We start from the raw sequence: 57,671 nt of genomic DNA on the forward strand, positions 1-57,671 counted from the left end.
GCACTCATTCAACAGATATTGGATATATTGTGTACTTCCCATTTTCAATTCAAAAATAGGTTGCAGCTATTATTTTTCATTCGAGATTGATTGTGTCCACACCCGCTTAGTGCAACATGAGGCAGTGGATACTCCCCAGGAGTACCCTTGTGGGGGTATACAGTTGTAGCAAAAATGTGTTAGCCCCAATTCTTCTCAAACTGTTTGGCATAGCGGGGCCAGTACTCCTCGAAGTGATCGATGGCTTCCCAAATGTCCCAATCAACGGGCTTCTTGTCTTTCGGATCGCGAAAAAGCCGGTCCATGTGAGTATATCCATGGGATGTATCAACACGAGCGATATCGATACTTCTCTCAGTTGCGGCGTTTTTGTAGTATACGTTCACGGAAAAGTCGTCAGGGTCGAAATAGTCTGGTGTCCCCCGAACCGCCATTAGATACGTTCGTCCCCGCCACGTCCCAAGGTTGTCCTCAAAATTCTGGGGTCCGGCCATTATTGAAATTCTCCTACATAAGCACATATCCCGTAGCTATTTAACTGTTGACCTCCTAAGTCATCATAGACCAAGGGGACAACCCTTCACTGGAGTTGGTCGAGATAACCATGAAAGTCAGAAAACAACCGTATGATGCCAGGGAAGGCGTATCGTCAGAACACCGCAGCCGGACGGGAACGGATTAGGATGAATCAGAAAACTAAGTTCATTCGGCGAGTAGCGGAAGCTGGCTTCGACGATGTGTTGCTACTCTCCCGCTCGACCGCCGAAGAAGTGCTCACAGAAAAAAGAATGGAGCTACTCAACGAGATAGCTACTGACGATCTCGAATCAATGCGAGATCTTGGTCGCCGTGTTGATCGAGACATCAGTATCGTCAAGCGCGACCTTGACATCCTATATGAGGCTGGAGTTGTCGAGTATGAGCAAAACGGTCGTGCAAAGCGGCCAGTGCTTGCTCACAAGAACGTGTTCGTCAAACCTGTCGTGTTCGAAGGTGAGCCAATGGAAGACGCAACCAACCACACTGGCGAGATAGCTGCTGACTAAGACGAATTTGGATTTTTACTGTTGAACAGATTCGATGAACCGAACATCTCCATTGACCTCTATAATAGGAAGTGGAATCGGTCGGGTCGCCTCCCTCGGCGAAGCGGATTTCGTTCTCGGCGGCAGAACGTAGGTTTCTCGGGGAATGTTCCGATATCTGAGAGTGCTTCCAGTTTATTTGCTATCGTGTTCACACGGGGTGGCACCCTGTCACGCTATCTGGATTCCAGAAGTAGAATGGGTGGGAACGGGTTTCTCACCACGCTACCCCCGGATCGTGATGGCCAGAATGGTGCTGCGCAGCTGGTTTCGCTGCCCACTTGTAGCGAAAATCGGATTTCTGCTGCCGAGAGAGTTTCATCCTATATCAGGCTTTTACCTGTCGAATCGTTCGATCTCGGTGGATAGGCCGCAATAGAGGACGACATTTTTAAAAATATTTATATGAATCTTTTCAACAGGAAAGGGCACCAACAGCTTTCGGTGCATTTGGGTAGATGAACGACATTCCGATCATCGAAATTGCTCCCTCGACGAAAGCAAGCAAGTGGCACCTTCGAGAACCACTATTGGTAGTTTTCGATTCGAACGGGGGTTGGAATCGTTTTCATTCCTTCGAACGGTCCCCACGACCGAGACAGCATCCACTAAATCGGGCCGTGCGAATCTAACGATCTCCCTATTTCTGACCGATGATCTGGTGGTCGTCCAGTTCGAATCCCTTGCTCCGCTACTATAGACATACCGTAGATCGGTGTCTTTTCGGACGCATTCGCACGTTTCAGTCACCTCTCGTTCAATCGGATGACAAGATGGACCTATATCATAAATCAAATGTTGCTATACGCATCCTGAACGCATGAGTGGAGGTTCGTACTTCGTGGGACGGTCATATGGCTGCCGACGTGAACCTGCCGAATTCACGTTCACCAGCAGGTTTACTCTCCCAGCAAACCAATGCTACGGGGATCATGAACGCCAGTGATCCGGATTCGGGGGGAGCGCCACCAGTTAACGAGGGAGCCGATGTGATCGAGAACCCGATCACTGGAGAGCGGGTGGTATTCTTGCGCCGGGGTGAAGAAACCGATGGCGAACTCGTCGAGCTGGAGATCGTTGCCGAACCGTTCGCGGCCGGTCCACCTGAACACGTACACGAACGCCAGCGAGAATCCTTCGAGGTTGTTGCGGGGAGTGTAACTGGAACGCTCGACGGTGAACCGTTCACCGTTTCCGCTGGCGAATCCTTCGTCATCCCTGCCGGAACGCCACACCGCTGGTGGAACGACGGCGACCAAGAACTACGAGCGCGTGTCGAGGTTCGTCCCGCCCTGGAGTTCGCGGAGTTTCTGGAGACTGTCTACGGACTCGCGGCGGATGGCAAGACGAACGCCAAAGGGATACCGAATCCCCTTCAGATGGCCGTGATCGCAGACCACTACTGGGAGACGAATCATCTTGCAAGTCCTTCGGCTTTGATACAGAAACCGACGTTCAAGCTGCTTGCTCCGTTCGGTCGCCTTCTCGGCTATCGTCCCCACTACCCCGAATACAGTCAGTCGTGACCAACGTGCACATCACCGCCAACCGGGACAAAAGGAAGGCTGGAACTATCTCGGTACCCGAACGCGATCGTTCGTTCTCCGAATACGATGATTCGGTCAGTCCATCGGTCGTTTTGCACAGCTTCGGTTACATCGTATAGTCGTCTCCGGCAGATCGAGCCGCTTCCTTTCTCGCTCCTGAGACTCACAATCTCCGTTAGAAAGCCGAAACGAAGGGAGTAGGCGGAAATTACCTATAAACAAGTGGGACATTTCACCGGACTGGTGTGATTCGGATGGGTATCCTCTCTACACTCCGGACGACGCTGTTCGATCGGAAAGACGAACGGACTCTTTACGTCTGTGGTGGCTGTGGGCGATCGTTCGAATTCCAGCGGCAGGTGTGTCCGGAGTGTGGGGGCTACGATTTCACGCGGACGAGCTGGAAGCACTAGCTGTCACCCTTCGTGGACGAACGGGGGCGTCTCCGACCGATAGCGGTGCTCGATCCACATGCATCTTCAAACCGTTGGATACCCTATGTTTCGACAGTCGTGGTCAAAGAACTGGAGCGCGACCTCGGGCTGTACGCGACCATCACCATCAGCATCGGCGCGATGATCGGCAGTGGCATCTTCGTCCTCCCCGGACTGGCGTCGAAGATAGCTGGCCCGTCGGTCGTACTCGCGTACTTTCTCGCGGGAGTTCTCGTTCTGCCCGCTGCGCTTTCGAAAGCCGAGATGGCGACTGCGATGCCTGAAGCCGGTGGAACGTACCTGTATATCGACCGTGCGATGGGGCCGTTACCGGGAGCCATCGCCGGAATCGGCGCGTGGTTCTCTCTCGTGTTCAAGAGCGCCTTCGCTCTTGTCGGACTCGGTGCGTATCTCCTGTTGGCCGTCTCCGTTCCTGCTGGCACGGTCACGGTCGTCGCACTCGCACTTGCACTCGTGCTCGTCCTCGTCAACGTCGTCGGCGTGAAACAGAGCGGACGGTTACAGGCCGCGATCGTCAGCATCGTGTTGCTCTCGCTCGTTCTGTTCATCGCGGACGGACTCACGTACGTCGACCGACCCAACTACCACCCCTTCTTCTCCCACGGCGGTGGCGGCCTGTTGGAAGCGACCGGATTCGTGTTCGTGAGCTATGCCGGGGTGACGAAGATAGCGAGTGTCGCCGAAGAAGTCGAAGAACCGGGGCGAAACATTCCTGCCGGAATCCTCACCTCCGTCGTCGTCATGATGCTCGTCTACACGTTCGTCGTCTTCGTCATCGTCGGTGTCGCACCGACCATCGAACTGACCGAATCGCTGACGCCGATGGCACTCACTGCGAACGAATTTCTCGGTCGGACTGGCCAATTTGTGATCAGTGCCGTTGCCGTGCTGGCACTCACGAGCATGGCGAACGCGGGAATCCTCTCGTCGTCGCGGTTTCCACTCGCCATGAGCCGCGATTCGCTCGCCCCACCGATTCTGGGCAATATCCACGACCGATTTCGAACCCCGGTCTTCTCCATCGGCTTTACGGGGCTCCTCCTCGGTATGCTCATCCTATTCGTCCCGGTCGTGTCGTTGGCGAAGCTCGCGAGCGCGTTCCAGATCCTCGTGTTTGTGTTCGTGAACGCCGCACTCGTCGCGTTCCGCGAGAGCGAGCTTTCGTGGTACGAACCGGAGTTCGTCGCTCCTGCGTATCCGTGGGTGCAACTGTTCGGCATCCTCGGTGGACTGGTTCTTATCACGCAGATGGGATTGGTACCCATCGTCGGTGCCGTCGGTATCATCGTCAGCGGCCTGCTCTGGTATCGGCTGTACGGTCGGGAGCGAACGGAACGAGAAGGGGCAGCACTCGACGCCATCCGTCGCAGTTCGGTCGAGCGCGCACTCGAACGGACACGGGTCGTCTGTTCGGAGCACGGCTCGACGCGACTTCTCGTCCCGGTCGGATGACGCCCACCTCCCGAACAGCGCCAAGAACTTCTCGAAACGATCCGTCTCGGCACCGATATCGTTCGCCCCGCTGGTGGGCACGTTCAGGTCGTCCACTTCGAAGAGATACCCGCGCAGCTCGGTCTCTCTGCTGCAGCAGACCAATCTCCTGTGGACGTGGAACTGGAACCCGATTCGGGCGATGCTCTCGACGTCGACGTTCCAGTAGAGTTCGGTGAGATCGTCACACACGACACGAAACGTGCGGTCGCAAATTACGTCGATCACAACGGCATCGACATCGTGCTTGGCGAGTGGCATCCGAGTCGCTGGCACGCAGAACTCCTCGGCGCTGACGTGGACTGGTATATGCGACACACCGACAGTGACCTCGTCTTCGTCCGAAACCGTGGCTACGACACCGTCGAGGAGATCACCGTCATCGCAGATCAGGGGCCGTTCGATCCACTCGAAGTCGTTGTCGCGGACGGAATCGCAACTGCGTCCGACGCAACGATACGGTTCGTCGCAACGGTCGAAGAGTCCGCATCCGACGAACGACTCGATACGACGACGCAGTATCTCGAATCGCTCGGAGAGTTCTGTCGCGGGAGATGTGAAACGACCGTGGTCACGACCGACGACCGCGTCGCCGGGCTGGTCGAGGTCGCGAGGTCGTCGGATCTGGTCATCATCGGCACGTCCGCACACCATCTCGTCTACGACGTGCTCTTCGGGGCCGTCCCCGACGAACTGGTGGAGCGACTGGACTGTACCGTCTTGCTCACCCACACCCAGAAACCACGACGGCACACGTTCTTACGCGCACTCATCGACCGACTCGTCTACTGACGCTTTCTCGATTCCACTGCTAATTCCGAACCAGTCGGCCACAAAACAGTGTTGGATCCACGTCGTTACTCTGGAGAGTATGGCTGATATTCCTCGGCGGCAGCTACTTGGGTGGACTGCTGGACTCGCCTTCGCGGTCGGTAGCTGGGGGTTTCTGGCTGACGGGTGCGATACTCGAGCCGAGACGCAAGTCGATCAACTCGCCGCCGACCACGTCGTCTCGACGACGACCGAACTCGAAGCGGCCTTCGACGCGCTTTCGAGCGGTGAGACGCTCGTCCTCACAGGCGAGAACGCTCCGTATCGGACGAACCGCTGGCTCGATATCGACGTTGACGACGTGACCATCGTCGGCTCCGGCGCTTCGACCCTCGTCAAACCTGCCGACGGCACTAACGTCGGTGGTATCCGGATCGGGGCAAACCGCCACTGCGAGAACGTGACCGTTCGTGGGGTCGGGTACCACGGCAATCCGAGCGGTCAGCGTTCGTTCGCAAAACGACTTCACGGTATCATCGTCCAGGACGCCGAGAACGTCATCCTGTCCGGAAACTATCTGACGCGAACACACCCGTACCACGACCACAACGAGGGTGGAAGCGGTATCAGCGCGGAGCGCGAGTGCCGAAATGTTCGCATCCTCGGAAACCGGATCGACGATATCGGTGACCGGGGAATCCAGGTCGCTGGACAGGGAGTCGTCGTCGCCGGCAACGTCGTCACAGACGGCTTTGACCGGTCTATCTCCTGTGACGTCTGGCGCTCCGGGAACCATCAACAGGGTCGAAACATCAGCGTCGTCGGGAACGTGATGGGTGACAACAGCGAGGGGAGCCTGACCGGTGTCGGCGGAAACGACGCACAGACCGACCGAGGATACGTTCTCATCGCCGACAACGTCGGATTCGGTTCCCACAAATCGTTCTGCCACATCGGATTCGAGGGTGCGGTTCACGACGTTCGGATCGAGGGTAACGTGAGCGTCGCCGGACGGTCGGATTTTGCGGGTATCTCGCTCGATATCGAACGTGCGTCGAACGTCACCGTCGTCGACAACGACCTCTCCGACTACGGCGGGTCGGGAATCAAAGTCGAAGACGGAATCTCGGAGTTCACCGTTTCGAGAAATAGCATCTCCGACGTCGATAGCGACGGGATTCGAATCGTCGGAGCGAGTGACGGGACCGTCGCTCACAACACCGTCGCGGGAACAGGTCGAGCAGGAATCCTGTTGGACGACGCCAGATTCGTCGATGTCGAGAGCAACCGCGTCCGGAACGTCGAACGCGCAGGAATCGTTGCTCATGGCTCCGACCGTGGCGGTCACGAGATCTCCGACAATCGTGTCCGCTCGTTCGGTCGCGCTGGTGGCCACGATGCGGGTATCCTGATCCGAACCGAGGGGAACGTCGTCCGAGGCAATCGCATCCATCAGAGCGACGGCCCGGCGATCGTCGAAGGCGATGGCGGTGGGGACACCCTCTACGGCGAGAACTGGGCGAATGGGCGCAAGCCGTGGTTAATCGATAGCGCGACGTCGATCGTCCGCGACCACGTACCAGCCTTCGACGTGCACCGGGGACTCGTGGCCGACGAGTTGGGAGTCGTCACGCTCCAGTTCGACAAACCCTACACGAGACGACCGAGGCTGACCTTCGGTCGTGTGGGTGGGGGTGTTCAGGATATCTCGTACGTTCCAACGCAGGACGGTGGGTTCGATGGTGTGATGCTTACTGTCGGGTCGCCGAGATCGAGCATCGACGTCTTCGTCGAATCGATTCGATGACGGTCGACGTTCATCGACGATCATCTGTGAACGTCATGTCGATGTGACGCTTATCGACGATGGGAGACGGTTCGAATGGTGCGTTTCAGGCGTTCGTAGCGAGACTGCCGGTGGTGGTCGTCCGTGTCGTCGCGGGACGGTTCACCGGTCTCCGGTCGGTCGCCTGAATCCTCGTAATCGAGTTTCACGACGAGTGCGGTTACAACGACCCCAGAGGTGACCCCCGCTGAGGTCGCAAGTACCGCGAACTCCCGACCGAGTCTACCCACGTCGAACGTTCCGAGATGCAAGAGAAGCCATACCATACCCGAGACGAACAAGACCAGGCCAGCACCGCTCAGCCAGCCATCCATGGATAGGTCTCCCTCCAACTCGGCTGTGAACCAGACGAGGACACCTCCTGCGAGAAAGTGGATACCGAAGACTGCGACGAGGAATGCAGCAGTAGAGACCACGGAAAGCGGATCCCAGGGAGATACCGCTGGTGTACTCCCAACCGCTGCGTTCAGGAACCCATCGACGAATCCGAGAAACGCTCGCAGGAGCGCGGCGACGAGCGAATCGACGATCGCGAGTCCCTCGTTTACGACACCTGCTTCGAGGTCGAACAGCGACCTTGCGAGTCCCGACAACGCTCCGATTCCGGTGAGTTCGGCGAAGACGAAGAGGAAGATCAGCGGTGTAACGGCGACCGTGAGGACGCGTCTGAGGATAGAGTAGACGATTCCGGTTCGCTGTATCAGACCCTTTCCGACGAACCAGACGAGCGCCAGCAGAGGGACGATGGCGAGTGGTGATCTCTGAAGGAGGTGGGCGGTCGTTTCGAACATGTGGAAGACGATGACTCCGGGTACGCTCACCCTAGAAGGGCGACCTTGAGAACGTTTTGGCTCCCTCGTCATGATTTCGATGGGGTCATTCGCCGAATCGATTCGGGAAACTGTAATGGCAGGGGAGGAGTATGGAGTCGCATGCCAACGTGCGAACCGATTGGGAGAATTTCGACGCCGTTCGATACGCGGGACGACGCACCGAGACAGGGCTTTCTGGAGGGGGCGACGGGAACGATTTCGCTCGATTCGTCGTACGAGAAGGGATTGGACGGTTTCGCTGCCGGTGACGACGTGCTCGTCGTCTGGTTCGCCGACCGAGCAGACCGCTCGGTGGTGACGATAGACCGCGACGGTGGGCGCGGCGTGTTCACGACCCGGTCTCCTGCACGTCCGAACCCCATCTGTCTCTCCGACTGCGAGATACTCGACGTAGAGGGATGCGACGTTCGTGTTCGCGGGGTCGATATGATAGACGGCACGCCGGTTCTCGATCTCAAACCACCTATCGAACGAGACTGACGTTCTGGTCGGTGCTGACAGCTCGTCTCCACTCGAACCGACCGCGACCGAAACTGTCTGAAAGTAGTGGTGTTGGGTTACCAGCCCGGGGATGACAGCTACTGGCTTCCGCCAGCGCCATCTGTCGATCCAGCTTTTATGTGTTAAGTGTTACCATCGGACAGAACGGTTTCTCGAAACGAGATGTTCAAAAAGGACTGCTATTCGGGGATATAGAATCGCAAATCATCCGCGACGGTTCTGTCCCAGAGGAGTAGTTCGATATGCGTTCTATGACTTGGATAGGCCTCTTCTGGAACCGAGTCGAACCAATCGAACGGGACTGCCGACAGGTCGTCGAACGAATCGTGATCGACGCGTCTCTAGATCGACTCCCGAAGCCGGGTGAAAAACTGCTCTTCGTCGTCGGCAAGTGCCATGGCCTGCGTCCCGGCCTCTTCGAGCAGTCGTTCCTGTTTTCGACCCTCACATTCGCTCGCTTTCTTGAGCGTCTCGCTCAATCGAGTCCACTCGTCGGCGATGTCGTGGAGATGAGTCGGGAAGTCGGCTTCGAGTCCGAGTTCCGAGGCGACCTGTTCGAGGAAATCGGCGTACAACCGGCGGAACGCCCCGCCGCCAGTTCCGCGTCGTTCGATGTTCTGATAGGCGAATCGCGCACACCAACTCGTATCGTCCAGCTGCGTCCACGTGGGAAGATCGTCTGCGAATCGCCTGATAGCGTCGATTCCTTGTGTCTTCCAGCGACCGCTTTCGGGTTCTAACAACTGCTCCGTAGCTCGCTCGATCGCGTGCGTGCTCGCCGTCTCGATGTCGCGCTCGATGTCGGGGTCACGAACGACGAGCCACTGATTGTCGAGTGGGCCGAACCCGTAATCGGAATCCCACGCCTCCCGTAGGGCCGTTTTCGGCAGTCGTTGTACCGACTCGAACTCGGTGTCGGAGAGGAAGACGTCGTCTCCCTCGAATCCGACACAGAGGAGCGTGTGGGGGCCGAAATGCGTGTTCGTGTCGAAGTAGTCGAGGTAGAAGATATCCGCGAACAACATGACCGGCTCACCGTCTTCGATGTGTGCTTGCACGTCGTCCCACGCCGTCTCCCAGTCCTGCTCACTCGTCTCCCGATACTCGACTCCGAGCGTTTCGAAGAACCCGGTTTCTAACTGCCCGTTCCGACCCATGATGAGCCGGCTCGCTGGCCCGTGGTCGTAGTAGCCGAAGCCTAATCCGGCCCCGATCCCGAAACAGAACGGCTCGTCGAAGCCCCAACCGTAGTACGCTGCCAGATTTCGAAGCGAGGCCGAACCGCAGTGGGCCCCAGTCGCGTGCGAATATTCGGACAGTTGCATACACGAGTGAGTGGTGTCACCCGCAATAGTAATATCGTCCTCGGGGCGCCAGCCGCCGGTCCGTCGCTGTCGAATCGTTTCGTGGGTACCTTCATCATATCTCCTTCGTCGGGTCGCTACCGTCTCTCGGATGCGATTCCCGCGCTCCGAGAATGTGCTACCATTGATAAATCCCTGCCGTCCGAACTACCGTTTAAGAACTCACGATGACGAACGATACGACCTCCACTGTACCACGATTGTCACGCAGAACGTTCCTCACCACGACCGCACTCTGTGCCGGCGGAGTTGCCACGGCGACGACCACCGCAACAGCAGAAAGCGACTCTGGTCTCGACGACTGGTTTTCGGACGTAGACAACTACGACGGTGTCGTCGATAAGACCGGGAAGTCGGAAGTCCGCGTCGAAGTCGGCTCCGAGGCGAACGGTGGTGCCTTCGGCTTCGGCCCCGCTGCTGTCAGGGTCAGTCCCGGAACGAAAGTCGTCTGGGAGTGGACGGGCAAGGGCGGCGCACACAACGTCGTCGCCGAGGGAGGCGCCGGATTCGAGAGCGAGATGGTCAGTGACGCGGGTTACACCTTCGAGCACACCTTCGAAGACGCTGGCTCCTACAAGTACTACTGTCTGCCGCACAAGGCGATGGGGATGAAAGGGGCCGTGGTCGTCGGGGGCGCGACAACGAACAAGAAGGCTGTCGAACCCGAGTTCGGAGACTGGTTCGCGGACGTGGACAACTTCGACGGCGTAACCGACCGAACCGGCAAAGACGAGGTGACGGTGGAAGTCGGCACCGACGCGAACGGTGGCGCGTTCGGTTTCGGCCCCGCCGCAATCCAGGTGAATCCGGGAACGAAGGTCGTCTGGAAGTGGACGGGCAAAGGTGGCGCACACAACGTCGTCACCGACGATGGCACGTTCGAGAGCGAGATGGTCAGTGATGCAGGGTACTCCTTCGAACACACGTTCGGGGAGACGGGCACGCACAAGTACTACTGTCTGCCGCACAAGTCGATGGGGATGAAGGGTGCGGTCGTCGTCACCGAATCCACCGACAGTGCGCTGAAAGCGCAGACCGTGGAGACGGTCGAAGGGCCTTCTTGGTTCGGTAAGGTGTTCGCTGGCTCCGTCGTCGTGATGATGCTGGCACCCATCGTGTCGAGCTTCGTCAAACGCGGTTCTGACGACGGAACCGAGTGATCGTCGTCACTCGCTCGGCGAGCGTTCCCCGTCCGTGTGTACTTTGACGAACGCTCGCCGGAGGATGCTGAGGAGCAGGTACGTCTCGTATTTTTGCGTGTTACAGTGCTCGCAGGGTGCCATCTCGGCTCCGATTCGCTCGATATCGTCGTCGTACTCGTCGTGGAGCGTGTCGAGGAGGTTGCTCATCTGTGGTCGAACCCGGTTCGCCATCTCGTCGATCTCCGCCGTGGCACCCTCGGGGATGGCGTACGAGAGCACGATCGTGTTCGCCCGGTAGTACTTCGTCGTCCCGCCCCGGTGCTCTTCGAGACGGGCGACCTCGACCAACCCGGCGTCACGCAACTCGTTGATGTGATGGCGCACGGTGTTCTCCGTCCGTTCGTAGCCGCGATCCGCGAGTTCGTCGTGTAACTCCGCGACACCTAACTCTCGCTCCGCGAGCATGTCGAGGATCATCGCCCGAACCGGTTCGTCCACCGCACTGGATACGTCCGTATCGCGGATCGCGATATCCTTCAATTCGACGTCGGTTGCGAACTCGCTCATCTCTGTCTCGAAGTAGGGAACGTGGCCGTATAGATGCTAGGTATCGGCTCACCGACCATCTAGACGAGTCGTTTCACCGGTGCGAGCGACCCTGAAGCCGCTCAAACATATCATTTGAGAAATGCTTTTTGATGGCCCGCTCGTAGCATCACTCGAAGAGAGCATGACCGAAACTGTCCAATATCGTGTGCTGGACTTCGACTGTCCGACGTGTGCGAGCAACGTCGAGCGAGCGCTGAAGAAGGTAGATGGCGTCGAATCCGTCGAGGTTCACTACACGACAGGCCGAGTCGAGATACAGTACGACGAAGGTGCCACTGACGCCAGTGGTTTCGAGCAGACGATACAGCAACAGGGCTACACTCCGCAGCCAGCCTGAGAGTGGTTCACATGAACTGGAAGCAGTACTACAGAACCCATCGAAAAGCCATCGTCACGGGGACGAGTGGCCTGTTGTACGTCGGCGGTTGGAGCCTCGGCTACGTCACGACGTACGATACGGCGAGCGCGGCCATCCTCGTCCTGGCGGCGGTGGTCGGTGGGTACGACATCGCTAAGAAGGCGTACTACACCCTTCGGAGCGGCTCCGTCGGCATCAACACGCTGGTTACGCTGGCCGCCATCGGCGCGATCATCATCGGGGAGTACTGGGAGGCGGCGGCGGTCGTCTTCCTGTTCTCGCTCGGAAGTTACCTCGAAAGCCGGACGATGCGACGGACGCGGAACGCGCTCCAGGAACTGCTGGAGATGGTTCCGTCGACGGCGCTCGTCAAGCGCGACGGCGAGCAGGTCGAAGTTCCCGCTCACGAGGTCGAGGACGGCGAGATCGTCATCATCCGTCCGGGCGAGAAGATCCCGGTCGATGGCGAGGTCGCCGATGGTGAGAGCGCCGTCAATCAGGCTCCGGTGACCGGCGAAAGCGCACCAGCGTACAAAGCACCCGGTGACGAGGTGTACGCTGGAACCATCAACCAGGATGGGGCGCTCTCGGTCACCGCCACGGGAACCGGGTCGGATACGACCCTCCAGCGGATCATCCGCCGCGTCGAAGAAGCACAGGAGGCAAAAGCGCCGACGGAGACGCTCATCGAACGGTTTGCGAAGTACTATACGCCCGCCATCATCGCCCTCTCGGTCGGGGCCTACGCCGTGACCCGAAACGAGATGATGGCGTTGACGTTGCTGGTCATCGGCTGTCCCGGTGCGCTCGTCATCGGGCCTCCCGTGAGCATCGTCAGTGCCATCGGCAATGCGGCGCGAAACGGCGTCCTCATGAAAGGTGGTGAGCACCTCGAAACCGCCGGGAAGATAGACCTCGTCGCGTTCGACAAGACGGGGACGCTCACCAGGGGTGAGACGACCGTCGCCGACATCGAGGGCTTCGGAATCGACGACGACGAGGTACTTCGACTCGCAGCGACGGCGGAGAAGAAGAGCGAACACCATCTCGGTAGCGCCATCCTCTCGGCTGCCGAAGAGTCGGACGGCGACGACGCCACCCTCGCAGATGGTGGGACACTGGCACAGCAACGACAGGTTCCCGACCCGGATTCTTTCGAGGTCGTTGCTGGAAAGGGTGTCGTGGCCCATCACAATGGACGGGAGATACTCGTCGGGAACCGGGCACTACTCGAAGAACGTCGCATCTCCATCTCGGACGAGATCGCCGAGTACGTCCGTGACCGCGAAGAATCGGGCGAAACGGCAGTTCACGTCGTCCGTGACGAAACCGTGGTCGGCGTCATCGCGCTCCGCGACGAACTCCGCGAGGCGGCACCGGGCGTCGTGACGACCCTGCGTGAAGCCGGTGTCGAAACGGTGATGCTCACGGGGGATAACGAGCGCCCTGCACGAACGGTCGCCGAGGAGGTCGGTATCGACGAGTACGAGGCCGAACTCCTTCCCGAGGACAAACAGGGAATCATCGAAGAATACCGCGACGAGGGATTCGTCGTGGCGATGGTCGGCGACGGCATCAACGACGCACCCAGTCTCGCAACCGCCGACGTCGGAATCGCCATGGGTGCCGCCGGAACGGACACCGCCATCGAAACCGCAGATATGGCGCTGATGGCCGACGACTTAGAACGCATCCCGTACGCCGTGAAGCTCAGCAAAGCGACCCGGCGCAACATCTACGAGAACGTCGGCATCGCCGTCATCACGGTGCTCCTGTTGCTCGCGGGCGTCCTGACGAGCGCCGTTCACCTCGCGGGCGGCATGCTCGTCCACGAGGGGAGCGTTCTGCTGGTCATCGTGAACGGGATGCGACTCCTACGATACTGACCAAAACGACGATCAACCAACTTCGAACGATAACAACAGCGACATAGATCATGAGCAAACCGACAAACGAAACGACAGGGACGAAAGAATCGACGAACGAATCGACAGGGACGAACTGGCAGATCGATTACGAGGCCGTTGAACCCATTCGAATCCGGGACCCCGTCGCTGAAGCACTGACGGTGCTGGAACCGGGCGACCCATTCGTGGTCAGCTATGAGGACGTGGTCAAAGCTGCGGGCCACTCCTGTCCGACTGCTGCGGGAGCCTACCGAATCGCCCAACTGGGGCTAGACGCGCTCTACCCGGACGACCTTCCCGTTCGAGGAGACGTCGAGGTGACCGCAGGTGGACCGGTCGACGACCCGAGTTACGGCGTGATGTCACGGCTCATCTCGTACGTCACGGGCGCTGCCAGAGAAGACGGATTCGGCGGTCTCGCTGGCGGCTACGGCGGTCGGAAGAACTTCCTCTCGTTCGGCGACCTCGACGGCGACGGCGTCACGTTCGCCTTTCGCAGAACCGATACGGGCGACTCGGTCGAGGTAACGTACCACACCAGCGAGATTCCCGACGCGGGGTCCGCCGTTCAGTCCCTTCCGAAGTTGATCGACGGAACCGCGACGGACGAGGAGCGAGCAGCCTTCGCGGAGGCGTGGAACGGACGCGTTGGGGCCGTGCTCACGGATGATTCCATGTTCTCCTTCGAACGAACCTCGTAGCAGGAAATAGTAGCAGAAAGAGGACCTCGTAGCGGGAAACGGTCGCAGAAAGAACTTCTTCTCTCGCCGGTCACCGTGGTGAATTCACGCACGCGTGCCAGTACAATTTCAGTACAATTCAGTCATTAGATACTTTTCAGTATTTCTCAGTATGTCTTAGTATAGGTCAGTACGGTAGGTTTCTCTTGGTACGTCCGTCGATGCTATCGATTTCGGGAGGAGGATACTCGACCGCAGGTGACTGGGGCGGTCGAACCATCACCCAGACACACCCTATCGTCTCCTGACTGGACGTGGGGTGTCCTTCTCCCATCTTGTGTCGGGTCGTTCTGGTGGCTTGGGAACTGGAGTACCCGACACTCGTGGAAAGGAGTGGCTTCACATAATCCGTTGTGACCAATTCATCGAAACAGAAATCCGTGACCGTTGATACCAACCGGCGAAACGGGCGGTCGACCCCGTCCGTTTCGCTGACGACCGTATTTGATTTCGTCGAACGCGGTCGTTCGAAACCCTTTCCGGCATACGAAAACTCATCACGGGGTGGTGTGTGCTGGCTAGTAACATGAATCCCTTCGACGAACGAACGACGAAACAAGGTGATCGGTGAGACGATGTTGCCACGACCGGCCACTGCGTACGACGCCATCGAACGAGAACTCGCCGACAGTGACGCCAGCGCGTTCGTCCACGTCGGCGACCGGTTCGACGACCACCTCCGGTATCTCACCGGCTTTTCCGGCCCGGATCGGGAGTATGCGTTCGTGTACGTTGCCGGGCGGGCGATACTCTGTGCGCCACGGTTGTTCGCCGAGCAAGCACGACGCGAGTTCGTCGGCGACGAGATTCGAACGCCGAGCCAACAGGCGGGCGCGACCGCGACCGCGCGAGCCATCGAAACGGTTCGTGAGTTCACCACCGCGAACCGAATTGTCGTCCCCGACCATGTCTCGAACCACGCCGTCGCCACGCTTTCGAATCACTTCGAGATCGTCTCGACCGATTCGGACTTCGGGCGAGCGCGGAAATCGTCGGACGAGCGGGCGTGCATCGCGTCGGTACAGGCCGCTGCACAGCAGGGGATGGCCCGCGCAGAAGCCGTTCTCGCCGACAGCAAGGCTCGGAAGGGCGTACTCCACTGGGAGGGCGAACCGCTCACCACCGAACGTCTGCGCCGAGAGGTCGATGCGGTTCTCGCCGGTCACGGTGTTCGGAACGCCGGAAACACCGTCATCGGTGCAGGCGAGTCCTGTGCCGACCTCCATTTCACCGGCAACGAGGAGATTCGACCGGACGAGACCGTTTTGCTCGACATCTCACCACGTGGCCCGCACGGCTACTACGGTGACCTGACTCGCACGTTCGTCGTCGGGTCGGTCCCCGAATGGGAGCGAGCGGCCTACGACGCCGTCCGCGATGCACAGGATGCGGCGTTCTCGAAGCTCGACTCCGGTGCCGGCATCCGGGCCGAAGCCGTTCACGAGCGCGTCGCTCGGACCCTTCGAGACCACGGATTCGAGGTCGGTGACGTTTCCACCGGAATGTATCACGGAACGGGCCATGGTGTCGGACTCTCGCTCCACGAATCACCGTCACTGTCGAGCGACGAACCGTTGCAGGCGGGTCACGTCGTCACGGTCGAACCAGGCGTCTACGACCCAGAACGGGGTGGCGTCCGCATCGAAGACCTCGTCGTCGTCACGGAGTCCGGCTACGAGAATCTGACCGACTATCCGCGTCGGATTCGGCCGACCACGGGATAGCGTCCGTCGTCGAAATCGAATTCGCTACGCTGTCGCCCGCACGTACGAGTGACATCGAGAGAGAAAGAGTGATATCCTGACCCGCTACTTCTCCGGCCATGCGATTTCTCCAAGAAGACGCAGACGACCGGGCCGCTGTCCACGACGTTCACGCCGCTGCGTTCCCGACGGTCGATGAAGCGATACTGGTCGACTCGCTCCGTGAGAGCGATGCGTTCGTCTCGGAACTCTCGCTCGTCGCAAAGGACGGTGATCGACTCGTCGGGCACGTCCTCTTCACGCAGGTAGAGATTCCGGGAACCGAGCGCCCGACGAACCATCTGGTACTTGCACCGGTCGCCGTCGCGCCGGAGGAACAGAGACGGGGTATCGGCAGCGAACTCATCGAAACGGGGTTGGAGACGGCGGCGAACCTCGGCTACGATAGCGTCATACTCCACGGCAGCACTGCGTTCTATCCACGGTTCGGTTTCACGCAAGCGAGCGAATTCGGTCTCGACAACCCGTTCGACCTTCCTGACGAAGATTTCATGGCGCTCGAACTCCACGAGCAGTCCCTCGCGGGTGCAACCGGCGAGGTCGGCTATCCAGACCCGTTTTTCGACCTCTGAGGTCTGTTCGCGTCGTGGAGCCGGAGATAGTGTCGGTTGCTTCGGACTCAGTCTGTCTTTTTTCACTCTCTGTGACTGCTCGCGTGTGACTCGGGCACACCGCTGTTCTACTCGGGCGTCGCCCGTAGAAGACGGCGTCGTGCAGGGAGGGTCGGAAGGGGGTGGGTGTCACGTAAGTCGTAAGGCATGGTATGACATGGTACAGTCTCCTTCCTCCCTGCAGTTCAGGGTTCCGACTTCAAAAACAAATAATTTCTGGCTAAAATAATCATATCGGAATCTAAAATCATAAATTCACTTTGCATTCGTTCATCGGTTCGCTTCCCCCCGCGTTCACGTTCGCCCTCCGTATCTCCTCGCCCATTCCCTCGTCTTCGCGTGAGCACGACACTTAATATCGTCCGTGCTGAGATGACCTGTGTCTTCGACCACACCATCACACCGATGGAGCGGTTCTTCGGAGGCTGTGAGGGAGACATCACGATGACACGAAACAAGTCAGACTCGGAGCAGGCCCCGGCTGAAAAGGTGACTGCCCCACGTCGTTCCGTGCTGAGATACGGTTCGCTGGCGGCGATACCGCTCGGTGTTTCCGTCGGTTCCGTCCCGGTCGGCGGACAAACGACTGCGACAGACGGGCTGGAATCCGTGGCGATCTATATGCTCGATGCACAGCTCTATCGAAACGAACCGTTCGCCGTCGTCGCCGGCCCACTCGCCCGAATGCCCACCGTAACCGACACGAACGGTTTCCGTCTTGACCTCTCGAATCACGACGCTTATCTCGTCCAGTACCTCGATGCCGTCAACCAGTTCACCGTCGTCTTCCCACACAAGGGCCTGAACTTCGAAATCGGCGACGAATTCGAAGTCGTCCCGCTGACGGCAGGCGAACGAAACAGCATCGAGGACGGGTTCGAGTTCAAGATCAGGGAGACGGCGGACGGACGCCAGAGCGGTGACCTTCCGCCGATCCCTCCCGACGTCGTCGCCGTGGTCTTTCCCCTCCCGGTTTCGTTCTATCAGCGGTGACTCAGTCGAAGACGGTCATCGCCACGAACGCGTTGTTGAGGGGGTGATAACCCGGTTCGACCTCGATTCCGTGATTCGAGCCGTCTCGGTCGTTCGTCCGAGACAGTCGCTCGAACCAGTTTCCGTACTTCGGATTAACGAACTGCTCGTCGGCGTACTCCCACAGTCTCTCGTACCAGTCGAGATAAGCGTCGTCGCGTTCTCCCAGAAGCGTCGCCGCTCCGATCGCCTCCGCGACCGCCCACCCGTACTTGTCGGCGATGACCGGTTCGCCATCTTCGTCGACCGTGTAGAAGAATCCGCCGTACTCGTCGTCCCATCCCATCTCGACGGCGAGGTCGAAGAGGTCTCGTGCGCGCGCCGTCAACCATTCGTCATCTCTGAACTCCGAGAGCACCGAGAGCAGTTTCGCCCATTCGACGTGGTGGCCGGGCTGGTAACCCCAGGGTCGGAACTGATGGCGGCGGTCGTCTCTGTTGTACTCCATATCGTGCTCCCACCTCTCATCGAAATGCTCCCAGAGACGACCGCCCGTTTTCGACGCGAGGTCGTTCACGAGCGAGTCGGCGATGGAGTATGCGCGGTCGAGATATAGGTCCGTTCCTGTCGCTTCATAGGCCGCGAGTAACGCCTCGCAGGTGTGCATGTTCGCGTTCTGTCCGCGGTACGGTGCGAGGCTTTCCCAGTCCCCACCTGCCCGGTCGGCACACAGTCCGTACTCCGATTCCCAGAAGTGGCGGTCGATGATCTCGAACGCGGCTTCGAGTTCTTCTCTCGCACCGGGGATTCCCGCCTCGATCGCCCGCGCGCTCGCCAGCAACACGAATGCGTGGCCGTAGCAGTATCGCGTCTCGTCTTCGGTCGTCGTTCCCTGCAGTATCCAGTCGTATCCGCCGTGTTCGTCGTTCCAGTGGTGGTTCGAGAGGAACGAAAGACCGTGTTCGGCGGCCGTTCGACACCAGTCCGGCCCGTCGACGAGAACGCCGACGCTGAAGTTGTGGACTGCCCGCGCGGTTGCGACGAGATGTTTCGTGCGTCCGTCGTAGACGTGACCGTTTCGCTCGTCGAGTTGTGCGACGTAGCCGCCGAAACGATGGTCGATACAGTCCGGGTAGTAGAAGTTCAAGACGTTCAACACCCGCTGGCGGAGCACCCACGGATCACGATGGTTCGGCGAGGGCATACTTCTGATGTGGTCGGCGGGGATATTTGGCTCCACTGGCGCGGGAACTTCGAACGTCGACACCATACCATGTTCGAAGAGAACGGAACAACACCGAGTATAGCCGAACTCGAAGCGGTCGGGTCGGTCCCGACCATCGAACAGGCCGAATCGATGACGAAACCGGGCGGCACCACGCTCGTGTTCGGCGTGCCACCGCAGGATGCGACGATCGAACTCAGTCCGTTCGGCCTCTTCTTCGAAGAGTGTGCCATCGTCGACGCGTTCTCGCTCACGCGACACTCCTTCGAGCGAGCAGTCCGTCTCCTTCGGGCAGGACGTATCGATTTCGACTCGCTCGTCACTCACCACATCGGATTGGGAGAACTGCCGGACGCATTCGAGCGAATGGCGAACGCAAACGGCCTGACGAACCTCGTTCGACCGAATCAGCGGTGACTGTCGCTGCGGAACTCGTATCTATTCGTTCGAACAGTTCAGCGGAATCAGTCGGAAGCAGTCGAAATCAGTCCGCAACTCGCAGACGAAGTTCGATACCATCCGGGTCGGTCACTTCGATTTCATCGTCGTTCCCAGAAATCTCGATCTCGTGCTCGTCGAGGCGGTGCCGTACCGAATCCAATGTCTCTCGTTCGGGGACGACGAGTTCGAACCATCCGAGACCGCGGCCTGCCGGTGGTTCGGTTCGCCCGTTCCAGACGTTCAACCCGACGTGGTGGTGATAGTCGCCAGCGGCGACGAACAACGCGTCCGAACCGAATCGCTGTCGAAGCCGTAATCCGAGGATATCGACGTAAAATTCACGCGCAGCCGCCAACGACGAGACTTCGAGGTGGACGTGACCGATCGTTGTTTCGGGCGGAACCGATGGTGTTCCTAGTTTGCGGTCACCGATCTCGTCGATGTCGAGTGGTTGCGTCTTCATGCCGACGGTGCCATCGTCTGCGATTGGCCACGCCTCTTTTGGCCGGTCGTGGTACACCTCGACGCCGTTACCTTCCGGGTCGGTGAAGTAGATGGCTTCGCTCACGAGGTGATCCGACGCGCCATCGAGCCGCCACTGTTCACGAACGCGCCGCAATGTGTCTCCGAGGGCAGTTCGGGAGGGAACACGAATCGCGGTGTGAAAGAGTCCGGTTTCCACTTGCGTTCGTTCTGGTATCTCGGGATTCGAGTACAGTTCGAGCAGTGCTTGGTTCGGCGTTCCGAGCGTCGCTCGTTCGCGCTCTCGATTTAGGACGGTGAGTCCGACGACGTCCCGATAGAAACGAACCAGTCTATCGAGGTCGTTCACCTGCATCGCAACGCGTCCGATGTGGGTCGTTTCGGGGAGGCTAGTATCGACGCTCGTCATCATGTATCCTTGATTGGGTACCCAGAAAACGATATCGCACGAGACGGCAGTCACGTCGATAGGCCTTTGCAACTACCGTCCGTGGATTTGGGTAATGACACGTTCGGATCGTTCACTCGAACTCTCCCGTGACGAGATGAGTCAGATGATCGATGAGGCGACCGAGCACATCGTGAATCATCTCGAAACGCTTCCGGAACAATCTATGGGAAACGTCGACGAGGCCGAAGCACAAGCCGAGCGTCTGGAAGAGCCTCTTCCCGAGGAACCGACATCGTTCGACGAGGTGCTCGACCTGCTGTTCGAGGAAGCCATCCCCTATTCGCTGAACACCCCGCATCCGGGATATCTCGCCTACATTCCGGGTGGTGGACTGTTCCATTCTGCCGTGGCCGACCTCATCGCCGACGCCACGAACCGATATACGGGGACGTGGTTCGGCGCACCTGCACTGGTGCGAATCGAGATGAACGTGGTCGAGTGGTTCTGTGAGATGGTCGGCTACCCCGAGGAGTCCTTCGGCCTGCTCACGACCGGTGGTTCCATGGCCAATCTCATCGCGTCCGTCACTGCTCGACGCGACCGCCTTCCTGATGATTTCCTCGACGGGGTCATCTACACCAGCGACCAGTCCCACCATTCGGTCGCAAAGTCTGCGGTACTGGCCGGATTCCCCCCAGACAACGTTCGTTCGATTCCGACAGACGAAACCTTCCAAATCCAGGTCGATGCGCTCGAACAGGCCATCGAAGAGGACCGGAGTTCAGGCAGACAGCCCTTCCTCGTGGTCGCAAACGCTGGAAGCACGAACACGGGTGCGGTGGACGACATCGAAGGACTCGCCGACCTCTGCGACCGAGAAGACCTGTGGCTTCACGCCGATGCCGCATACGGTGGCTTCTTCGTCCTGACCGAGGAGGGAAGCCGACGACTCGTGGGCCTCGACCGCTGTGACTCCATCACACTCGACCCGCACAAAGGACTCTTCCTTCCCTACGGAACGGGCGCACTACTGGTTCGAGACGGTGAAACGCTAGCTCGTGCACACGCTGTGAGTGCCGACTACATCCCCGACTGGGAATCCGACTCTGGGTTGGCGGATTTCAGTCAACTTGGCCCGGAACTCTCTCGCGATTTTCGAGGGCTGCGCGTCTGGTTGCCATTGAAGATGCACGGTATCGAGCCGTTCCGCACGAATCTAGCTGAGAAGATCGAACTCGCACAGTGGGCTACCGATCAGCTTCGCGAGATGGAACACGTCCGCGTCGTGGCCGAACCGCAACTCTCGACGCTCGCGTTCCGTCTCGCCCCCCCGAACGTCGACGAAGAGCAGCTCGACGCCCTCAATCAGGAACTGCTGGAGGCGGTCAACCGCCGAGGCCGAGTTCATCTCTCGGGAACGACACTGGATGGACGGTTCACGGTTCGAATCAGCGTCCTCTCCTTCCGAACTCACCAAGAGCACCTCGAACACTGTATCGAGGATATCGCGGCGGCTTCCCGACAGTTACTGGACTGACTGCCAACAGCGAATCTACTATGTTGGGCGACCGTAATAAATGGAGATCTATCGATCCAATGACACCGAGAAAAGCGATACTTTCGTCGGTCGAGTCGTCCCCTTTTTCCTCGGCGGGCTCCTGTTCAGCATCTTCGGATTCGGACTCATCGGGGCCGAATATCACGTCGAAAACGAGTGAAGTGATCTCCCTGTATCTTCAGTCGACAGGCTCGAACACGGGGGCTGGCATCCCATCCAGTTCGATGCTGTCGGTGAACTCGACGGTGTCTCCGATCTCGACGCGCCCCTCGATACGTCCCAGAAGGCGAGCGTCGCCGAGTTCGACGAGGGCGACCTGATACGGCCCCTCGACTCCCTCAGGAGGGACGTTGATGGTGGTTTCGCTGTGAACCGCTCCTTCCTGTGGTAGTTCGTAGGGTGTGAGGTCGCGGTCGCCACAGGCGATGCAGGCGCGTTTCGGCGTGGCGGTGACGTGACCACACGACTGACATCGTAGTCCGAACAGTTCGCCTGCTTCGAGGTGTTCTCGCCACTCAGCGTACGATATCGTCTCGCTCTCTTCGAACTGGTCGCTCGGACTCATGCTCGTCCCTCCATGACCGTGACGACTGTCGTCGCAGCGTCGCCACCGAGGTTGTGTGCGATTCCGGTCGTCGCATCCTCGACCTGACGTCGGTCGGCCTCGCCGCGCAGTTGTTCGGTTAACTCCACGATCTGGGCGGTTCCGGTCGCACCGATGGGGTGTCCCTTCGCTTTGAGACCACCGCTCGGATTCACCGGGATGTCGCCGTCGACGTACGTGCGACCTTCTGCTGCTGCACGTCCACCCTCTCCGTCTTCGAAGAAGCCGAGTGCTTCGATAGCGAGTATCTCCGCGCCGGTGAAACAGTCGTGGACTTCGGCGAAATCTACGTCGTCCGGGCCGATGTCGGCTTGCGTGTAGGCTTCGTCTGCGGCGTCACGGGCGGCCTGTGTCGCCGAAAGGGAGTTTTTGTCACCCAGTGGGACTGCGTCGGTGCTGTGGCCGATCCCCGTTACGTCGACCGGGTCGCCAGCGACGCTCTCTGCGAGGTCGTCTGAGACGACGACGACTGCGGAGGCACCGTCGGAGAAGGGACAGCAGTCCATGAGGTGGAACGGGTCGGCGACGATAGGGCTCTCCAGCACCGCGTCGACGGTCGTGTCTCGACCGAAGTGTGCGTTCGGATTGAACTGGCCGTGGTGATGGTTCTTGACGGCGACCTCCGCGAGCTGGTCGTCCGTCGTTCCATACTCGTGCATGTGGCGTTTCGTGAGCAACGCGAACACACCGGGGAACGTCAGTCCAGCGGGTTGTTCGTACTGTCGATGGGCCGCACTGGCGAAGATGCGAGTCATCGCGCCAGTGCCGAGCCCTGTTTCGGGAGTGCAACGTTCGACACCACCGACCAGAGCGATATCGTGGATGCCAGCCTCGACCGCCTGGACTGCGTGTTTGAACGCATTGGACGAGGTGGCACACGCATCCTCGAAGCGTTGACAGGGGATTCCCTGTAACCCCATGTGTGTCGCCAGTTTCGGCGCGAGGTGGGTGTCGTCCTCGGCCTGCCCGCTGAGCGCGTTCCCCAGATAGAAGGCGTCTATCTCGTCGATACCGACGCCAGCGTCGTCGAGCGCTGGAAACGCAGCATCCGCGAACAGTTCGTCTAGCGGTTTTGCGTGTGGCCCGAACGTCGTCATTCCGGCCCCTACTACGCTTGCTCGTGGCATAGTCACACGTTTTCCGGGCGACAGTATGAAGCTACTGTCTGCCGCAAGTATTCCAACAGCGACAGTCCTCGATTTTTGCGTTCTGCACGTCGTGTCGGCAGTTCCTTCCGGTCAGATTCGTTCAAATCTCTCTGACGCGTTCGTACTCTTCGTTCTGCGCGGCAGCATCCTCGGGGAGCAGTGCCGCGACGAGATGGTTCGCGTACTCGCTGAAGTAGTCCACGAGCATCGCTATCCTGTCCGAGTCGATCGCCTCGAGCGAATCGAGCAGGATGAAGGGGACGCTCTCGTAGACGTCGTGGACGAGATACCCTGCGAGCGCGAACACGAGGCCGGTCACCTCTCGCTCGCTCTCGCTGAGGTGATCTATCGTGTCCTCGTAGGTCGTTCCCGACTCGGTGCTTCGGATGATGTGTAAGTTGAATTGGCTCTCGGTGACCCTCCGACGGCCATCTCGAACCTCCTGTTCCGTGCGTTCTATCCAGATCCGTTCGAGATTCGAGTAATCGAGCAAGTCGAGCACCGCCGCCATGTGTTCGTTGAACTCCTCGACTGCCTGCGCTTCGATCTGGTCGATTCGCGTTCGAAGGTCGGTCAGTTCCTCTCGAATCTCGGCACGTTCGGCTTCCAGTCGGTCTGCTCGTTCGAGCGACGTTTCGATCTCGGTGATCTCCGCTTCGACGTCCTCCAGGTCGGTTTTCAGCCGGTCGAGTTCGAATTCGAGTTGGTTCGCTTCCCGGTGGAGATCGAGTAGTTCGCTGTAGTTCTCCTGTTCGAGCGTTTCGACCTTTCGTTCGAGTTCCTCGATAGTCTCGGTCAACGCCTCACGCTCGTCACGGAGGTCGCCAAGCCGAGACTGGCGGTCGTCTACCTCGGCTTCGAGTTGCCGTAGGCGTCTGTCGGTCTCCTCGCGCTTCCGTCGTTTCGCCTGGAGCGCCGACCGCTCAGCTTCGAGTTCGTCGATCTCGTCACTCACCGCGTTGCGCTCGTCGATCTTCGTCCGATGGAGTTCCCGAATTCGTTCGACCATCTCTTGAATCTCCGACTTCTCGACCTGACTTCCGCACGTCCAGCAGCCCACTTGCTCGGCATCCGTAACGAGCCGATCCGTGACTGTTTCCTTCATCTCCTCCGTTTTCTCCGTCGCCGAATCGGTCTCCGCCGTGGTTCGAAGCGCCTCCTGGACGTCCGGACTCGCCCCATCGAGCAACTGCTCGTTGAACTGGAGTATCGTCTGGAGTTCTCCGACCGTCGAGTTCAGGCGCTGTTTCCGTTCACGCAGTGTCTGTATCTGCTGGTCGGACTGACTCAGCTCGGTTTCCACTTCTTCAGGAAGATTTGCTTGCTGACGTTCGACCTGGGCGATCTCTGTGTGTAACGCCTCGATGCTGTCCGTCTCAGTATCGATGTCGAACCGAACGTCGTCGAGTTTCGAGCGCGTGTCTCGAAGCTCGTCGAGTTTGTCCTCGAGTTCTACTTGCTCGTCGCGCGTTTCGCCTACGTCCACGTCGGTCGCTTCGAGTTCGGCTTCCTTCGCTTCGAGTTCGGCTCGCGTGTCTTCGATCTTCGTCTTCAACTGCATTCGTTCTCGTTCGAGCGCCGGGATTTCTCGTTCGAGCGATTCGAGTTCGTCGAGCTGGGCGTCGAGGTTGCGTTTTTCGGCTTCCAACTCCGCTATCTCCGTTTGGATCGCCTCGGTATCGACCGGGCGCAGTATCAGATCTCGGAGGTCGTCGTCTCGCGCGACCGCGCGACGAGCTTCGTTGGATTCGAGCAAGAACGCGAACAGGTCGGCGAGTTCCGGGTCGTCCAGGTACGGGTCACCACTCGTCGAGACGGTCCCGTTTCGTCGTGTGAGTGTCCGCGTGTGCGTCTCGTCTCCGAGTTCGAGCTCGACAGAACCCTCTGCCGCGTCGCCTTTGAGTGACGCTCGTTCACTGCCGAGCGCCGCCATCATCGCCTGTAGCAGCGACGTTCTGTTCGTGGCATTCCGCCCAGAGAGTATCGTCACCCCCGGCGAGAACGAGACCGTGGTCTCGTCGATCCCCCCGATATTTCGGACAGCGAGTTCTACGCGTGCAGCTTCCCGTTGTCGTGCTCTCATACGAATACCGTGTGTGAAGGGTGTTAATAAATCACTGTGTTGTGCAACATACTATTACAGTATTAGGATTGTAATGGGAAGCCGGTACGTCGCTGGTCATCCTCTAGGAGGGTCGTGCAGAGCAAGGACCGGAGACGGGGAAGGTCGTATACAGCGATGGTCGCACACCGAAATTGGAGTCAGTCGGAGTTCGTTCGACAGTCACAACCACCAGATTCGAGCAGTGATTCGACCGAATACGACTGGTTACAGGAACGACAGACGACGCGGGTTTCGACGAACACGTCGAACTCCCCGAGGTCGATCCGATCGGTGTTTCGGAGGTTTTCCAGCGTCGTTTCGGTGACGGCAGCTGTTCGGTTCTGGAGTCGGCGTATCGTCTCGGAGCCTTTCTCTAATTGTGACGTTCGCTCACTCGCATTGGATTCGTGGCTCGCGTCCCGATATTTGGTGAGATACGTATGGATCGCCTGATGGGAGACGAAATCCCGTTCAAGTCGGTCGACGTCGACCCCCTGGCGAGTGAGCGAACTTCTCGTCTCGATACGAACACCACTACTGATGTCATCGTCGGTCAACAGGTGATAGGTGTTCTGGACTTCGCCTTCCAACGTCGAGACATCTTCTCGGTTCAGCACGGCACGCAACAGCTCTTGATTGAAGAACTCGGCGAGCTGGCGGAGACTGTACCGTTCTTCGCTTTCCCCAGTCCAGTACGATTCGAGCGTTTCGCCGAGTCCAGTCAGGTCGTACTCTTCGATCAGTCGCCCGACCTTGCTCGTTCGCTGTCCCCTTCCATCGTCGCCCATGGGTGAATGTATCGCACTGACGCCTTTGATTTTCCGGAGTGAATTCGGTCGAAACTGCGATCGGCTTTTTCTGGCTACCTAGGGTGGGACGTCCGTCTGCGAACGCTGGTTCATGTTGATATTGACCTCGATGACGTTGGCCGTCTGCCGAATGAGTTCTGGTATCGTCTCCTCGAACCGGTTCCCACTGAACCGGGTCGCCGGTGCGGAGACGCTTATCGCACCGAGTACCGCCCCATCGCGGTCGCAGATGGGGGCACCGACTGCTCGTAACCCTTCTATCTCCTCCTCGTCGTTGTACGCGTAGCCTCGTTCACGGATGCGTTCGAGTTCTGCGAACAGTTCGTCACGGTCGGTGATCGTGTTGCCCGTCTTTCGAGCCAACCCGTAACGGTCGACGATCTCGTCTACACGTTCTTCAGGAAGGGACGCGAGGATGGCTTTGCCCGTCGCCGAGGAGTGGAGATAGTCCGGCTTCTGGAGTTTGCTCGTTTGATAGTTGCTTCCGACCGCTTTCTCCCCTTTCACCTTGTACAGGTTGACGCTGAGGCCGTGCTGTTCGGTTGCGAGATGGGCGTACTCTCCGGTTTCCTCTGCGAGGCGTTCGAGTTCTGGCTTTCCGGTTTCATACAGCACGTTCTGGTTGCGAACGTACTCTCCGAACAGGAGAAACTGCAGTGACAACGAGTACGTGTTGCCGTCTTGTACGACGAACTTGTTCTCCCGAAGCGTGGCGAGATGGTTGTAGACGGCACTCTTCGACATATCGAGATGATCTGCTAGTTCGGTTACACGTGCGCCGTCCAGTTCTTCCAGTGCGCGAACGATATCGAACGCCCGTGTCACCGTCTTCAGGGTTCGTGGAGAGTCGTTCTCGGCTCGATTTGCCATGTCAATACGTACCAACCGTACTCCCAAAGCTGTTCGTATTTCGTGGAACCGACGATCGAATTCCGAGATCGAGAGCAGGGGTAGCCTTTCCTCTCGATATGTTGCTACGGCGTGTCGACTTCTTCGGTCGAATCACCAATTTTCGACCGATATGAGCGCATTCGACCCGACACAAAGTTACACCGACGTTCGCATTTCGCGAACGCGCCTCTCTCAGATTGAAGGCGTGTCCGGCTCAAATTTGTGTGCTGTTGGTCGATGGAATCGCTGCAGAGACGAAATCGGATGGCAACTCCGCAGGTCTCGTTTCGGTCACTGTCACCCACGCTTTCTCGAAGGGAGAACAGCCGTAAACGGAATTTCGACGTGAGTCTCAACGAAAGCGGTTGGATATGTGTCGTGACAAGATTGGTTTGTGATTGTTAGTGAATTATTCACAAATAGTCGTGATGACTACAATATCTATAATGAATTTCAATAACCTTTATGATGAAACGATGGGTGGTTTTTGCTATGCCAAGCGATAGCAATGGGCGTAACAGTGGCAGGAGTGGCGACACAGGTTCGAATCGGACGTTCGACCGACGCCGATTTCTCGCGGCAACGGCAGCAGGTGTGCCGGTCGCGCTTGCGGGATGTATGGGAGGCGGTGGGGATGGCGATGGGGGTGGCGGTGGTTCGAGTGGCGACGGAAACGGCGGCAAGCCGAAGTCCGGTGGCACGCTCAAGTGGGGCGGTGCGGTTCCGGTACAGAAGTTAGACCCCCACCTGGAGAGTGCTGCCGCGACCAACCGAGTGCTCGAAAACATCACCGAACCGCTCATCCAGCTCGATTTCGACTATTCGCTCAAGCCGCATCTGGCGAAGGATTGGACGACATCGGAGGATAACAAGAAACTGGAGTTCACGCTCCAGAAAGGCGTTAAATTCCACAATGGTAAGGAGATGACTTCCAAAGACGTGCTCGCGTCGTACGAACGAATCTCTAACGGTGAGTATCTCGCGACTGGTTTCTTCGAGTTCGTCGATTCGATGAAAGCCCCCGACGACCAGACCTTCGTGGTACAGCTATCGAAGCCGTTCGCACCCTTCATCTCCCGGATGGCGACGGGAGAGATGCACATCCTCCCCGAGGAACAGACGAAGAAGAAGACGGTCAAACAACCCATCGGGACGGGACCATACAAGTTCGAGAGCCGGGAGATCGAGACGTCGTTCACCATGACGAAGTTCGAGGATTACTGGAACAAGAGCGACAAGAACGGTCCGTTCCTCGACAAGATCGTCAAAAGCGAGATCAAAGACCCGAACGTCCGCCTCCAGTCGTTCCGGGCGAACGAGTACGATTTCATCAACGGTATCCCCCCGAAAGACGTCGAATCACTCCAGAACGACTCGTCGGTGCGCTTCGAGAAGCAGTTCCCGAAGGCGCTCGTCTACCTCGGGATGAACTGCAATAAGAAACCGTTCAACAACAAACACGCTCGCCTCGCGCTCGACTACGCTATCGACAAGAAGAAAGTGACCGAAGCCGCGCTATACGGAACCGGTCAGGCAACTGCGACACCCGCTGCACCGGACAGTCCGTGGGTGAACAAGGACGTCAAGCCGCGACCGCGTAACGTCCAGAAAGCGAAAGAACATCTCAAGAAGGCCGGAATGCCGAACGGGTTCTCCGTCTCGTTCAAGATACCGCAATCCTATCCGACGCAGGTGCAGGGAGCGAAGGTCATCTCCGACCAGGCGTCCGACGCCGGTATCAAGCTCAACATCCAGAAGATCACGTGGAGTACGTGGCTGTCGGACGTGTACAGCAAGCAGAACTTCGAGGCGACGACCAGTTCGTACCTCGCGCTCTACTACCCCGACGTTTCGTTCTACAAGTTCCTTCATCCGGATGGTGCCTTCTTCTTCACCGGCTGGGAGAACCAGGAGTACAACAAACTCGTCGAAGATGCCCGGCACATGTACGACGAGAAGAAACGGGCGGAAAAATACCACAAGGCTACCGAGATCCTTCACGAAGAGCGTGCGGGCCATCTGTTCCTCTGGTGGCAGGCGAACCTCTATGGCTCCTCGACGGACTACAAAGGAAAGATCGGTGCGCCGGACGGTTCGACACTTCGATTCCACGACAACTGGCTCGATCGGTGATCGAGACCTATGTCAATGTACAACTATCTGGCCAGACGGCTGGGGTTCATGACGTTGACCCTGTTGTTCGTGACGCTCATCACGTTCGCCGTGACGACCATCCTTCCGGGTGACGTCGCACTTCTCATCCTCGGGCCGAACGCGACGGAAGAGTCCATCCAGGCGCTCCAGGCACAGATGGGGCTCGACAAGCCGCTCTATCTCCAGTACATCGACTGGGTCTTCGGAATCTTCCAGGGGGACATGGGTACCTCACTGCGCTTCGACGAACCGGTCGTGACGCTCATCGCCCAGAAGTTGCCCAAGTCGCTCATGCTGGCAGCGGCAGCGACACTCATCGCGGTCGTTCTGGCGATTCCGCTCGGCGTCATCGCGGCAGTGAAACAGAACGATCTCCCGGATCTCTTCGCCTCGATGTTCGGGTTCATCGGCATCTCGATCCCGATCTTCCTCTGGGGCCTCGTGTTCATCCTCGTCTTCGCGGTCTGGTTCGATTGGTTCCCGACCGGCAACTACGTCCCGCCGAGTGAAGATCCGATAGGAACCCTGACGCATCTCGTCCTGCCGGCATCGTCGATGGGGTTCGCTCTCACCGCGTACATCATGCGGATGACGCGCTCGTCGATGCTCGAAGTGCTGAACGAAGAGTACGTCAAACTGGCTCGTGCGAAAGGGATGACCCAGCGCGTCATCGTTCTCAAACACGCCCTCCGGAACGCTATCATCCCTGTCATCACGGTCATCGCGTTCCAGTTCAGCTACGCCTTCGGCGGCGTCGTCGTCCTCGAAGAGGTGTTCTTCTGGCCCGGGATCGGTCGACTGACGTTGACCGCGATCCAGAGCCGCGACATCCCTCTGTTACAGGGTTGTATCATCGTCGTCGCACTGATCTACATGATCTCGAATCTCGCCGCAGACATCCTGTACGGTTACTTCGACCCCCGAATACGGTACGGAGGCGGTGAGTGATGGCGACATCGACGTCTTCGGTCACGTCTGCACGGAAAGAACGACTTCTGCGCTTCTCCCGAAAGTTCAGACACAACACCAAAGCGATGATCGGACTCGCCATCGTCCTCGGATTGGTCGTCGTCGCGCTGTTCGCACCGGTCATCGCCCCGTACGCCATCGACAAGACCTCCGTTGAAGACCGAACAGAGGCACCGTCGGTCTCCCACCCCTTTGGCACCGACGACCTTGGGCGGGATATCTTCAGTCGCGTCGTGATGGGAAGTCGGATCTCGCTCTACGTCGGCTTCGGCGCGATATCCGGTGCACTCCTCGTGGGAACGATAATCGGCATCGTCTCGGGCTACTACGGCGGTCTCGTGGACGAGCTGCTGATGCGGCTGATGGACGCTGCGATGTCGTTCCCGCCTATCCTGCTCGCGCTGACCCTGATGGTCGTCCTCGGGCCGGAACTCAACAATGTCGTCCTCGCACTCTCGTTCGTCTACACGCCGTACATCGCTCGTGTCGCTCGGAGCGCAACGCTGTCGGAACGCAACGAAGCGTACGTCGAATCAGCGGTCGCTCGTGGGGAATCGAACTCCTACGTCGTCTTCCGTGAAGTGCTGCCGAACTGCAGCGCTCCGTTGCTGGTGCAGGGGTCACTGAACATCGCGTTTGCGATGCTCGCGGAGGCGAGTCTGTCGTTTCTCGGTCTCGGCGCACAGCCACCGACACCATCCTGGGGGTTGATGATCAACAACGGTCGCGGGTTCATGGAGTCGGCACCGTGGATGATCATCTTCCCTGGCATCGCCATCGCTCTGACGGTTATCGGATTCAACATGCTCGGGGATGGGCTTCGTGACGTTCTCGACCCCAAGGTGGAGGCGATAGAATGACCGACGACACTGGCCACGCTCAGGGGTCGCCGCTGCTCGAAGTGCGGAACCTCAGAACGGAGTTCCCGACCGAAAGCGGAACCGTGGTCGCCGCAAACGACATCTCGTTTTCGCTTGACGCGGGCGAGACGATGGGACTCGTCGGTGAGTCGGGTGCTGGCAAGAGCGTCACCGCTCGTTCGTTGCTCCAACTCATCGACTCGCCGGGGAGGATCTCGAATGGTGAAGTGGTCTATGGCGGCGAGAACCTGCTTACATACTCCGAGAAGGAGATGCGAACGATACGCGGCAACAAGATCGCGCTCATTCCACAGGATCCGATGACCTCGCTCAATCCGGTGCTCACGGTGGGCGAGCAGATCGTCGAGACCATCGTGCATCACCAGGACAAAGAGCGCTCCGCTGCACGTGAGCAGGGGATCGACGTGATGCGGGAAGTCGGCATCCCCGACGCGGCAACACGGTTCGAGGACTATCCACACGAGTTCTCCGGTGGGATGCGTCAGCGCGTGCTCATCGCTATCGGTCTCTCGTGCAAGCCCGACCTCATCATCGCGGACGAGCCGACGACCGCACTGGACGTGACGACGCAGGCGAAGATCCTCGACCTACTCAACGAACTACAAGAGGAGAAGGGGATGGCGATACTGATGATCACCCACAATCTGGGTGTCGTCGCCCAGACGTGTGACCACGTCGGTGTCATGTACGCTGGCAATCTCGTCGAAACGGCGGAGTTGCACGAACTGTTCCGGGAACCACAGCATCCGTACACCCGTGGTCTCATCGACTCCATCCCGCAGACGGACACCAAGTACGACGAACTGCCGACACTGGACGGGTCGATGCCAGACCTCACCGACCTCCCCGATGGCTGTAACTTCGCCCCTCGATGTGAGTTCGCAATCGAAGCGTGCCGGGAGAACGGCGACCCCGCACTCGAACCGGTCGCCGGGACGACCTCGCGCGCTGCCTGTATCCGCACGGACGAGATCGACCTCGGAGAAGGGTACACCCCGACCGTCGCCGGACGTGGCCGCGACGAAGTCGATAGAACCGGCGAACCACTGTTCGAGGTTCGGAACCTGAAGAAGCACTTCTCGGCGGGTGACGGTGTGCTCGGCGAATTGACGCTCACTCGATCCGACGGAGGGTTTCCGAAACTCGAACGTCGTTCCGTCAAAGCCGTCGATGGCATCAGCTTCGACATCTACGAGGGCGAAACCGTCGGCCTCGTCGGTGAAAGCGGGTGTGGGAAATCGACTGTCGCACGCACGGCGATGAAACTCCTCGACCCGACTGCGGGGGAGATATACTTCGAAGGGCGACCACTCCACGAGATGAGCGATTCGAAGGTCAGGAGTCTCCGGCGCGAGATGCAGATCATCTTCCAGGATCCCCACAGCTCGCTCAACCCCCGGAAGACGGTGGGACAGATAATCGGGCGGGCGATGGAGCGCCACGATATCGCCAGCGGTGACGAGAAACGTCGACGGACGCGGGAACTCCTCGAACGTGTCGGCCTCTCGGGTGACGCGCTCCACAAGTATCCCCATCAGTTCTCCGGCGGCCAACAACAGCGGATCGCCATCGCCCACGCGCTCGCCGTCGAGCCGAAACTCATCGTCTGTGACGAACCGGTGTCGGCGCTCGACGTGAGCGTCCAGGCACAGATTCTGAACCTTCTGAACGAGATTCAGGCGGAGTACGGACTCTCCTATTTGTTCATCTCCCATAATATCGGTGTCGTCCAACATATCTGCGACCGTATCGCGGTGATGTATCTCGGGAAGATTGCCGAGTTCGGCACCGTCGACCAGGTATTCTCCGTTCCCTTCCATCCGTACACCGAAAGTCTACTCTCTGCGATTCCGCACGCCGACCCGACGCGAAAGACGAATCGTATCCTGCTCGAAGGTGCCGTCCCCAGTCCGATAGACCCGCCATCGGGCTGTCCGTTCCACACCCGATGTCCCAAGAAGATCGGTGATATCTGTGAGGAGTCGGTGCCGGAGCTAGAAGTGAAAGATGGGGATGGTCATCGTATCTCCTGTCATCTCTCTGTCGAGGAGATGAGCGAGCGACGGACAGTGACTGGCTCGACCGAGGCGGGACATGGAGACTGAGTATCGCTCGAGTCTCCTCTCTCCTATTCTGGAAGAGAGTGAGCATTCTCCAGTACTCGTCGCGAGACGTTTCCAGAATCGGACATTCGTCGAATCGTTACCCAAAAATTTTAGCCATAGCTGTTAATCCAGCACGAGGAGTAGTACCGCTACGGGTGCCGACCTGCTCGACACGAACGGTACTCGATCGGTCGATATCGAACCATTGGACATCGAGCTCGGTCGCCTCCCAGCGAAGAGGGACGTTCCATTGCTAACTCTCCACAGCCCTCTTCCAAAACCCATGTGACGGTGTTTCTACGAGACGAATACGACTCGATAGGTGTGGGGCTGATGCGGTTCGAGACCGATCCTCACTCGTCTTCGAACAGGTCGGATAAACGGTCGTTCACTAGGCAGAGGTATTCATACTTCTCGAAGTAGCACTTGACCGCATGGTGGGGGAAAGAGAGAAGACACGAAGACGCATCGCTCGGAGACCATTCCTCGAATCACTAGCCGGTGGGGTGGCAGGTGGCGTGATCGGTAGGCGAGGTATCGGAACCGCGAGGGCGGTGGAACAGCAGAGCACAGAACAACAGGGGACAACGCAACAAGGAACCACGACCACGCAAGATGACAGATTGAACGTGGCCGGTCGGCATCCGGTCGCCGGAGCACAAGAGGTCGTCGTCCAGGAGAATCATGCCTACGTGGCCGCGACAGGTGTCAGAGAAGGAGATATGGGAGGGAGATTCGGTGCCCTCGTCGTCGTCGATTTCGAAGACCCGACACAACCGCAAACCGTCGCACGTCGGGAACTCCCATCCGAGGAGTTCCCGACACCCAACACGCTGGACGCGAAAGTGGACGGTGACGTCGCTGGACTCGCGAACGACGCAAACTTTCCAGGGCCAGGCGGTGCCGCTTTCTTTGACGTGTCGAACCCTGCGAAGGCGCGACAGCTATCGTTCTACAACGCGAACGCTGGCGTCCACAACCTCTTCATCGATGGTGACCTGGCTTACCTCGTCATCAACGAACCGGAGTTCACGGACTCGAACGGGGACGGGGAAGTCGATCAAGGTCGTATCTTCGGTGACACGGGGATAGAGATCGTCGATATATCCGACCCGGCGCGGCCGGTACGGGCCGGGCGATGGCTGTTGCGAGACGACCTGCCGAAGTTCGCTCGCGCCGGGGTCAGCAACAGTCACGACCTGTTCGTGCAGGATGGTCTCGCCTACGTAGCATACTGGGACGCTGGCGTCATCGTCCTCGACGTGAACGACCCGAGCGACGTGCAAGTCGTCTCCCAGTTCGGCGCTGCTCCCGAGGCGACGAAACAGATCCGACCGTTCGACCTCGGCGGCGACCCCAATTACTTCGATACCGTCTTTCCGAATCGTCGCTTCAATGCCCTGCCCGGAAACGCCCACTACGTCCAACCATCGCCGGACGGCAACCTCGTGTACGTCGGTGCCGAGACGTTTCTGAACCAACCCGGTGGCATCGACATCTGGGACGTGTCGAATCTCGACTCACCAGAGATGGTCGGTACCATCGAAGCACCCGCAGGTGGGATGGATGAGGGCGATGGTGGTGGTGGTGGTGGCGGTGAGATGATTCTCGATCCGGAAGATCCGCAGGTCCTCCGTCGACTGCGTACGTCGCACAACTTCGACGTGACGGCCGACACGCTCTACACGTCGTGGTACGGTGGCGGTGTTCGTGTGTTCGACGTTTCCGATCCATCGAGTCCCAACGAGGTCGGAATCTACAACGCCGAAAACTCCGCGTTCTGGACGGCGGTCCTCGCAGGTAATCAGATCGTCACGAGCGATATCGATCGCGGACTGGTCTTCCTCCAGCGGCCGGGCGGGTGACGACCCGACACTTTTCACGACGAAGTATCAGATAGTCATCCGCAAATCACCGTTTATCGGATGATTACCGATAGATCGGGTCATCGAAAGAACTCCCCTCCCGTGTTAGTGCTCTCGGTCGCGTTCCCAGAAGCCCTATCGCGTGCCTCGTAACAGCTATCGGGATAGGCTAGTCTTAGCAACACCACCCCCTTCGGGCATCTGTCGTCAGGACGAATAAGTGACGGATAACAAAGGCCTTCGCAGTGGTCATGTCGTCCCATCCACAGCGGTTCGTGGGCCGTACTCAGTGATACCATGACACGAACTATCGTCGTCGGACTCGATGGTGCAGGGTTCGAACTCCTCGACTCGTGGCTCTCGGCGGGGGAACTCCCGACGCTCCAACGAATCGTCGAAGAGGGGGTGACAGGCGACTTGCAATCCGTCTTGCCGCCGGTCACCTCTCCTAATTGGAAAGCCTACACGACCGGGAAGAATCCGGGCAAACTCGGCATCTTCTGGTGGTACAACGTCGATACGGACGAACGGCGTGTCTACCGCCCAGCAGACCGCTATCACGACCACACGGAGTACTGGGATCTGCTCGCCGAGCAGGAACGTGTCGGCGTGCTCGGCGTCCCGACCACGTTCCCACCGAAATCGGTCGGCGAAGCGTACGTCTCGGGTGCACCCGACGCCGACGAATCAGGGTTCACCGCTCCACCCGAACTCGAAACTGAACTTCGTGAGCGATTCGACTACCAGATATCGACCCGTCATTCGATGAAATCGGAGACGGCTGCGGCTTACGAGGAAGTCATCGACCGTATCGATTCCCGATTCGAGGCCGGGAGATACCTCCTCGACCAGTACGATCTTTCCTTTCTCCAGTTGACGACGTTCTACATCAACGTCCTGCACCATCACATCTGGGACGATGAGTACACGCTTCGGGCGTGGAAATGCATCGATGACCACCTCGAATCGTTGCTCGACAGCGACACCAACCTCGTCCTGATGAGCGACCACGGCCACGCCGAGATTCGCTCGGTCTTCTATATCAACCGCTGGCTCGAACGTGAGGGGTATCTCTCCTTCGATACTCGCGTCAGTGGAACGCTCCACCAGGCGGGAATCACCGCCGACAGGATCAATCAGGTGCTCACCGAGATGGGGACACACCTTCCGTTCGATCCGCAGTCGGTCGCAGAACAGTACGCCCCTCGAACACTCGTCGACCGACTGCCGAACGAGGATGGCGAGGTCGGACGTGGAAAGCTCGACACGACGAACTGGGTCGAAACCTCCGCTATCGCAAGTGCACAGGGGCCGATCTATCTCACGGTCGATGGCCCGTACTACGAGACGCTCCGCGAGGAACTTATCTCCAGACTGGAACGGCTGACGACCCCGGACGGACGGCCAGTGGCGAACGCAGTCTATCGCGGTGAAGAGGTGTATAGCGGTGCGTACGAGGACGAGTGGCCCGACCTCGTCATCGACAAAGCACCCGACATCCACATCTCCGACACCCTCGGTGGAGATGCGGTGTTCACTCAGTCGCACGATTCGTGGCGTGGCGTGAACACACGAGAGGGACTGTTCGCTGCAACCGGCCCTGCGTTCACGACGGGCAGTATCGAAGACATCTCTATCCTCGATCTTGCACCAACGATTCTCGATCTACACGAACGTTCGATTCCAGACGATATGGATGGAACAGTTCGAACGTCGATCTTCGACGAAGAAACGCCGTACTGATTTCCAAATATTCAGACATGTCCGATTACGTTAATTCACCGTAGAAGTGGCAATGTTTATGTTGCAAACCGTCTTTTTATTGGACGTGTGTCTACCGGAGTAACTGTAACGATTGATCCCCACGTCCACTCTGACGGCTCGTACGACGCCCACGATTCCGTCGAGCTCCTCCTCGAACAGGCGAGCGATATCGGTCTCGATGCCATCGTCATCACCGATCACGACTCCATCGCCGAATCACGCAGAGCGGCGGAACTCGCGCCGGATTACGGCCTGATCGGTATCCCCGGTGTCGAGGTCTCGACAGCAGATGGCCACCTCCTCGCCATCGGTGTCGAGACACAGCCAGAACCTGGACACCCACTTTCGACGACGGTCGAACGCGTCCGGGAACTCGGCGGCATCGCCATCGTTCCACACCCGTTCCAGTGGAGTCGCCACGGCGTCAGGAAACGCAACATCGTCGATTGTGACGCCATCGAAGTGTACAACTCGTGGCTCTTCACGGGGTACAAGAACCGACGGGCGAAGAAATTCGCAGACCAACACGACTATCCCGGTGTCGCCGCGAGCGACGCCCACACCGCCTCGATGGTCGGACGAGCGTACACGGAGTTGACCATCGATTCCGTCTCCTCTATCGACGAGATCGACGCGGAGACCATCGTCGAAGCGTTCAGAGATGGGACGACGCGGATTCGAGGCAAACGAACGCCTATCCCTCTCAGCACCCACCATTACACGAAGGGTGCGAGCAAACGAGCGAACGCCACGCTCACGGCGACGAACCTGAACATCGCAACGCTCCTCACACAGGCCGCGTACGCATTCCATCGAGGAAAGCTGACCAAAGGGACGTTGCTGTTCGGGGCGGCGACGCTCTCGCTACAAGACGACCGCCTCTGGTATCTGGCCGAGGGGATGGTCACCGCGAAGTACCTCACGCGGCGGGTTCCGTGGTCGCTGCTTTAGATTCACGAAAGCCGTTCGTCACCCCGTGTTGTGAATAGTCCGCGGTCGGCGAATACCACGCAGTCGACGACCGAGCCACGTCAGGGCGGCTGCGACGAGATAGTAGGTGACCAGCAGGCCGATCTCCCAGACGTACTTCTCCTGCGGGAGCACCCCATCGAGCGCGTAGACGACGTTCTCCAGTCCCCACGGAGCATCGTAGACGAGCAACATGACGAGATACGCCGGGATGAACAGTAGTCGGTAGAGGACGAAACTGTAGATATCGACGAAGGTCGGGAGGAACCACGTTACGGAGAGAAAGGCGAACACGAGAATCGTCGGGCGGGCCGTCCAGACCGACCGCGTGGCGGTCGTAGTAGACGAATTATCTTCCATAGCTGATCATTCGTCAGCTCGATACTTTACGACATGCCCTGACGCCCGTGACAGGAGGTGGCGTGTCGATCGTGCCATTGACTCCCTGACCGGGTCGTCACTCGACGACGAACGGGTTCGGTTGATCCGGGTTCACGCCGTGGAACACCGGTTCGAACTCGCCGACATTTTCGGGACTTTCGAGAACCTCGGCCATTATCTCGTCTTCGAGGTCGTGAAGCGGATGTGTCGAGTTTCGTCGGGCAGCGATCAACTGGTCGATGTCGTCCGCCTCGATGTACCAGACGAGATAGTCACCGTGGTCCATTCGCTCGATGAACAGAGAGAGCGTCTGGAGGCTCTCTTTCTCCCATATCTCCAGTACTCCTTCTTTCTCTTCTTCCGCCACCGATTTCAGTTCCTTCACGTACTCTTTGGCTCACTCGGGCTTCCCGGGGCGTATCTTCTGTTTTCGCACGAATGGGTCCGTCATGTTCGAATTATTTCTTCTAACCCGACATAAACGTACTTCCCCATCGAGTAACCGTCGCGTCTTCCGAGTCGGAATCACTATTCGAGCCGGACCGTTCGGTCGCTTCCCCGCTTCAGGTGTTCGAGCGCGTCTCGCTCCCGGCGTGAGATCGGGTCATCGGTTCCGAATTCGTCGCTCTCGAACGCGTTCAGCACAGCCACGTCAGCTCGGCGACAGTACTCCACCAACCACTCGGGATCTCCCTGTTCGTGCTGGAACGGAATCGTCGCGTCGTTCACGAACACGGCTCGTGGATTCGACGGTGCGGCCTCGAAGAGTCGCGCTGCTCGCGTGGCGTTCGATCCGGCGAGTCGCTTCGCTTCCGCGACCGTTTCGCTCTCCGCACGCGGTGCGTGCGCGTCGAGGATGCCGTGCCACGCACCAGCCGGTATCGTCGTGAATCGTGACAGTCGGCCACCGAGGAGACGACCATCACATTCAAACTCCGGTGCGAACTCGAACACGACGACCCCTTCACTTCCCACGCCTTCGCTTCCTTCACTCTCGACTCCCGTGCTTTCAATATCAGCTCCCTCGACCCACGTATCGAGCGCTCGTGCCGTCAGACGAGTTTTCCCGACGTTGGATGGCCCGGTGACGAGGGTGGTTCCGTCGAGCGGGAGGGGGAGTGTCACGCTACTCACTTCCGACCGGTGTTCCACGGCGACCGAGGCGGTCTCGGGCCACCTTCCCGACGAGAGCAAGTGTGGCTACCGTCAACACGACTGCGAATCCGACGACGAACAGCGTCATCGGGTCGTCGAGACCGGATCCGACCTGCTGCTGGACGAACGACCCCGCCGTCACCGACGTGATGAGGACGAGGATGGCTCCGCCGAGGTTGGCGAGCGTCGGGTTCGGTCTCGGAACTGCTGACGAGTTCAGGAGGACGAGGACGACGACCAGCGCGAACGGCGTTCCGACGAGACCGAACGCGAGGACGAGAACGAGCAGTGGGAAGAACGCGCCACCGATGAACGCCCCACCAGCAGAGAGGAGGGCGAACGCCGCCAGAAGCGTCCGATACCGCGTATCGGACACGTCGATATCCCAGTCCAACTTGTCCGCGATGAGATACGGCGGAACGACCGTGTTCCCGCCGAGCGTGGAAACCGCTGCGGCCCAGAGTCCGACGAGAAACAGCCACTTTGCGGCGGGGCCGACCAGTGGACCGAGTGCCTGTGCTGCCGACACTGCAGTGAGTTCACTCGCGGTCACGGACGGTGAGTGCAGGACGTTCGCCGCGACGAGGAAGATGGCGAGACTGTACACACCGAATGCGACGAGCATCGAGGCCCCGATGTCGAACGTCGCCAGTCCGTACTGCTCGCTCGTCCACTCGCGCGCACGCATCGTGTACGAGTGCATGGTGACGAGCGTGATGTGAACCGCACCGCCGAGGATACCGGCGGCGACGAGCGTTCCTTCGACACCGGCCGGAATCCGGGGGATGAGTCCTCCGACTGCTGCCGCCGGATCGGTCGGCACGACGAACAACGAGGCGACGAAGGCGACCACGACGGTCGTCACCAGCAGTTTCGCGAACAGTTCGATGAACCGATAGCCGCGACCGGCGAGTCCGACCGCGAGCACGACGGCCCACGTGATACCCCATATCCGGGCATCGATACCGGTCACCGTCGCACTCACGTCCGCGACCGTTTTCATGATGATCAGTTGTGCGAGCCCCGCGGCGAGGACAGCATCGAGAACGAGGAGCCACGCCCATCCCTCACCGAGATGGTCTTCGACGACCGTGACGATGCCCGCCTCGGTGAGTAACCCTAATCGCATGGCGAGATACTGGGCGAGACCACCGAGAACCGCAGAGAGGATGACGATCCAGAGGAACGTGTAGCCGAACGTCGCACCTGCGGTGATGACGCTCGCCATGGTCGCTGGCCCTGCGGCGATAGCACTTGCAACCCACGCCGGGCCCATCTCCCCGAGGTACTCGCTCACTCGACCGCGGGATACCGCGGTCACGTCCGGTTCATCCGGATGATTCGTATCGGTCATGTCTCGATACTCGTGGTCCGAGTTGTAAGTAGGTTACCTTTCGGTGGTATTAGTCGGTAATAGCCAGTGATAGCAGATGAAACTCGTTGGAGAATCACTGAATCGGCGGATCGGCGATTGCGCCAGTCCGCCGTCTATCGAAATCCAGCGTCGCGGACGACGACGACGTACAGTTCGTAGCAGAACACGAGAAAGACCAGTGCGACCGACGACCAGACGAGCGCGACGAACGTGGTCGGGAGGATCGCTGCCATCAGTTCCGCACCCCCTCGAGATCGCCGGTCACCATCTCACCGATATCTTCGCTCACTACTTCACCACCATCTGTGACGGTGGTCTGTTCGAGCGATCGAATCTCGCGCCCCAACCTGTCGAGATCGAATCGCGTTTCAGAGATTCGCGCCGCGAGGAGAGCCACCACTCCCGACGAAACGGTCGCACCGAGGAACGACCAGAGGAACGACGGTGGCGGGAGCATCGTCCCGAAGATGGGAATCGCGGCTACGAACTCGCGGAGCATCGGGAAGTACACGAATCCGACGACGAGACCGACGATGCTTGCGACGAGTGCGCCGTTCTCGGTCGCTCGTCGTGAGTAAAGGCCGTGAAGGAACGGAACGAACGTCGCGGCAGCGAGTAGATCTGCGAGCAAGAACAGGGTGAGCACGCTGTATCCTTGCGCACCGACGACGATGGTTGCGATGGCGACGACGAGCGTGAACCCGCGTGCAACGAGAGTGAGCGTCTCGTGGTCTGGGTCGTCGAGCAGGCGCGGCAGGTCGGCAGTAACGATACTGGCGAGGGCGTTGAACAGTGTATCTGCCGTGCTCATCACCAGCAAAACCGCCAGCACGACCACAACGAGTGTGACCCACTCGGGGAATGCACGGTTCAACACGAGGAAGAACGCGACGCTCGCATTTCCGGTATCCAGGAGTCCCATCCCGGATGCCGCGAGTCCGAACAAACCGGCGAGGAATATCATCGGCACGACCGTCAGCCCAGCGAGCGCGAACGCCCGACGAACCGTCTGGGTATCTTCGGCTGCGAAGACACGTTGCCACTGACCCTGATTGAACATGTTCGCGCCGAGGACGGCGAACACGACGTAGACGCCGAACTCCACGCCCGGCGGGTACGCCGGGTTCAGCAGGTGTGGGCTGGACTGCGTGACGGTATGGTATATCTCCCTTGCACCCCCGAGCGAAATTATCGCACCCGCGAATCCAATCGCGAGGAGAGGAAGGATGACGAGGGTCTGGATGGTGTCGGTGAAGATGCTCGCCACGAGTCCACCGTATCCTGTGTAGACGAGAACGAACAGACCGATGAGGGTCGCCGTCTGCCAGTTCGGGATGCCTGCGACCAGTCCCAGTGCACTGGCGATTCCCGTTATCTCGGCGGCCAGAAAGACGAACAGGTAGAAGACGGTGATGACGAGCACGTAGGCGTACATTCGACGACCGTATCGAGCGAGCACGTACTCCGTTAGCGAGTGTCCTTCGGGGATGAGTTCTCGAATCCGCGTCCCGACCGAGACGAACAGCCAGAGGGGGAGGGCACTGCCGATCGCGTACCCCGCGATCGCGGGGAGGCCACCGAACGCTGCACCCGCCTCGGCGGGACTGAACAGTATCCACGCACCCATACTGGAGGCGATCAGTGTCGCGGTCGTCATCCCGCGACCGGTGCTGTTCCTCGCGGTGAGATACTCCTCGATGGAATCGACTCGGCCACGGGCGTACCAGAGGCCGAGTGCCGTCACGAGCGCGAGCGTCGCCGTGGTGACTCCGAGTGCGAGTGTCGTCGAGACCACGCTGACTACACCTCCGCCGCGGATGGTCGCTTCTCGTATGCGGCGTCGAAGAACGCCACTTCCAGTTCGACAGTCTGCTGAAACAGGTCGGCAACCCGCTGCTGCCGTCGTGGTGAGAGTTTGAGGCCACACTGGTCGATCTGGTCACGGAGCCACTCGACGTACCCCTCGAAGTCCGCGGTGGCATGAATCTGAACCCATTCATCGAGATACCAGCGCGAGATCGATTGCTCCTCGATGCGTATCGCCCACGCGAGGTAGACCAACTCGGCGGCCAAGATCACCGCGAGCGTCTCTTCGTAATCGCCCTCGTGTGCCGCCCGGAGCAACAGGTTCTGGAACTCTTTCGTGGTCGTCGAAAGCGGTGGGTCGTTTCGAAGTTCCTCGGGCACGGAGAGTGCGTCGAACGACCGCTGGAAGTATTCGTCTTCACCGCCGGTCAGCATCGTCAGAGCATCCGCGAGTCGAGCTTTGGCAGCCATCGTCGGGGCCTGTCCGACGGCGTAGCCGGTGACACTCGCAGCCGTTTCGAGGAAGGCGTAGTCCTGGACGAGATACCGGCGAAACACTTCATCTTCGAGTTCGTCAGCACCGAGTTCGTCGATGAAACGGTGCCGAGTCGCATCGTTCCACGCCGGTTCGGAACGTTCTCGAAGCCACTCGCTGAATCGGGGGTTCTCTCGATTCACGGCATATTCTTCGAACGACGCTGGTGCAGTCATACGTCCCACGTCTCCTGCGTGTAGGCCATCTCCCAAAACTGGTGTTCGAGACGTGCGCTGGTCAGGAATGCCTCGCGCATCGCCTCGTACTCGTCGGGATATCGCTCGCCACATCGGTCGACGAAATCTCGCATCCACGCGACGGCTTCCTCGAACTCGTCGCTGGTGTACTTCTCGATGAAGGGGGTATATCGGTGATCTCCTTCAGCCAACTCGGCCATATGTTGTGCGATGTCGAAATATCCCTGACCGCAAGGGTAGATGGCGGCGCTGATCTCGGCTATCGACCCCTCGTAGGCCGTCCGAACCAGGAAGTTGGTGTACGCGACGCAGGTCGGTGATTTCTGCACCTGTTCGAGTTCGTCCCGGTCGATGCCGTACTGCTCCGCGAACTCGCGATGGAGATCCATCTCATAATCGAGGATGGTGTGGGCCACGTCCAGCAGATGCGTCATCGTCTCCTCGTCGTCGGCTTTCGTCCCCGCGAGTGAGAACACCCGCGCGTAGTCGAGGAGATAGCGATAATCCTGTCGTACCCAGTGGAGGAACGCCTCCTCGTCCAGTGTCCCCGCCGCCAGTTCGCGGACGAAGGGGTGGTTTTTCTGGGCCTCCCAGATCGATTCGCCCTGTTCTAGCAGGTGGTCGCTGAAACTCATTCGTCGTGTCGAAAGAGCGGTTGCACCGTGATATAACTAACTAATACTACTCGATTATATCCTCTGCTGCAAGCTTAACCCGTAAGGAATTTGGATGGTTCGTTCGCATTCGGGGTATGGCACTGCGGCTCCCGAGCGAGATCGTCGTCGATCGCTTCCTTCCGACGGCGCGCTCCATGCTCGCCGTCGAACTGGATGACTACGGGCTCACACAGCAAGAGATAGCAGATCGACTCGGTGTGACGCAGGCAGCGGTGAGCAAGTACGTAGGTGGTGACGGCGCGGTCGAGGAGCACTTTCGGGACGACCCTCGAATGCAGGAGACCGTCGAGCGGATCGCGGCAGGATTCGCCCACGAGACGATGGACGAGTACGAAGCACTCGCGGAACTACTGGAACTGATCCGAACGTTCGAAGACCGCGGTCCCATCTGCGACGTTCACGAAGCGGAGATGCCAGAACTGCGAGGACTCGGGTGTGATCTCTGTGCCCGTGGATTCGACGCACAGGTCGGTGACGAACGCGCCGTCCTCACATCGGTTCGAACGGCCGCACGGATGCTGGCGGATACGCCGGGGATCGCACAGCACGTCCCGAACGTCGGCACCAACGTGGGGATGGCACTCCCCGATGCGACCGACGAACTCGACGTGGCCGCGATACCGGGACGGATCCACGCGATGCGCGGGCGCGTCCACATCCCCTCGAATCCCGAGTTCGGTGGTTCACACCACGTCGCCCAGATCGCTCTGACGGCGATGTTCGGCGACCCCACCGTCAGGAGCGCAGTCAACCTTGCCACATCCGACGAATTGCTCGACGCGGCTCGTGCCCGTGGCGTGGAACCACTCTCGTTCGATGCGAGCTACGAGGACCGGGCCGAACGACTCGGGGCGCTGCTCGAAGAACACGACGACGTTCCGCGCGTCGTCTATCACGAGGGTGCGTTCGGCATCGAACCGATAACGTACGTGCTCGGCGAAACTGCGGTCGATGCGGTACGGTTCGCGGCCGAACTGGTCGAACGGTAAATCTCGCCGACAAAACGTGTGTTCGAGCGAACACGGAACGTGAATCCGATTCGCGTTCGTGGCCACCCGCGCCTCCATCGCTGGCCGTGGGTCGCGAAAAATGTCTCCGAAAGTTCGACAGCTTAGGTAAGCTGGTCTTCCGGAACGACGTGAACTCTGATGGTTGGGTCCAGTTCACGATTCTTCTGGGCCGCGATTCGTTCCGCTCGGTGCGCCGACAACCCGTGGAGTAACACTTCTATCCCCTCTCGTTCGGCTGCGATAACCACTGCGTAGGCATCGTCCTGCTTCGCTCTCGATTTTTTGCGTCGTTGGCGTGACGTCGACATGATTTTTAGTATCGACCCGAGTGGTCTGTTTCCCGGTGCATTCGACGCTTCACATAGCAGTTTTAAAAGGGTTGAGGCCACTTCGATCTCCTCCAGATTACCTTTCAGCGGGACGATTCCAGAGGAAACGATGTTCGCGTTCTCCGAATTGTTATCGCATGAGTTCGCCACCGTTCACGTTCAGCGTCTCACCGGTTACGAACGTCGCGTCCCGGAGATAGGCCGCGGCGTCGGCGATCTCCGCCGGTTGCCCGAATCGGTCGAGCGGGATCTGCTCTCGTTCCTCTGCCGCTTCCTCGGGCGTCCTATCGGCGGTCATATCGGTCTCGATGTGCCCAGGAGCTATCGCGTTGACCCGGATGTTGGGGGCGAAGTCTTCCGCGTGGCTCTTCGTCAATCCGATGAGTGCAGATTTCGAAGCCGCGTAGTGACATTCGATCGGTGCGCCGGTGTAGGCGAGGATCGACGAGATGTTCGTCACTGACGGCCCTTCTGCGACGGACGACTGACGAAGAGATGTGAGTGCCTCCTTCGTGACGTTGAACGCGCCGTTCACGTTCACGTCCATCACGTGGTCGAAATCGTCCGGCGAGAGGTCGGCGGTGTACACGTGTTGGTCGATTCCAGCGTTGTTCACGACGTGGTCGAGACCGCCGAACTCGTCGATGGTTCGCTCGACGAGTGTGGCCGCATCGGCAGGCTCACTGACGTCCGCCTGCACGGGGATGGCGTTCTGCTCCATTTCTCGTTCGATCGTCTCCACGACGGCCATCGCTTTCTCTTCGCTCTGATGGTAGTTGACTGCGACGTCGTAACCATCGTAGGCGAATCGATGCGCGATAGCTCGCCCGAGTCCTCGTGACGCGCCCGTGATGAGTGCAATACCCATAACACCGGCCAGTTCGTTCGGCGGTGTTGTCAGTCTTTGTGACGTCGTGTGACGAATGGGAGGGCTTTCACCGTCTACTTCGAGATGGACTCGACTTCCAGGAGGGCTTCCCCGTGGTCGGTCAGCCGATAGACGACTTCACCGGTCACGGGTCTGATGAACTCGTGCTCGGTCAGGAGTTCACATCGTCGTTCGACGTATGGAAGGTGTGTCCCGATCCGATTGGCGAGCAGAGGGATATATTCGGGTTGTGTCCGGTGGAGGGCAGCGAGGATCTCCAGATCGACAGGGCGCATCCACTCAGGGCGTTCGGTCATACGGTCGTCAGAAGAGCATGGGTCATGCTACCATATAACTATTCTTGCCCGTATCGAATCGTTGTCTCTCCCTACCGGATGGACAGTTTGTCCTAATGGTGTCGCGTTGCCGGACTCTTCCATGGGCGATCGATAGAGCGTCGATATCCAAGAGTTATCATGGCAAATCGCCACACTTGGCGTTCAGACGATAACACCGCTGGACGGCCCTATGATGGGTCACCGTTCGCCCACTCCGTCATCCGCCAGAATCGCTGACGGTCGCGGTAAGAAGGGTTTCGAGAGCAGTCTCGATTACGTCGGTCGTTCGCGTCGCAGTGGTCGGAAGAACCACGTGTAGAGGATGAAGCAGAACAGTACGCCGAGCGCGGCGACACAACCGAGTGCGAAGAGACCAGCTAGCGTACTTAGTATCATAGAACTGTACCCAATCCTGCCCAGCACCCCTCGAACCTATCTGCCGTTTCCATTCTCACAGTAGGATGATAACGTAGTCAATTTGAATCTTTCGGTCGATTATCCGTTTGGACTCTGTTGGAATCCAAAATAACTGATACGAATTGCGTGCGGAATGTGGAGCGTGGACCTGACACGGGATTACAGAAAAAGAGTTGGCCTTCACTACTAACGGAACAGTTCACCGGTCACAGCGATTCAGCAGGCAAATTCGTTTGATTCACCCCACTTCAGCCTGAACAGCCGTTAACTCCCGCTGAGAATTCACAGGTCAGAAAAAGTCGCAGTCGTTCGAGTTACAATGAAGTGGAGGACGCCGACGACACCTCCTAGAACCAATCCCCATCCGAGCAACGTGAACGGTAGTCTGACGAGACTCCGAATAAAGGGATGATTGATGATGTGGAAGGCCCCTTGAGCAGTATTTAGAATCGCGAACCCGAGGATGATTGCCAGATAGAGCTTGATCAATTCGCGTTGGAGGGCGAACTGGAATGACTCCCGAGCGGAAGCGGACGACATACTTACCGTTCAAGTACCAAGAATATATATTATTCTCTTCGACAGGTTGGTCTCTGCTCTCCTGGAGCGGTACGTGACGAGTACTACACACGCGCCCTGTATCTTGAACAATCGCGTCCGACCTCCCCAACAGCGGTCAGTAACGACGTGCGAGATGTAGAGACTGTATTCACCAGGGAAGGTTCAGAAACCTGCGTCCTGTGACCGGTTCAGTATTCGAACGTGACTTGTCAACTATCTTTACCATAAATATCAATGTTTCTCAGGAGAGTAGTTAGACATGCAAGAGGCTTTGAGTCGAAAAATCGGACGCCCGTCGATAACTGTGGGGAATGTGTGGTTGTTCTTTGGTGTGGCGTATACCCTGACGTGGGTTTGGTGGCTATCGGCGATAGCCCTGGGTGTACGTTTCGACAGCGCCGTAGGGGCGATTCTATTGCTGCTTGGACTCGTCGGCCCCGGAGCCGCCGGTATCGGATTTGTCTACCTCGTCTATGGTGATCGTGGACGGGTGGATTTCTGGAATCGTGTCAAACAGGCTCGCCGAATCGGTGTGCGGTGGTTCCTTGTCATCCTTCTGATCCCGGTAGTAGTGACCGTCGTGGCCGCAATCGTAGATTCGCTACTGGGCGGCCCGGGCGTAGCGTGGGGTGAGGCGATACAGGAAATAAGTAGTAACCCACTGGCTATCCTGCCAGCACTATTCTTTGCGACGCTCCCGCCTCTCCTCGAAGAATTCGGGTGGCGAGGGTACGCATTAGACCGGCTTCAGATAAACTGGTCAGCGTTTGGTGCCAGTGTCATCCTGGGCGTAGTCTGGGCGGCCTGGCACCTCCCGTTGTTCTTCATCGAAGGTTCGTTTCAACACGATGCTGTTGGATTCGCGACAGTAGGGTTCTGGCTGTTCATGATCGGTACTGTCGCGCTCTCGGTCATCCTCACATGGGTGTACAATCATACCTCGCGCAGCATCCTCGGTGCCATCATACTGCATGGCTGGGTCAATTTCGTGTCCGAAACCGTTGAGGTCGCGGACGAATTCTATTACCCCATCTGGGTACTTTCTGCAGTCTTCGTCGTCGGAATCTGGGGTCCGAAGACCCTAACGCACGCTGCTGACGTGCCACGGATGCCCCAGACTACCGAATAAGTTCTTGGTTAAACCCATCCTGTCAATAACGATATGTGCCAAATTCTGACGGATATGTCGCTGAGTTCAATCCGTCGTGTCTTCTTAGGCCGAGACATCTGGGTGGCTTTCCTGATTATCCTTACCGTATATTTTCTTCCACCCTTACTCACTGAATCTCCGTTGTTGATCGATTCATGGGCCGCTCCGGTCTGGAATCTGGCCATCAGAACTGGACGGGTCACGGGATGTGGTTCACTGTTGTATATTCCATCAATTCTTACTATATTTCTGATATATACACATGGATTAGCCGTCGTGGTTGGTACGCTGTTTCGGGAAGTGGCCAACGCATTCGAATGATACAGATTGCATGACTTGCATTCGTTATTCAGCACGACTGGCGAACCCTATCACGAAATGAAGGTTTCACCAGAGCCTCTGTCTCTATCTGACTCGAAGTAAGGTCGTGACCTGCCTGACCGAGTCCAAATTCGTCCCGTTCGATTGTCAGCAAAAGAAAAGAAACCGTTCGTCTTCAGCAAAGTTCGAGGTGGAGCCCCCGACCTACTCGCTCACTTCGTTCGCTCCTTGAGGTCGGGGAGGAAACCGACACAATACGACACCAACAACGGACTTCGACCGGCCGACTCCCATACGTTCAAATACCGTTAACCCTTCCCTGAAAGTATGGACGTGCGTCGAACTGCCGTTGTGAAACTCGCCGTTTCCGACGAGTACCGCGACGCACTCCACCGAACCGCCGAGCAATACCTCTACTGCGCGAACCGAACCAGTGCATACTGCTGGTCCAACACATCATACACTGAGTGCAAAACCAACAAACGAGAAGTCCGGGACACACTCTACTCCGAACTTCGAGCCGAGACAGAGTTACCGGCTCAACTCGTCCAAGCCGCTATTCGGCGTGCCGTCGAAACCGTCAAAAGCTGTGTTACTCGCTGGAAAAAGGGACAACGTGTCTCCCGCCCAACGTTCACCGCTGAGACGATGGACTACGACACACGAAGCGCGACCTTCTACCGCAACAAGGTGTCGCTGGCAACTGTTGAGAGCCGGGTTGAACCCTCGTTCGTTCTCCCAGCGGGTAGTCCGACACCCTACGAGCAGTACGTCCTCTCCGAGAACTACGAGTTCCGTGAGAGTACGCTTCGGTACGACGCGGCGACCGATGAGTTCTACCTCCATGTTTCGACGCGGCGGATAGACGGCGACGACGCAGAGGTTCCGTCAGATACCGGGCACCCCGACCAAACGGCCCTTGGTATCGACCTCGGCGTCAACAGTCTCGCCGTCTCCTCCACCGGCACGTTTTGGCAGGGAGACGACTACGACCATTGGACTCAGGAATTCGAGAAGCGACGCGGGAAACTCCAACAGCGCGGTACGCAAGCCGCTCACAAGGCACTCCTTCGACTCGGGAAGCGCGAAGAAGCGTGGCGGAAACAGTACATCCACACGATTGCGAACGAACTCATCTCGCAAGCCGTTGAACACGACTGTGACGTTATCGTGTTCGAGGACTTGATAGATATTCGAGAGCGGTTACCGATGGCTAAGTGGCATCATATATCGGCGTTTCGACGCTTGTACGAATACGTCTCCTATAAGGCCCCTGAGCGCGGTGTCTCCGTAGAGAACGTTGAGCCGAATCACACGAGCCAACGCTGTTCTCGATTGGATTGTGGGTTCACGCACGAAGCTAATCGACACAGAGAACACTTTGAGTGCCAGAAATGCGGCTACGAGGTGAATGCGGACTGTGACATCCTCCCACGACTGAAGTCGTGGGCTTCCCACGCCCGGTTGCGTTGGTTTGGGAACCTCGGGTTTTCGACCCGACGCGCCGATGGGAGTGCCACGCCCCCGTTACTCCTATCCTGGGAAGGACTCGGAGGTACCTGCTTGTTTTGTGTCGGTCTGCGTGTCCGAGGGCTTACTTATTTGGTAAGGCAAACACCGAGTCAACTGCCAGTTTTCGGACTGTCAGAATCCGATGGGAAACCATCGAATCGACAAACCCAGATACGTGGTGAGGGCACTCAAATCTATTGGTTTCAGTGTTTGAAACCGATGACGGCGATTCATCCCACGACTTCAGTCGTGGGTTTTCTCGCCTGCAACTCTATAACGCCGCGAAGAACATCGGATTGCGGTATGCTCGAAAGCGAGTACACAGACTCCGGTCCTCGCCCAAGTCGGGGGGCGGAGACGCACAAGTAGACGTGCGTGTGAATGGTGGGACGTTGAACGGCAAGAGTTACCAGCATATTGCTGGTGCCTGATTGCCGGGAGTCCACATCAAAGCCCCACCCTCAACGAACCGAGGCGCGTATGCGCCGAGGGAGTAGGGTGTGGTAGTTTACTGACCGGGGTCGTAAACCCACAGCATGTTCGGTTTGTGGAGGTCGCTGTCTTCCCCGATGACGACACGACCGTCTGGAAGCACCACGAGATTATCGGGATTGGCGATAGTGTTCTCTGGGTCGACCGTGGTCGATGCGTCCGAGAGCTTCTGTAGGCCACTTCCCGCGAGGCCTTTTGCCGCTGCGGTCGCTTTCTGTACGCCCTTCGCGTCGGTCATCTCGCTGGAACCACCAGCGTCGTGTTCGGTCGTTGGATTGAAATGACAGTCTCGGCAGACCGTACTCTTCGAGTTGGGATGTGAATCGTACGGGCACCCGCCACAGATGTTCGCGTTCGGGCCGCCGACGATGGCGGGTTCCATGCGATGGACGTCGTACCGACCGTCCAACCGCATCCGGTAGACCGCACCGTAGTCGTTGCCTTCAACCGCGACGTGGTCTTGTGGGTCATCGTGTTCCTCGGTGGCCTCGTTCGGGAGCATCGTCTCGTTCACTTCCGACATCGCCATGTAGAGGTAGTCGCCCGGTCGGGCGTCCGACTTGACGTTCACTCCTTCCATCTTGCGGAACTCGTCGGTTGCACCGACTGCGCCCGCCGCTTTCCGTGATTCGAGAAACGCCGCACGGTCGTCGTCTGCGTTTCCGTTCGCCCACGCTTTGACTTCCTCGTCGGTGACGTAGGTGGGATTCGGGGAGGGATCCTTGTCGTCGTACTCTTCGATCCAGGACATCACCTGTTCGTCCGTAGCGTGTGCGAGTTCGATCCATTCGAGGCCGAAACTCACCTCGGTAGCGTCGCCGACCGGCCCCTGTTGCTTCGCTCGCGCGGCGTAGAGCGTGCCCGCCGAAAGGTCGCCCGGTTCGTCGGCGATGAATTTGAAGAAGACCGTGCCGGTTCCGTCGTCGCTCATGTAGACGGTTCTCTCGTCGGGCATGACGACAGAGTTCTCGTGGGAGAACCGCCCCATCGCGTAATGTTTGGTCGGCTCCGGGTCGCCCTGCGGGTTCGCGATCTCGACGATGTAGCCGTAGCGATAGGCGTTCCCGAAGTAGCCGAGATACTCCTCGACCGACTGTTCGCCGTTTCCGTACGTCTGTTGCTCGGAGCTGAACCACGCCTCGGCGTCCGGTTCGTACTCCTCCGAGGTGAGCGGGTTACCCCACGGTGCCACCGAGCCGAAGCAGTTGTTCCACGTTCCCTCGACGGGACGGAAATCGAGGTTCTGCTTCTCCGTGACCGTCCATTCGCCGGTATCGCTCGCCTGCTGGAGCGTCAATCGGCTCATCATCCCCGGCTGTGTCTCCCAGTTGGTGAAGAGGTAGCCACTGTCGGCGCTGGCGTCGTCGGGAACGAACCCGTTGAAGTCGGGGTTCGCACCGTCCGTCAGCGGTTCACCGTCTTTCGAATACGGTATCCCGAGTTGCTTCCCGTTGACCGTCTCGTCGCCACCTTCTGCTAGTACCTGATACGCACCAGCAGCCGTCTCGACGTACCTGGCTGGCGATGCCGGTGGTTGGACACTCTCGAAGTCGCGGGGAAGGCTGGTCATATCGACCCCTGTGACCGCGCCGATGGCGCCCGGCCGGTACCCTTCGTCTGCCTCTGCTCCCGGATGTTGGACGTTGAAGAAGAGCTGTCCGTCGTCCGTCAGAAAGATGCCGGTGAACTCCGCACCTGCGACGGTCGTCGCAAATCTATTGAGAGTCGGTTCGTTCTCGCCGTGGCCGCCGCCGTGACTACTCCTCGCACCAGCAGTTCCCGCATGAACGCTGAGTGAGACCGCGATGAGGGATTCGAGCGCCGCGCGCCGTGACAGATGTTCACGCATAGCGGATATACGTCTAATTTTATCCAACTTTATACTTTTGTAAAATGCCACCTCTTGGATAAATACTACATTTGAAATCTAATTTGAGCAACGAAATGTCCACTATGTAGGAATTTGTGGGAAAAATTCTCATCATCATTCGACGGTCGGCTCTTTGACACCAGATTCGAGATATCTGGTACGCAGTCGGGATGAATGGGTGCCTCCTTACCGTTTCCTATCGCTTGGTGTCCTCGTTCCATGGGGTCTCGGAATCATCGGCGGGGAACAGCGCTCGGCTGATGACGAGCCACGTCGGAATGGCGAGGGTGACCGTCACGAGAACCTGTACCCAGCCATCGAGGAACCCGCTCGTCAGCCCCAGATAGAACCAGACGAGAGCGAACGTGATGGCCAGGCGAATCAGCGGTTTCAGAGCGAACGACATGACTACTCTTCTGTACCACCGTCAGTTCGAGTGGCCTGTTCGAACGACTCGACACTGTATCGATCGTTGGAAGCCACGTCGTCCCCTGCCAGTCCCGTTCCCGGTTCGAATCGCTCGACGTGGATGCAGGCAGCTCGGTGCCCGCTCGTCGCGCCTTCGACCTGTTCGAGCGTCGGGTCGATATCTCGGCACTCCTTCGTTGCCTTGGGGCACCGGGGATGGAACGAGCATCCACTCGGTGGCTCGATCGGCGATGGTACCTCTCCTGACAGCACCTCTCGCTGGCGGGCGAGCTCCGGCACTGGCTCGGGAATCGCCTCCAGCAACGCCTGCGTGTACGGATGCTGTGGATTGTCGAACAGTTCGTCCGTCTCGGCTATCTCGACGATCTCGCCGAGATACATCACGGCGACGCGGTCACAGACGTGCCTGATGACGGACAGGTCGTGGGCGATGAACAGGAACGTGAGGTCGAACTCGTCCTGGAGATCTGTCATCAGGTTCAGTATCTGCGCCTGGATGGACACGTCCAGCGCCGAGACGGGTTCGTCGGCGACGATGAAGTCGGGGTCGACTGCCAGCGCGCGAGCGATGCCCACGCGCTGGCGTTGCCCACCCGACAGTTCGTGCGGATATCGGTTCGACCACTGCGGTGGGAGGCCGACCGACTCCATGAGTTCGTCCACCTGTTCGTCGCGCTCGCCAGCGTACAGGTCGTGGATCTTCATCGGCTGTTTCAGTATCTGGCCGATGGTCTTGCGCCGGTTCAGACTCGAAGCAGGGTCTTGGAACACCATCTGCATCTGCTTTCGCATCCGTTTTAGCTCCCCGTCGGAGAGGTTGGTGAGGTCTATCCCATCGTATTGGACGGTACCACCGGTCGGCTCGTCGAGTTGCAAGATCGCTCGTGCGGTGGTCGATTTGCCACTCCCCGACTCGCCAACCAGACCGAACGTCTCGCCCTGGTCGATGTCGAAGCTCACGTCCTGTACCGCTTTGACCGTCTCCGTGTTGCCGAGAACCCGATTGATGACGCCACCCCGTTGAGTGAAGTGTTTCGTCAGGCCATCGACCTCGACGAGCGGGTCGTCACTCATTCGTCTCACCACCATCCGTAGCAGCTTCGCGGGCGGTTCCATCACCCGTCGTCGGCCCGCCCGATATCGACCCGTAGCCTGCCGCGTGGATACATGCTGCTTCGCGTCCCGGTGCGACCGTTCGAAGCTCCGGGTCGTACTGCTTGCACGATTCCGTCGCGTGCGGACAGCGAGGGTGGAACGAGCATCCATCGGGCAGCGCGGTCAGGTTGGGAACGTTCCCCTCGATCGGGGTGAGTCTGCTTCGACCGCCTCGCAGCCGTGGAATCGATCGCATCAGGCCGCGCGTGTACGGATGACGAGGATTTTCGAAGAGTTCTTCCACGGTCGCGCGCTCGACGATACGCCCTGCATAAGCGACGGCGACGCGGTCACAGCTTCCTGCGACGACGCCGAGGTCGTGCGTGATGAGGATGATGCTCATCCCGTACTTCTCTTTGAGGTCGTCGAGCACGTCGAATATCTGCGCCTCGATGGTCACGTCGAGTGCGGTCGTCGGCTCGTCAGCGATGAGGATGTCCGGGTCGCAGGAGATCGCCATCGCGAGCAACGCCCGCTGGCGCATCCCACCGGAGAACTGGTGCGGGTAGTTGTCGACCCGTGACTCCGGCTCCGGGATTCCGACGTCTGCCATCAATTCGATAGCTCGTTGACGTGCTTCGGAATCCGAAACGTCGTGGTGCGTTCGGACGACCCGCCCGATCTGTTGGCCGACCGTGAACACCGGATTCAGGCTCGTCATCGGATCCTGGAACACCATGGCGATGTCGTTGCCACGAATCTGGCGCATCTCCCGTTCGGATTTGTGTCGAAGGTCGTCGCCGCGATAGAGGATCTCGCCGCTCTCGATCCGACCTGGGTCGTCTATCAGTTTCATGATCGAGAGGGCGGTGACGCTCTTGCCAGAGCCGGATTCACCGACGATGCCGAGCGTCTCGCCCTCGTGGAGGTCGAACGACGACCCATCCACCGCCTTGACCGTCCCTTCGTCGGTGTAGAACCGGGTGACGAGGTCGTGCACGGAGAGTACTGGATCGCTCATTCTGCACCCTCCTCCGTATATCGTGGGTCGAGTGCGTCCCTGAGACCGTCACCGAGTAGGTTGAAGCCGAGGATGGCCAGGACGATGAGCGCACCGGGGAACACCGAGTACCACCACTCGCCACTGTAGAGGTAGCCACGAGCGTTCGAGAGCATCAGGCCGAGACTGGCTTTCGGCGGCTGGATACCCAGACCGAGGAACGATAGCGCCGCACTCGCCAGGACGGCGGTTCCCATGTACAGCGTCCCCTGCACGACGACCGTCGGAATCGTGTTGACCATGATATCTTTCACGAGAATGTGACGGTCGCTCGCGCCGAGTGCCTTCGCGGCATCCACGTAATCTTCTTCCATCTCCTTCAGCACGGAGCCACGCATGACGCGGGCGAAACTCGGGATGTAGACGATACCGATGACGATGATGATCTTCACGAGGTTCGGCAGGGTGAACGACCCGTACTCGGTCTTCCCGACACCCAGAACGCCGAGGACGGCGATAGCCAGGATGAGACTCGGGAACGAGAACAACACGTCCATAAAACGCATGATGATCTCGTCGAGCCAGCTATCGCGGTAGTAGCCCGCGATAGCGCCTGCGGTCACCCCGATGAGCATTGAGAAGAACACGACACCCATCGAGACGGTCAGCAGGGTTCGTAAACCGTAGATAAGCCGCGAGAGGATGTCACGACCGTGATGGTCGGTTCCGAGGTGTGCCGTGGTGGTTCCAACGTCCTCCCCGCCGCTCTTTACGATGACCTCCGCACCCGGCGGTAAGGGGTTGTGTTCACCTTCCGGTGCGTCGAACTGCGTCGTCGGGTTGTGCGGTGCCAGAAACGGCGCTAACACGGCGACCAGTACCATCGACACGATGATGGCTCCGCCGACGAGCGACAGTGTGTTCCGGCGGAACTCCTGCCAGAACATCTCCAACTGCGTGTTGTGCTCGCTGATCGGCTGTCCGGCCTCGATGTCGTCGCCACCTTCGTCGTGCATCGCCATCTCAATCACCCCCTCCGTATCTGATCCGCGGGTCGAGATAGGCGTACAATACGTCCACGATGAGGTTCGAGAAGACGAACACGACCGCGATGAACAGCACGAGCGCCTGGATGACTCGGTAATCACGGCGGTCGATAGCGGTTATCAGGAGCCGACCGACCCCCGGCAGATCGAAGACGGTTTCCGTGAGGATGGCCCCGTTCATCAGTTGACCGAGACCGATACCGATCACCGTCACGACTGGAATCAGTGCGTTCTTCGTCGCGTCCTTGAGGACGACTTCACGGCTCTTGACACCCATCGCCCGCGCCGTACGGATGTAATCCTGGCTGAGGGTATCGACCATCTCGGAGCGCATCATCCGTGCGATGAGCGCCGAGTACGCCGTCCCGAGCGTGATGACCGGGAGCATGAGTTGTTTGAGGTTCGCAACCAGGTTTTCGGAGGGGGGGACCCAACCGCCGGTCGCCCACGGAAAGCCGAGTTGAACTGCGAAAACCATGATGAGGATGATTCCGAGCCAGAAGTCAGGAATCGAGATGCCCGCGAGTGCAGCGATGCGTGCCGCGTGGTCGGCGGCCCTGTTCTGTCGGACTGCACTGATGATGCCTGCCGGAATAGCGATAGCGATGGCGAGGATCATACTCAAGATCGAGAGTTCGAGCGTCACCGGCAGTCGCTGCCCGATGAGCGATCCGACCGGCGTCCCCTGCTGGACGGTCCACGACGTGCCGAAATCACCCTGGACGACGCTGGTCAACCACTGACCATACTG

Annotated in this window: 54 protein-coding genes and 2 pseudogenes (1 of these 56 running past the window's edge); 28 read left to right on the top strand and 28 right to left on the bottom strand. The window is 58.9% G+C overall.

What is annotated here, in order from left to right:
• Positions 1-179: 179 nt before the first annotated feature.
• Positions 180-494 (bottom strand): DUF7718 family protein, encoded by a 315-nt coding sequence (locus ACR3FE_RS19520; RefSeq protein ID WP_458209182.1) that lies wholly within the window; start codon positions 492-494, stop codon positions 180-182.
• Positions 495-626: 132 nt separating this feature from the next.
• Between ACR3FE_RS19520 and ACR3FE_RS19525 the strand changes: the two genes are divergently transcribed.
• The 6 genes from ACR3FE_RS19525 (at position 627) to ACR3FE_RS19550 (ending at position 7,156) form a co-directional block, all read left to right on the top strand.
• Positions 627-1,046: an HVO_A0114 family putative DNA-binding protein gene (locus ACR3FE_RS19525; RefSeq protein ID WP_458209184.1), complete on the top strand. Its 420-nt coding sequence runs from the start codon at positions 627-629 to the stop codon at positions 1,044-1,046.
• A 971-nt stretch (positions 1,047-2,017) separates the two neighbouring features.
• Positions 2,018-2,611: a cupin domain-containing protein gene (locus ACR3FE_RS19530; protein WP_458209185.1), complete on the top strand. Its 594-nt coding sequence runs from the start codon at positions 2,018-2,020 to the stop codon at positions 2,609-2,611.
• Between the two features lie 275 nt (positions 2,612-2,886).
• Positions 2,887-3,045, top strand: a complete 159-nt coding sequence (locus tag ACR3FE_RS19535; RefSeq protein ID WP_458209186.1) for a hypothetical protein — start codon at positions 2,887-2,889, stop codon at positions 3,043-3,045.
• Positions 3,046-3,144: 99 nt separating this feature from the next.
• Positions 3,145-4,539 carry an APC family permease gene (locus ACR3FE_RS19540; RefSeq protein ID WP_458209188.1) on the top strand — a complete coding sequence of 465 codons (1,395 nt, stop codon included), beginning with the start codon at positions 3,145-3,147 and terminating at the stop codon, positions 4,537-4,539.
• A 150-nt stretch (positions 4,540-4,689) separates the two neighbouring features.
• Positions 4,690-5,370: a universal stress protein gene (locus ACR3FE_RS19545; RefSeq protein ID WP_458209190.1), complete on the top strand. Its 681-nt coding sequence runs from the start codon at positions 4,690-4,692 to the stop codon at positions 5,368-5,370.
• A 79-nt stretch (positions 5,371-5,449) separates the two neighbouring features.
• Positions 5,450-7,156 (top strand): right-handed parallel beta-helix repeat-containing protein, encoded by a 1,707-nt coding sequence (locus ACR3FE_RS19550; protein ID WP_458209192.1) that lies wholly within the window; start codon positions 5,450-5,452, stop codon positions 7,154-7,156.
• 50 nt (positions 7,157-7,206) lie between these two features.
• On the opposite strand, the gene ACR3FE_RS19555 is transcribed toward ACR3FE_RS19550, so the two are convergent.
• Positions 7,207-8,016 (bottom strand): hypothetical protein, encoded by an 810-nt coding sequence (locus tag ACR3FE_RS19555; RefSeq protein ID WP_458209194.1) that lies wholly within the window; start codon positions 8,014-8,016, stop codon positions 7,207-7,209.
• A 111-nt stretch (positions 8,017-8,127) separates the two neighbouring features.
• Here ACR3FE_RS19555 and tsaA point away from each other — a divergent pair, with 111 nt between their 5' ends.
• Positions 8,128-8,508, top strand: coding sequence for a tRNA (N6-threonylcarbamoyladenosine(37)-N6)-methyltransferase TrmO (tsaA, locus tag ACR3FE_RS19560; protein WP_458209196.1), 381 nt, complete (start codon positions 8,128-8,130; stop codon positions 8,506-8,508).
• A 362-nt stretch (positions 8,509-8,870) separates the two neighbouring features.
• On the opposite strand, the gene ACR3FE_RS19565 is transcribed toward tsaA, so the two are convergent.
• A complete protein-coding gene (locus ACR3FE_RS19565; RefSeq protein ID WP_458209197.1) occupies positions 8,871-9,854 on the bottom strand; it encodes a BtrH N-terminal domain-containing protein in 984 nt (327 codons plus the stop codon).
• A gap of 206 nt (positions 9,855-10,060) precedes the next feature.
• On the opposite strand from ACR3FE_RS19565, the gene ACR3FE_RS19570 reads away from it, so the two are divergent.
• Positions 10,061-11,053, top strand: coding sequence for a halocyanin domain-containing protein (locus ACR3FE_RS19570; RefSeq protein ID WP_458209199.1), 993 nt, complete (start codon positions 10,061-10,063; stop codon positions 11,051-11,053).
• Positions 11,054-11,059: 6 nt separating this feature from the next.
• Here the strand turns inward: ACR3FE_RS19570 and ACR3FE_RS19575 are convergent, their stop codons facing one another.
• Positions 11,060-11,602: an ArsR/SmtB family transcription factor gene (locus ACR3FE_RS19575; protein ID WP_458209201.1), complete on the bottom strand. Its 543-nt coding sequence runs from the start codon at positions 11,600-11,602 to the stop codon at positions 11,060-11,062.
• Positions 11,603-11,765: 163 nt separating this feature from the next.
• Between ACR3FE_RS19575 and ACR3FE_RS19580 the strand changes: the two genes are divergently transcribed.
• The 6 genes from ACR3FE_RS19580 (at position 11,766) to ACR3FE_RS19605 (ending at position 18,016) form a co-directional block, all read left to right on the top strand.
• On the top strand, positions 11,766-11,981 hold the full coding sequence (locus ACR3FE_RS19580) for a heavy-metal-associated domain-containing protein (RefSeq protein WP_458209202.1): 216 nt from the start codon (positions 11,766-11,768) through the stop codon (positions 11,979-11,981).
• 11 nt (positions 11,982-11,992) lie between these two features.
• Positions 11,993-13,888, top strand: a complete 1,896-nt coding sequence (locus ACR3FE_RS19585; protein WP_458209204.1) for a heavy metal translocating P-type ATPase — start codon at positions 11,993-11,995, stop codon at positions 13,886-13,888.
• Positions 13,889-13,938: 50 nt separating this feature from the next.
• A complete protein-coding gene (locus ACR3FE_RS19590; RefSeq protein WP_458209205.1) occupies positions 13,939-14,610 on the top strand; it encodes an FmdE family protein in 672 nt (223 codons plus the stop codon).
• A 614-nt stretch (positions 14,611-15,224) separates the two neighbouring features.
• Positions 15,225-16,373 (top strand): M24 family metallopeptidase, encoded by a 1,149-nt coding sequence (locus tag ACR3FE_RS19595; protein WP_458209206.1) that lies wholly within the window; start codon positions 15,225-15,227, stop codon positions 16,371-16,373.
• Between the two features lie 98 nt (positions 16,374-16,471).
• Complete coding sequence (locus ACR3FE_RS19600) at positions 16,472-16,984, top strand: GNAT family N-acetyltransferase (RefSeq protein ID WP_458209208.1); 513 nt, start codon at positions 16,472-16,474, stop codon at positions 16,982-16,984.
• A 378-nt stretch (positions 16,985-17,362) separates the two neighbouring features.
• Complete coding sequence (locus ACR3FE_RS19605; RefSeq protein ID WP_458209209.1) at positions 17,363-18,016, top strand: hypothetical protein; 654 nt, start codon at positions 17,363-17,365, stop codon at positions 18,014-18,016.
• A gap of 1 nt (position 18,017) precedes the next feature.
• Here the strand turns inward: ACR3FE_RS19605 and ACR3FE_RS19610 are convergent, their stop codons facing one another.
• A complete protein-coding gene (locus ACR3FE_RS19610; RefSeq protein WP_458209210.1) occupies positions 18,018-19,199 on the bottom strand; it encodes an AGE family epimerase/isomerase in 1,182 nt (393 codons plus the stop codon).
• A 69-nt stretch (positions 19,200-19,268) separates the two neighbouring features.
• Here ACR3FE_RS19610 and ACR3FE_RS19615 point away from each other — a divergent pair, with 69 nt between their 5' ends.
• A complete protein-coding gene (locus ACR3FE_RS19615) occupies positions 19,269-19,637 on the top strand; it encodes an MDR/zinc-dependent alcohol dehydrogenase-like family protein (protein WP_458209211.1) in 369 nt (122 codons plus the stop codon).
• A gap of 67 nt (positions 19,638-19,704) precedes the next feature.
• On the opposite strand, the gene ACR3FE_RS19620 is transcribed toward ACR3FE_RS19615, so the two are convergent.
• On the bottom strand, positions 19,705-20,553 hold the full coding sequence (locus ACR3FE_RS19620) for a VOC family protein (RefSeq protein ID WP_458209213.1): 849 nt from the start codon (positions 20,551-20,553) through the stop codon (positions 19,705-19,707).
• Positions 20,554-20,647: 94 nt separating this feature from the next.
• Between ACR3FE_RS19620 and ACR3FE_RS19625 the strand changes: the two genes are divergently transcribed.
• Positions 20,648-22,072 carry a pyridoxal phosphate-dependent decarboxylase family protein gene (locus ACR3FE_RS19625; RefSeq protein ID WP_458209215.1) on the top strand — a complete coding sequence of 475 codons (1,425 nt, stop codon included), beginning with the start codon at positions 20,648-20,650 and terminating at the stop codon, positions 22,070-22,072.
• A gap of 40 nt (positions 22,073-22,112) precedes the next feature.
• Entirely contained in the window at positions 22,113-22,253 is a 141-nt protein-coding gene (locus tag ACR3FE_RS19630; RefSeq protein WP_458209216.1) for a hypothetical protein, read from the top strand.
• An 18-nt stretch (positions 22,254-22,271) separates the two neighbouring features.
• Here ACR3FE_RS19630 and ACR3FE_RS19635 read toward each other — a convergent pair whose 3' ends face one another.
• The 5 genes from ACR3FE_RS19635 to ACR3FE_RS19655 form a co-directional block, all read right to left on the bottom strand.
• Positions 22,272-22,658 carry a Zn-ribbon domain-containing OB-fold protein gene (locus tag ACR3FE_RS19635; RefSeq protein WP_458209217.1) on the bottom strand — a complete coding sequence of 129 codons (387 nt, stop codon included), beginning with the start codon at positions 22,656-22,658 and terminating at the stop codon, positions 22,272-22,274.
• Positions 22,655-23,824 (bottom strand): thiolase domain-containing protein, encoded by a 1,170-nt coding sequence (locus ACR3FE_RS19640; RefSeq protein ID WP_458209219.1) that lies wholly within the window; start codon positions 23,822-23,824, stop codon positions 22,655-22,657. Before ACR3FE_RS19640 ends, ACR3FE_RS19635 begins: the two co-directional genes overlap by 4 nt.
• Before the next feature lie 121 nt (positions 23,825-23,945).
• Positions 23,946-25,928, bottom strand: coding sequence for an archaea-specific SMC-related protein (locus ACR3FE_RS19645; protein WP_458209220.1), 1,983 nt, complete (start codon positions 25,926-25,928; stop codon positions 23,946-23,948).
• Positions 25,929-26,107: 179 nt separating this feature from the next.
• Positions 26,108-26,737 carry a rod-determining factor RdfA gene (rdfA, locus tag ACR3FE_RS19650; protein WP_458209221.1) on the bottom strand — a complete coding sequence of 210 codons (630 nt, stop codon included), beginning with the start codon at positions 26,735-26,737 and terminating at the stop codon, positions 26,108-26,110.
• Positions 26,738-26,815: 78 nt separating this feature from the next.
• A complete protein-coding gene (locus ACR3FE_RS19655) occupies positions 26,816-27,628 on the bottom strand; it encodes an IclR family transcriptional regulator (RefSeq protein ID WP_458209222.1) in 813 nt (270 codons plus the stop codon).
• 513 nt (positions 27,629-28,141) lie between these two features.
• Between ACR3FE_RS19655 and ACR3FE_RS19660 the strand changes: the two genes are divergently transcribed.
• The 7 genes from ACR3FE_RS19660 to ACR3FE_RS19690 all read left to right on the top strand — a co-directional run bounded on the left by ACR3FE_RS19660 (position 28,142) and on the right by ACR3FE_RS19690 (position 38,338).
• Positions 28,142-29,782, top strand: a complete 1,641-nt coding sequence (locus ACR3FE_RS19660) for an ABC transporter substrate-binding protein (RefSeq protein WP_458209223.1) — start codon at positions 28,142-28,144, stop codon at positions 29,780-29,782.
• A 9-nt stretch (positions 29,783-29,791) separates the two neighbouring features.
• Positions 29,792-30,751: an ABC transporter permease gene (locus tag ACR3FE_RS19665; protein WP_458209225.1), complete on the top strand. Its 960-nt coding sequence runs from the start codon at positions 29,792-29,794 to the stop codon at positions 30,749-30,751.
• The gene (locus ACR3FE_RS19670; protein ID WP_458209226.1) at positions 30,751-31,632 is read left to right on the top strand and encodes an ABC transporter permease; all 882 of its coding nucleotides are present in this window, start codon (positions 30,751-30,753) and stop codon (positions 31,630-31,632) included. The genes ACR3FE_RS19665 and ACR3FE_RS19670 overlap by 1 nt, the downstream gene beginning before the upstream one ends.
• On the top strand, positions 31,629-33,758 hold the full coding sequence (locus ACR3FE_RS19675) for a dipeptide ABC transporter ATP-binding protein (protein WP_458209228.1): 2,130 nt from the start codon (positions 31,629-31,631) through the stop codon (positions 33,756-33,758). Before ACR3FE_RS19670 ends, ACR3FE_RS19675 begins: the two co-directional genes overlap by 4 nt.
• 434 nt (positions 33,759-34,192) lie before the next feature.
• Positions 34,193-35,623: an LVIVD repeat-containing protein gene (locus ACR3FE_RS19680; RefSeq protein ID WP_458209229.1), complete on the top strand. Its 1,431-nt coding sequence runs from the start codon at positions 34,193-34,195 to the stop codon at positions 35,621-35,623.
• A gap of 297 nt (positions 35,624-35,920) precedes the next feature.
• Positions 35,921-37,366: an alkaline phosphatase family protein gene (locus ACR3FE_RS19685; RefSeq protein WP_458209230.1), complete on the top strand. Its 1,446-nt coding sequence runs from the start codon at positions 35,921-35,923 to the stop codon at positions 37,364-37,366.
• A gap of 87 nt (positions 37,367-37,453) precedes the next feature.
• Positions 37,454-38,338 (top strand): PHP-associated domain-containing protein, encoded by an 885-nt coding sequence (locus ACR3FE_RS19690; protein WP_458209232.1) that lies wholly within the window; start codon positions 37,454-37,456, stop codon positions 38,336-38,338.
• Positions 38,339-38,356: 18 nt separating this feature from the next.
• On the opposite strand, the gene ACR3FE_RS19695 is transcribed toward ACR3FE_RS19690, so the two are convergent.
• The 7 genes from ACR3FE_RS19695 to tenA form a co-directional block, all read right to left on the bottom strand.
• Complete coding sequence (locus tag ACR3FE_RS19695; protein ID WP_458209233.1) at positions 38,357-38,716, bottom strand: hypothetical protein; 360 nt, start codon at positions 38,714-38,716, stop codon at positions 38,357-38,359.
• 97 nt (positions 38,717-38,813) lie between these two features.
• Positions 38,814-39,122, bottom strand: a complete 309-nt coding sequence (locus tag ACR3FE_RS19700) for a DUF6176 family protein (protein WP_458209234.1) — start codon at positions 39,120-39,122, stop codon at positions 38,814-38,816.
• Positions 39,123-39,265: 143 nt separating this feature from the next.
• Positions 39,266-39,862, bottom strand: coding sequence for a hypothetical protein (locus ACR3FE_RS19705; RefSeq protein ID WP_458209235.1), 597 nt, complete (start codon positions 39,860-39,862; stop codon positions 39,266-39,268).
• 1 nt (position 39,863) lies between these two features.
• Positions 39,864-41,168 (bottom strand): NRAMP family divalent metal transporter, encoded by a 1,305-nt coding sequence (locus tag ACR3FE_RS19710; RefSeq protein WP_458209359.1) that lies wholly within the window; start codon positions 41,166-41,168, stop codon positions 39,864-39,866.
• Between the two features lie 331 nt (positions 41,169-41,499).
• Positions 41,500-43,062, bottom strand: coding sequence for a sodium:solute symporter family transporter (locus tag ACR3FE_RS19715; protein ID WP_458209236.1), 1,563 nt, complete (start codon positions 43,060-43,062; stop codon positions 41,500-41,502).
• A 5-nt stretch (positions 43,063-43,067) separates the two neighbouring features.
• Positions 43,068-43,784 carry a TenA family protein gene (locus ACR3FE_RS19720; protein ID WP_458209237.1) on the bottom strand — a complete coding sequence of 239 codons (717 nt, stop codon included), beginning with the start codon at positions 43,782-43,784 and terminating at the stop codon, positions 43,068-43,070.
• On the bottom strand, positions 43,781-44,440 hold the full coding sequence (tenA, locus tag ACR3FE_RS19725) for a thiaminase II (protein WP_458209238.1): 660 nt from the start codon (positions 44,438-44,440) through the stop codon (positions 43,781-43,783). The genes ACR3FE_RS19720 and tenA overlap by 4 nt, the downstream gene beginning before the upstream one ends.
• Positions 44,441-44,556: 116 nt before the next feature.
• On the opposite strand from tenA, the gene ACR3FE_RS19730 reads away from it, so the two are divergent.
• Entirely contained in the window at positions 44,557-45,471 is a 915-nt protein-coding gene (locus tag ACR3FE_RS19730; RefSeq protein ID WP_458209239.1) for a thiamine-phosphate synthase family protein, read from the top strand.
• A 122-nt stretch (positions 45,472-45,593) separates the two neighbouring features.
• On the opposite strand, the gene ACR3FE_RS19735 is transcribed toward ACR3FE_RS19730, so the two are convergent.
• The 4 genes from ACR3FE_RS19735 to ACR3FE_RS19750 all read right to left on the bottom strand — a co-directional run bounded on the left by ACR3FE_RS19735 (position 45,594) and on the right by ACR3FE_RS19750 (position 47,423).
• Positions 45,594-45,800 (bottom strand): hypothetical protein, encoded by a 207-nt coding sequence (locus ACR3FE_RS19735; RefSeq protein WP_458209240.1) that lies wholly within the window; start codon positions 45,798-45,800, stop codon positions 45,594-45,596.
• Between the two features lie 151 nt (positions 45,801-45,951).
• Positions 45,952-46,689: an SDR family NAD(P)-dependent oxidoreductase gene (locus ACR3FE_RS19740; protein WP_458209242.1), complete on the bottom strand. Its 738-nt coding sequence runs from the start codon at positions 46,687-46,689 to the stop codon at positions 45,952-45,954.
• A 74-nt stretch (positions 46,690-46,763) separates the two neighbouring features.
• A complete protein-coding gene (locus tag ACR3FE_RS19745) occupies positions 46,764-47,006 on the bottom strand; it encodes a winged helix-turn-helix domain-containing protein (RefSeq protein WP_458209243.1) in 243 nt (80 codons plus the stop codon).
• A 294-nt stretch (positions 47,007-47,300) separates the two neighbouring features.
• On the bottom strand, positions 47,301-47,423 hold the full coding sequence (locus tag ACR3FE_RS19750; protein ID WP_458209244.1) for a hypothetical protein: 123 nt from the start codon (positions 47,421-47,423) through the stop codon (positions 47,301-47,303).
• Between the two features lie 997 nt (positions 47,424-48,420).
• Between ACR3FE_RS19750 and ACR3FE_RS19755 the strand changes: the two genes are divergently transcribed.
• The 3 genes and pseudogenes from ACR3FE_RS19755 to ACR3FE_RS19765 form a co-directional block, all read left to right on the top strand.
• Positions 48,421-49,134 (top strand): CPBP family intramembrane glutamic endopeptidase, encoded by a 714-nt coding sequence (locus ACR3FE_RS19755; RefSeq protein WP_458209245.1) that lies wholly within the window; start codon positions 48,421-48,423, stop codon positions 49,132-49,134.
• A gap of 669 nt (positions 49,135-49,803) precedes the next feature.
• Positions 49,804-50,895 (top strand): annotated as a pseudogene (locus ACR3FE_RS19760) (RNA-guided endonuclease InsQ/TnpB family protein); the annotation flags it as partial.
• A 365-nt stretch (positions 50,896-51,260) separates the two neighbouring features.
• A pseudogene (locus tag ACR3FE_RS19765) lies at positions 51,261-51,419 on the top strand (RNA-guided endonuclease TnpB family protein); the annotation flags it as partial.
• A gap of 77 nt (positions 51,420-51,496) precedes the next feature.
• Here ACR3FE_RS19765 and ACR3FE_RS19770 read toward each other — a convergent pair.
• The 6 genes from ACR3FE_RS19770 to ACR3FE_RS19795 form a co-directional block, all read right to left on the bottom strand.
• On the bottom strand, positions 51,497-53,329 hold the full coding sequence (locus ACR3FE_RS19770) for a PhoX family protein (protein ID WP_458209246.1): 1,833 nt from the start codon (positions 53,327-53,329) through the stop codon (positions 51,497-51,499).
• Positions 53,330-53,546: 217 nt separating this feature from the next.
• Positions 53,547-53,756 (bottom strand): hypothetical protein, encoded by a 210-nt coding sequence (locus ACR3FE_RS19775; protein ID WP_458209248.1) that lies wholly within the window; start codon positions 53,754-53,756, stop codon positions 53,547-53,549.
• Positions 53,757-53,758: 2 nt separating this feature from the next.
• Positions 53,759-54,853 carry an ABC transporter ATP-binding protein gene (locus tag ACR3FE_RS19780; RefSeq protein ID WP_458209250.1) on the bottom strand — a complete coding sequence of 365 codons (1,095 nt, stop codon included), beginning with the start codon at positions 54,851-54,853 and terminating at the stop codon, positions 53,759-53,761.
• On the bottom strand, positions 54,846-55,895 hold the full coding sequence (locus ACR3FE_RS19785; RefSeq protein ID WP_458209251.1) for an ABC transporter ATP-binding protein: 1,050 nt from the start codon (positions 55,893-55,895) through the stop codon (positions 54,846-54,848). The genes ACR3FE_RS19780 and ACR3FE_RS19785 overlap by 8 nt, the downstream gene beginning before the upstream one ends.
• Positions 55,892-56,890, bottom strand: coding sequence for an ABC transporter permease (locus ACR3FE_RS19790; protein WP_458209360.1), 999 nt, complete (start codon positions 56,888-56,890; stop codon positions 55,892-55,894). Before ACR3FE_RS19790 ends, ACR3FE_RS19785 begins: the two co-directional genes overlap by 4 nt.
• Before the next feature lie 7 nt (positions 56,891-56,897).
• Positions 56,898-57,671, bottom strand: the 3' portion of a protein-coding gene (locus ACR3FE_RS19795) for an ABC transporter permease (RefSeq protein WP_458209362.1). Its footprint extends 189 nt past the window's final position; only the last 774 of its 963 coding nucleotides appear in the window; its start codon lies beyond the right edge, outside the window — the gene reads right to left on this strand; the stop codon is at positions 56,898-56,900.

It is taken from the genome of Haladaptatus rarus, assembly GCF_054177585.1.

Coding starts and splice junctions, on each gene's coding strand:
- ACR3FE_RS19745 (WP_458209243.1), bottom strand. CDS start 47,006: ATGACCGAACGCCCTGAGTGGATGCGCCCTGTCGATCTGGAGATCCTC.
- ACR3FE_RS19680 (WP_458209229.1), top strand. CDS start 34,193: ATGGTGGGGGAAAGAGAGAAGACACGAAGACGCATCGCTCGGAGACCA.
- ACR3FE_RS19630 (WP_458209216.1), top strand. CDS start 22,113: ATGGAGATCTATCGATCCAATGACACCGAGAAAAGCGATACTTTCGTC.
- ACR3FE_RS19640 (WP_458209219.1), bottom strand. CDS start 23,824: ATGCCACGAGCAAGCGTAGTAGGGGCCGGAATGACGACGTTCGGGCCA.
- ACR3FE_RS19600 (WP_458209208.1), top strand. CDS start 16,472: ATGCGATTTCTCCAAGAAGACGCAGACGACCGGGCCGCTGTCCACGAC.
- ACR3FE_RS19770 (WP_458209246.1), bottom strand. CDS start 53,329: ATGCGTGAACATCTGTCACGGCGCGCGGCGCTCGAATCCCTCATCGCG.
- ACR3FE_RS19620 (WP_458209213.1), bottom strand. CDS start 20,553: ATGACGAGCGTCGATACTAGCCTCCCCGAAACGACCCACATCGGACGC.
- ACR3FE_RS19665 (WP_458209225.1), top strand. CDS start 29,792: ATGTCAATGTACAACTATCTGGCCAGACGGCTGGGGTTCATGACGTTG.
- ACR3FE_RS19735 (WP_458209240.1), bottom strand. CDS start 45,800: ATGTCGACGTCACGCCAACGACGCAAAAAATCGAGAGCGAAGCAGGAC.
- ACR3FE_RS19610 (WP_458209210.1), bottom strand. CDS start 19,199: ATGCCCTCGCCGAACCATCGTGATCCGTGGGTGCTCCGCCAGCGGGTG.
- ACR3FE_RS19595 (WP_458209206.1), top strand. CDS start 15,225: ATGTTGCCACGACCGGCCACTGCGTACGACGCCATCGAACGAGAACTC.
- ACR3FE_RS19675 (WP_458209228.1), top strand. CDS start 31,629: ATGACCGACGACACTGGCCACGCTCAGGGGTCGCCGCTGCTCGAAGTG.
- ACR3FE_RS19575 (WP_458209201.1), bottom strand. CDS start 11,602: ATGAGCGAGTTCGCAACCGACGTCGAATTGAAGGATATCGCGATCCGC.
- ACR3FE_RS19720 (WP_458209237.1), bottom strand. CDS start 43,784: ATGACTGCACCAGCGTCGTTCGAAGAATATGCCGTGAATCGAGAGAAC.
- ACR3FE_RS19535 (WP_458209186.1), top strand. CDS start 2,887: ATGGGTATCCTCTCTACACTCCGGACGACGCTGTTCGATCGGAAAGAC.
- ACR3FE_RS19530 (WP_458209185.1), top strand. CDS start 2,018: ATGAACGCCAGTGATCCGGATTCGGGGGGAGCGCCACCAGTTAACGAG.
- ACR3FE_RS19695 (WP_458209233.1), bottom strand. CDS start 38,716: ATGGAAGATAATTCGTCTACTACGACCGCCACGCGGTCGGTCTGGACG.
- ACR3FE_RS19525 (WP_458209184.1), top strand. CDS start 627: ATGATGCCAGGGAAGGCGTATCGTCAGAACACCGCAGCCGGACGGGAA.
- ACR3FE_RS19780 (WP_458209250.1), bottom strand. CDS start 54,853: ATGAGTGACGACCCGCTCGTCGAGGTCGATGGCCTGACGAAACACTTC.
- ACR3FE_RS19655 (WP_458209222.1), bottom strand. CDS start 27,628: ATGGCAAATCGAGCCGAGAACGACTCTCCACGAACCCTGAAGACGGTG.
- ACR3FE_RS19520 (WP_458209182.1), bottom strand. CDS start 494: ATGGCCGGACCCCAGAATTTTGAGGACAACCTTGGGACGTGGCGGGGA.
- ACR3FE_RS19670 (WP_458209226.1), top strand. CDS start 30,751: ATGGCGACATCGACGTCTTCGGTCACGTCTGCACGGAAAGAACGACTT.
- ACR3FE_RS19730 (WP_458209239.1), top strand. CDS start 44,557: ATGGCACTGCGGCTCCCGAGCGAGATCGTCGTCGATCGCTTCCTTCCG.
- ACR3FE_RS19785 (WP_458209251.1), bottom strand. CDS start 55,895: ATGAGCGATCCAGTACTCTCCGTGCACGACCTCGTCACCCGGTTCTAC.
- ACR3FE_RS19635 (WP_458209217.1), bottom strand. CDS start 22,658: ATGAGTCCGAGCGACCAGTTCGAAGAGAGCGAGACGATATCGTACGCT.
- ACR3FE_RS19585 (WP_458209204.1), top strand. CDS start 11,993: ATGAACTGGAAGCAGTACTACAGAACCCATCGAAAAGCCATCGTCACG.
- ACR3FE_RS19740 (WP_458209242.1), bottom strand. CDS start 46,689: ATGGGTATTGCACTCATCACGGGCGCGTCACGAGGACTCGGGCGAGCT.
- ACR3FE_RS19790 (WP_458209360.1), bottom strand. CDS start 56,890: ATGCACGACGAAGGTGGCGACGACATCGAGGCCGGACAGCCGATCAGC.
- ACR3FE_RS19570 (WP_458209199.1), top strand. CDS start 10,061: ATGACGAACGATACGACCTCCACTGTACCACGATTGTCACGCAGAACG.
- ACR3FE_RS19685 (WP_458209230.1), top strand. CDS start 35,921: ATGACACGAACTATCGTCGTCGGACTCGATGGTGCAGGGTTCGAACTC.
- ACR3FE_RS19580 (WP_458209202.1), top strand. CDS start 11,766: ATGACCGAAACTGTCCAATATCGTGTGCTGGACTTCGACTGTCCGACG.
- ACR3FE_RS19710 (WP_458209359.1), bottom strand. CDS start 41,168: ATGGGCCCGGCGTGGGTTGCAAGTGCTATCGCCGCAGGGCCAGCGACC.
- ACR3FE_RS19645 (WP_458209220.1), bottom strand. CDS start 25,928: ATGAGAGCACGACAACGGGAAGCTGCACGCGTAGAACTCGCTGTCCGA.
- ACR3FE_RS19615 (WP_458209211.1), top strand. CDS start 19,269: ATGTTCGAAGAGAACGGAACAACACCGAGTATAGCCGAACTCGAAGCG.
- tsaA (WP_458209196.1), top strand. CDS start 8,128: ATGCCAACGTGCGAACCGATTGGGAGAATTTCGACGCCGTTCGATACG.
- rdfA (WP_458209221.1), bottom strand. CDS start 26,737: ATGGGCGACGATGGAAGGGGACAGCGAACGAGCAAGGTCGGGCGACTG.
- ACR3FE_RS19660 (WP_458209223.1), top strand. CDS start 28,142: ATGCCAAGCGATAGCAATGGGCGTAACAGTGGCAGGAGTGGCGACACA.
- ACR3FE_RS19590 (WP_458209205.1), top strand. CDS start 13,939: ATGAGCAAACCGACAAACGAAACGACAGGGACGAAAGAATCGACGAAC.
- tenA (WP_458209238.1), bottom strand. CDS start 44,440: ATGAGTTTCAGCGACCACCTGCTAGAACAGGGCGAATCGATCTGGGAG.
- ACR3FE_RS19565 (WP_458209197.1), bottom strand. CDS start 9,854: ATGCAACTGTCCGAATATTCGCACGCGACTGGGGCCCACTGCGGTTCG.
- ACR3FE_RS19750 (WP_458209244.1), bottom strand. CDS start 47,423: ATGATACTAAGTACGCTAGCTGGTCTCTTCGCACTCGGTTGTGTCGCC.
- ACR3FE_RS19625 (WP_458209215.1), top strand. CDS start 20,648: ATGACACGTTCGGATCGTTCACTCGAACTCTCCCGTGACGAGATGAGT.
- ACR3FE_RS19550 (WP_458209192.1), top strand. CDS start 5,450: ATGGCTGATATTCCTCGGCGGCAGCTACTTGGGTGGACTGCTGGACTC.
- ACR3FE_RS19775 (WP_458209248.1), bottom strand. CDS start 53,756: ATGTCGTTCGCTCTGAAACCGCTGATTCGCCTGGCCATCACGTTCGCT.